The sequence below is a fragment of the Mediterraneibacter catenae genome (assembly GCF_008691045.1).
GTDB lineage: Bacteria > Bacillota > Clostridia > Lachnospirales > Lachnospiraceae > Mediterraneibacter > Mediterraneibacter ornithocaccae.
Genome location: NZ_VMSO01000011.1, coordinates 57,672 through 102,005 on the forward strand (window position 1 = coordinate 57,672; position 44,334 = coordinate 102,005).

Sequence of the window (44,334 nt, forward strand, 5' to 3'; positions counted from 1 at the left end):
TCTGCTGACTGCTTCTCACTGAATAATCTTATATTTCTTCATCAGGTCCACTCTGTGATTTCCGATCTCAATGCTCTCTCTTGCATCGTTTCCGCTTGTCTGTTTTGTCTCTTTCAGATATTTTCTGATCCTGGACGCCCACGCCGCCGGCAGAAGAAACGGATACTCTTTCAGATACGCATAATTTTTCTCCATATACCGTCTGTCCGGGAACAGAGAATGAAGCAGTGATGCTCCCGCTTTCTTCCCCTTCTTATCCTCTGTGACAGCCTGAAGCGTAATGTTGCTGCTGTGCTTCCGGCTCATACTGGAGTCTCCGAACACGCCGCCTGCCAGAAGATCTTCCAGCAGATCCGCACTGTCCGTCTCCATGGACGACCAGCTCTCCGGCCAGCAGGCTTTCTCCGGATCGAAATCCAGCTCTTTCCTGCCGATATCAAACAGCGATGCGGCAAATACGTCTGCATGGATACCGCGGCATTTCTCCAGAATGTATTCCCAGTCAACGTCCCCACCGTACGACTCAGCGTAAAGCACGATATCGCACACCTGTCGGATGCCGAATCCGCTATGCAGAAAATGCTTGAACGCATGAAGGATCAGATAAAACAGATGATCCGTATGAGACATAGTATATATCTTCACCCCGCCGATTTCTTCCTGTATCATCCTTTCATATACGCCGGCAAACAATTCATTCAGATCCCCGTACGCCTCAGATTCGGATGCAAAAAGTTCTTTGTGAAGTTCGATATGTAATGCGCCTCTGTCTTTATAATACGGAACCTCGCCCTCCGCTTCCGGATCTTTATCCGGATTTAACGGCTTCATGCCGTTTGCAAGGAATATATCATGACACTTTCCGAACTGTTCCTTCGGGATCAGTACATCCTCGTCGCCGGAACAGCGATAGTCCGGCTCTCTGTACATATTCCTGCATATGATCCCTTTTACCACTACAGGCGTCAGACCAGCTCTTAGAAGTTCCTTATATAAGATCAGGAACTCTTCCGTCTTCCTGCTCTGGATCATCACCTGGCGGATGACCTGTCCTTTGACTGCCTGCACTTCCTGCTGCGGAAATGTGACAAACGCCGGGCATCCGTATACTGTATCATATATCATCGGAAGAATCTGGTGATACTGACATAGACTGAAGAAGTCTTTCCAATCTTCTGCCGACATTCCGTCCTCCCATGTTACTTTCTCACCATTCAGAAAACAACGAAGTGCTTCCAGCATTCTCTCATTTACTGCACTCTTTTCCATATGTACCCTTCTTTTCTAAACAATCTATCTCTTTCGGTAATATTTTCATGCATGAGTCCGGGCTTTTCGCCCTTAATGGTATTTTATACTAGTATTGGGAATTTTTTCCAGTCATTCCGGCAAAAAATTTAAAAACCTCTCCGGGAAATGCTTTTTTACGATCTGCAGACCTTAGAAATATGTGATTATTCACTCTTCGAAGTATGTTTTATTCTAGCACCAAAAAAGGAGAATCACCTCATACCCAGGTATGAGATAATTCTCCTTTTTTTATTTCTTTCTATATTCTACAGCAGTCCCAGCTCTCTGACTTTCTGTACGGCCTGTATTCTTGTCGTCACTCCGAGCTTCTTATAAATATTATAGATATGCGTCTTTACAGTCGGCAGCTTAATGTTCATTGTTTCGCTGATCCGGGCATTGCTGTACCCTTTCTCCAGATACTGCAGCACCATCTGCTCCGTGACCGTAAGTTTCTCTACACGGTAGATATTCTGCTGTTCCTCCTGAAGGTCAAGATAATACTTCTTCTGGCGCCCCGCCTTTCTTACAATATAATCAACCCAGTCGGGAACCGGCATCCGAAGCACGCTTCCGTATTTATACTTTTTCTTACTCTGATGATAGGAGGTCTCCGTTTTTTCAATCCATTTCCTGTATTCCTCCAAAAGTTCCGCTCCACGCCTTCCATATCCGGTATAGATCCTGACATATCGATATGGATTTGCCGCGGCAAGTGATTCCGCTACTGTCTTCAGGGCCTGCCCTGTCTCGCCTTTCTCTTTTTCTACAATCGCTCTCTGAAACAGGCTCTCTGACAGCCAGCGCCAGCTGTGTCCATTTTCAAAATACGGAACAAGCAGCTGCAGAATATCTCCTGCACGGGCATAATTCCCCAGATACAGATTGATCTTTACCTCTGCCGCCATATAAAACCGCGTCTTTCCGGATTCATTTTCTATATCGCCGCCTGTTTCCCGAATCCACTTCATCAGCCCTTCTTTCTCGCCCCACTTGGCCTCGGCAAGATAATATAAAGCCCTCACATTCCAGCGACAGACCGGATTTTCTTCTTTTTCAAGAGTATCTGCCAGCTCCCGTATATATTTTCTCACATTTTCATTTCCATCCTTCTCATCCGCGATCAGATAAGCAAGATACATCATCCCCAGTCGCACCTGCCATGGCGCATCCCTGTGTATCTCCGGCAGCACTTCCAGTCTCCGTCCGCCTCTTTTTACCATGGCTCCGTCCGTCTGGAACTCATATTCAAGCTCAGCAAGATGATACGGTATCTGATTCACGGACGAAAGTCTTTCTTCCCATAATCTGCGGTATTCAGCGCGTTCACTCTTGCCGCAGGAAAAAAGTTCTGACAGATCTCTCAGTCCGCTCAGATACGACACGGATTCTCCCAGCATGAAATACAGCCGTATCCGCTGTCCCGGCTCCGTTTTCTCGCGCAGCAGTTCCATCCATTCCGATGTAGAAAGTTTTGGATCTGTATATGCTATATTCAGACAGATCTCCGAAACCCTCTCTCTGTCAGCTCCGGCCTCCACAGCCGCCCTGGCAAGTTCTGTAATCTGAGCTCTGAGCTCTTCCATTCCTCCTGCATCCTGATGCAGAAAACGTTCCATCCAATCCAGGTAGAAGAGTTCGGGGATATTTCGGTCTCCGCCCGCACTGCCGGCCCTTTCATAGTGAAGGAATGGGATTTTGTCATAATTTCGGATCAGACACTCCGTATATTTCCTGTAGTCGTGGAGATACCAGCAGCATGTCAGCGCATCCTGGATCTGCCCTTTCTCTTCATACCAGGCAATCGCCTTCATGCACAATTCCGGAGATGTATACTCATCCATCGCCATCCGGAGTGCCGGCTGCACATTCCAGCTGTTATTCTCAGGCGAGTAGACCATCGCGCCTCTGACAAACAGGCGTTCTTCCAGGTCTTTGCCCGGATTTTCCCACAGAATCGAAACCAGTTCTTCATTCAGGCTTGGAAACGCGGATCGCTCCCTCAGCATTCTGAGTTCATCTTCCGGCAGAATATCCAGGATCTGACTCTGTATATATTTTCTGATTTCATACCGGCTGCTCAGTTCCCATGCTGTCCACCGGTCTGTCAGCTGCTTCTCCAGGCGGACCATCATAGCGATACATCCCGCCCAGCCGCCGGTCAGATAATAGACTTCTCTGTACCTCAGCTCACTCCGGCATTCCTTCAGATATCGGTACGTCTCCGCCTCTGTAAACCAGAATGTCTCAGGGATGACTACCGCCATGACTCCGCTCCACACAAGTTCAAGAAAGCTTTCGGGAATAAGCCCGTCAACTGCCACAAGAATCCGGTCTTCCTTCGGCATCCTGCGGACAAAGTTCCAGAATCCGTCATTTGATTCCGGATAACAGCAGCCTTCAGGCTTCCGGACCAGATACCAGTTCGTTTTATGAGCTTCTCTCCTGTTTACCGCAGACCCGTCTTCAATCTCTTCTACAGAACAAAAGACGGCATTCACTTCAGGATGCTTATCCAAAAGCATCCTGACCGCCGTCTTTCTTCCCATTCCGGGCATCCCGCTCAGACATACCGCAAGGTAGTCCGGCAGCATTTCCTCTATGCATGCAGTTTTGTCAATCGTTACTTTTCTCAAACCCATTTTCCGCTATACCCCGTTTAAAATTCCTCCGATCAGATGTACACGGCTCTCTGACAACTCTTCCAGCCCTTCCATAATATGTGTTGTACTGGCAAAGTCTCTCTTTATAACAAATATCGCGCTGTCTGCATACTGTGCAAGCACACCTGCATCTGTCAGCAGTCCTGCCGGGGCACTGTCAAGAATCACATAGTCTACCTTCTCCTGAACAGCTTCGATTACTTTCTGCATTCTCTCGCTTCCAAGGAGTCTGGATCCGTCTTCGGCAGCCTTGCCGCCGGGTAAAAAGCAGAATTTAAATTCTTCATCCATCTCCATATCCTTGCCGGTTAAAAGAACATCTCCCAGTCTGGCTTCTCTGGTCAGCACCTCATAGAGACCGCTGCCCTCCTCCAGACCAAGGATCTTCCTGTCAGAAGGATGTCTCAGGTCGCAGTCGATAAGCGCCGCCCTCTTGCCACTCTTTGAGAACGCCAGCGCCAGATTAACCGCGAGGGTACTCTTTCCCTCACCCGCGAGTGCACTGGTCACAAGTATGGTCTTTGAGTGATGTCTCCATGCACTGTATTCGACCTTGCCCCGCACAAGCTGCATAGCCTCTTCAAATGCAGGATCTGTCTTCTCATTGAGGATGTTCAGAACATTTCTGCTCTCCCGGCTCCTCTTCTTCATGGCAACCTGCGGCACTTCACCGATGCATTTCATATGTGCCCGTGTCTGGAAATCTTCCTTCTTCTTTACTGTCATCCTGCTGATCGTCACAGCGCCCGCCCACAGCAGCCCGAGCAGAGCACCCGCGCCGGCTCCTTTTACAAGCGCGCCCTTTCCGTCTCTGGGATTATCCGGATATGCCGGAATCCCCGTCTCGTCAAGCAGCTGCATATTCGTCCGGCCGATGATCACCTCGGACACTTCCGGATAACACTGGATCACGGCCTGCAGCGTCTCGTATGCAAGTCCTGCATCAGAATCTGTCACGGACATGGTAAAAAGATTTGTGTTCGCCTCTGAGGACGCCGTTATCTGTCCGCTGACCGTTTCTCTCCCCATCGTTTCTGCGGCGCGCCTTGAAAGTACTCCGCTGGTAAGGATATACGGGAAAGTATTAGCCATCTGCTCCGCCGTCGAGTTATCATAGAATGCATAAGATCCGGTTGTCGAATCCGACCCGTCCTGACTCGCCGTGATCGTAAATGTAGCAGAAGCCGTATACTGGGGCGACCAGGTCATATAGCTTCTGATATAAGAGAATGCCCCTCCCGCAACAGCGAGGATAAGCACCCATATCCACATACGGCGCAGGGTTCTGAAATAATCTGTCAGGAGACCGACAATATCTATTAATCCTTCTTCTGTCTGCTTATTTTCCTCATTCTGTGTGCTCATACTTACTCCATAACCCTCTTAATCTTTATCAGTATCTTGAGATTCCTTCTTATGACGGTGCGGATAATAGCTGCCATATTTGCCATATTTACCATATTTTCCGTACTTTCCATACTTGCCGTAGCCATATCCGTAGCCATAACCATATCCATAGCCGTAACCGTAGCCATAACCATACCCGTAGCCTGACGTCAGAATGCCGCTCCTTCCCGGGACATCGTTAAACACGCAGCCGACCAGTTTGCTGTCATACCCTTCCAGAATATCAATCGAATCGTTGATATACTTGGCGAGAGTCTTATTCTGCCGCACTACCAGGAGGCTGATATCCGCTCTGCGCAGCCACATTTCCGTGTCCGCCCTTCCCTTTACATGAGGCGCGTCTACTATAATTATATCCATCTCCTCTTTCATTCTTTCAAGAAATTTTGTAACAGCCGAAGACGATATAATCTCCATAGAATGTGTTACTTTTTCATCATTTACCATAACATGAAATCCGAGCTGTTCGCAGAAGTGCACTGTATCGCTTAATTTGCCTTTTTCTGCAGCACACGCCCCCCAGCTCTTCACCCCGGAAGCATCCAGCCCCAGATATTCCCTGAGACCGTTGTTTCTCAGATTACCTTCTATCAGCAGTACCTTTCTGGGATACTGGGCAAAGGCAGCCGCCAGATTGACCGCAATCGTCGTCTTCCCTTCCTGCGGTCCCGCACTGCTGACGACAAGGATCTTCGCCTTAGTCTTCTTCTGATGGTAGAGCAGCTTTGTCCGGATTTTTTTAATCGTCTCGCCAAATCCGAAACTCACCGAAGGCTCCGTAATCCATATTTTCTTCTTTTCCCGCTTCAGCAGTGATTTAAGATTTTTATATTTCCGTTCGTGATATACTGTTGCATACAGCGTTGTGTCCAGCTTTACCTCAACTTCCTTCTCATTTTTGACCGTATCTTTAAAATACGAGAGAAGGGCGAACAGGACGATCATCGCCCCGGCCCCTATGAGAAAGCCTCTTTTCATCATCTCATTTCCCTGAAATGAAACGCTGGGAGCTGACGGATAACTCGGATCTTCAAACACTTCAAGCACCACTTCTCCGAGGACATTCTGCGAGACTGTCGGATACTGTTCCAGCATTGTATTCAGGAGCTGAAATGCAGTTGTAGGAGAGTCTGCCGTCACAGACACCGAAAGGAGATTCGTCTCAGGCACGATCGAGACATTGACAGTACCGTCAAATGAATCCATCTCCAGCTGTTCGGCCACAAGTTTCTTCAGCACATCGCTGTCCAGAACCGTCTGGAATACCTCGGCCAGCCTCTGTGTCTGGCTCAGATTTGCATAGGCGCCAGTGTTGCTTCCACGGGCTGATACTACAAAAGTGGTCTGCGACACATACTGCGGATGATACGTTATGTAAGTCCCCGCATATGCCAGAAAAGCCACAGATATCCCCACAAGCACGGCTACCCACAGATTCTTCAGCACATCGTGAAATATAGCAAAAAAATCGGCTGTGACAGCATTTCTGCTTTTTTCTTCCGCTGGCGCTGTCTGCTCTTTCACATTTTCTTCCCGCTGTTCCATTACTTATTACGTTCCTTCCCTCAATTATCTCACAACTACTACCAGCCGGCTCTTTCCTGTAAGTCTGTTATCTGTCACAACATAGTCTGCATAATAAACGCCTGCCTTGGACGTATTCACCGTTGACTGTATATCAAGATCGCCATCCACGCTCGCCTCTTCAAAGTAGGCTGACGCATGGAATTCAGAGTTTGCCCTGATATATACAAGGTAGTCCGAAAGTGTCACCTCTATCCGCTCTTCCGACGGGTCATACACTTCCAGCACAGTCTTAAGATAAGATGTGCGTCCCGCGCTGTCCATCACACGGAATTCAACGTCATATGTTCCTGTGATAGCATTCGACACTGCTCTGTCCAGCGTGTACTTAATCTTATCTGACAGATCGCCGTCCAGCACACTGCTCGCCGTTATTCCCTCACATATATTAAATGATGTTCCCATAGGAAAACGCAGAGGGGAGCTCATCGCAAACGTCGGCTGCCCGTAATCCGTATATGTCATTGTCCGGCTGTAGTATCCGACATTTCCGCTGTCGTCTACTGCCGCATACCGTACAGTCCTGTTTCCCTCATCGTCAAATTCCGATATCTCCTGCACAACAAGCGAATCTGTCACATCCCCGTCCCGGTCATCCTCCGCCGTCATACCTTCAAGAAGCTTCTCCTTCGGGTCTTCCACACTGACCTCGATGGCGTCACCCCCCGATATGACCGGCGGCGTATGATCGGTCATCACACCGGCATATATCCTGCAGCCGATGTATACAGCGGCAGAACAGATAAACAGGATGATACTGAAAATCTTGATCTTCCTCATTGATAGTACCTTTGCTTTCTAAATATAATTACCCTTATATAGTATATCGTCTGCGGGGAGAGAACGCAATAGGGGAATTTTCACTTTGATTTTCTGAAGTTAATCTGCCGTATCATAGGTGCGTACCATCATAATCTTACTCGATCCTTTCAAGTAATGAGACGGCGTGATTGTCTGAGATGCTCCTGCATTAAGATTCGTTATTTTAGCAGTATAGGTAATCCCTCCCACATAAGCAGCTTCATCTTCCATATAGAATTTGTAGAAAATCCTGACTGCAGGTATTTTCTGATCTGTAAGATTAGTCACTGTAATCTCCTGCTCTCCAGTCTCTTCTATCTGTATCTGCTCATCTGCCATACCGAATTCATTTACTTCTGCCACATTAGCTGAACAGTCAGTATAGTTACCTTCCTGAAATGGTGTTCTGCTTTTTTCCTGTACAACTACAGTTGCTCCTGCCGGAAGCGCAGATGCTTCAAACTGCAGTGGAGTTCCGTCTCTGTTTACAGATACACTGGCATATTCTACCTCCGTTTCTCCTGCATTCTGCAACAACATTACAGTTACTCCGGAGATATTCTCATCACTCCCATCCTCAAGATAGATGCCGTCATAAGAGGAAATCCCCCTGACTACAAGCCCGCTCCCCGGTATATTGTACGGCAGGGTAAGTCCCTGCACCCCTTCCTGGAGCACAGTTTCGGATGCTGCTCCGGAATCTAAACCTGCTATGCTTTCGGAAGTGTCCTGACCGCTGTTATTTCCGTCAACATTTTCGCTCTCTTTGTCCGTATCACTTTCCTTTTCTGTGTCCTGACTTTTCTCTGCATCTGAATCAGAAGCATTGTTTACTGTTTCATTCTCCAACGGATCAGATGGCATCTGTTCCGAAGCCCGGCTCCATACAATAGCCGCTGCTACTATTATAATCACGAAAATACAACAAAACAGTATTATCAGTTTCCTGGACAGTTTGATTTTTTCCTGCTTTTTGATCTTTTCTTTCTTTTTCTTCCTGATGATTTCATCTCTGTATCTGCGCCTCCTGTCTAATCTCATATTCCACCTGTCTGCAGGCCTCCGTATAGGCATGTGCCATCTGGCATCGATAAAGCGGAACGTCATGATAATTGCCGCTTTCCGTATAAACCATGGCTGCGCACGCCCGGCACTTATCCTTAAGAGAGCATGTGCTGCATCTCACGGGAAGCCGGATCGCTGCCGCTTCTGCTTTCGCCTGCTCCCATGCCGCGTCAAAGCCTGCCTCAAATACATTCAGAGCGTTTTCTCCCGGAAGCATTCCGCACGGAAGAAACCGGCCGTCCCAGGTCACCCAGAAACTGCATTTTCCCGCGCGGCAGCGGATACGCTCTCCTTCCTTTCCATAGGAATCCCCGTCTCCGTTCCCTTCTTCCACCGGCATGCAGTCTTCCTCGATATCTCCCGACAGTGACGCCATCTCTTCAGACTCCATATGCTTCAGATAAGCTTCTCTGCCGTTCTGATATACGTTGATCCAGGCTTCCTGTCTGGCGGATTCTTCCGCGGAAAACCGGTCGTTCCATCCCACCTTTGAAGCATCCCTTCGAAGGGGCGGAAACATATAAGAGGTTGCCTGTACTACCAGCTCTTCCTTCTCTGCGAACGCGAAGATCTGTTCCAGATCTTCTGCATTGTAGGGCGTCACACTGCAGTTCAGCTTCACCAGGATCCCTGCCTCTTTCAACAGATGGATCGCTTTCGTCACCTGGGTAAATCCCCGGGGATTCCGGCAGAGTCTTCCATATGTCTCGTCGGAAGCTCCATACAGCGTGATATTGATGCGGATCGGAGGAGTCTCCTTTAGCCACTCCACCGTCTTCTCATCGATCATTGTTCCGTTGGAGTTGATGCTCAGGACAAATCCCATCCTGTGGAGTCCCTGCATGATCTGGCGAAAATCCGGTCTCAGGAACGGTTCTCCTCCTGTCAGAAGCAGGTACGTCATGCCGCGCTCTTTCGCCGTCCGTCCAAGCTCCAGCCATTCCTCTGCCGTGCGGAGCGGCGCAATGGCCTCCTGCTGCTCCCGGTCCATACGCACATAACACATCCTGCAGTTCATATTGCACAAGGGAGTCACCTCAAATGTCCCATTTAAAGGGATCCCCAGCCTGGCTGCCTTTGTATGAAGATACTCAGTGATCATAGGCTCCACTGGTCTTCTCAACATAAGTTTTCTCCTCCAATCAACACATTTTTCACTGCTTCCACCGCCCCTCTGTCAGGCCTGCATTCCAGAAGATAAACAGGTACTTCTCCCGCAAGCTCTGTCAGAAGCGTCAGCGCCTTTTCAATAAAATCCGGTTCCCACTGATGCACTGTTGTCTCTGGATAAAGCTTCTGTATGATCTCCAGCATCCCCAGCCGCCGGATCCGGTTCTCTTCCGCCTGCCTTAAAACGACTACCGCCGACAAAGGCGCCTTCTCATTGCGGTAAATTCTTGAGGAACCCGCATAGGGAAGTCCATATGCCTGCCAGCATCCGCTTTCGTCTCTTCTGACCGCTGCCCGGTCTCCATTCAGGATATCCGCCCCTTCATACTTTTTCCAGAGCTCAGCCTGTGTAGACTTTCCTGTTCCGGACGGGGCTGTGAAAAGTATTCCTTTTTCCTGCCATCTGATAAATGCGGCGTGGAGCATCAGACAGCTCTTTCGAAGGAACAGCGTCTCCATGCCGATATGGTCTGAGATCATCCGGGAATAACCGAAGCGGAATTCATTGCCCGGAAGATAGGAACAGGTGAGCGCCAGCCTTCCTTCGTTATCCTGTTCCCAAAGAGTACAGGCATAGGGCGGCTTTCCCGGGCAGGGGCAGTGATGAATCTGATATCTTCTTTTTCTGCTGTCATTCTCTTTGCTTACGGAATAGTATCTGTCTGCCCTTACGGTTGCGGAATCCGGAATATCCGGCAGAGAAACCGCCCGCCTGAAAGTCACAACGGCGTCTGCTGACCTTCCGGCTGCGAAAGCAGTATCTTCCTGCGCTCCGCCGATCTCACAATTCTCATTTGCAGGAAACAGAAACTGTTCCGCTTCCTTCTGAATTATAACAGGGAAGGGGATCCTGCACAGAATCCTCATCCCTGCGATAAAATACTGATAATAATACATCTTTATTCTTCTGTCGTCTCCTGCAGTTCATAAAGCTGGATATCCATACCCTTTGATGTGGCGATCCAGCCGGTTTTAGAATTATAGTAACGAAGCGTATAATCCTTAAATACAACCTTTGTGGTAAAACGGAAACCTTCTGTACCGCTGTTATATTTTACCGACCATGTAAATGGATCATCCTGCAGCGCCACTTTATAACCGTATCCTACAAAAGTTTTAGTGCGCGCAAGATATTTTTTCATGCCGTTTATCTCTGTGGAAATGGTATATCCGCTGTCGGACTCCTCTACTGTCCAGGCCATACCGTCTTCAGCTGCCGTACCGGCCTCTGTATCTGTATAATCCCAGCTAATCGTGCCGTCCGTTTCATAAGTCAGTGCGTAGGACTGAGTCGAAGATGAAGTTACAAGGGCATATCTGCTGCCGGATTCAATTGCATCCTCCACCTGTCCGAACACAGTATCTGAACCCGATGAAGGTTCCTTTGCCCCGCAGTTCTCACATACGCCGTCCACATAGTTATGTCCTGTGGCCGGAATGGTTTCGGCATAGCTGTCTCCGCAGCGGCTGCAGGTGTATACTGTTTCTCCGGCTTCCGTACATGCAGCCGACGTCTGTGACGTTATCTCATAGGCATGTCCCAGAGCCGCTATCGGCTCCGTATAGCTTTCTCCGCACTCACATGTATACGTTTTGCTTCCCTCCTCTGTGCAGGTAGCCTCTTTCTCATCTGTCATTACAAAGTTATGGACATGATCTCCTTCCTCCTTCTCCACTGTATAAGTAAATGTGCCTATGATCGGCCAGTGATCTGCAAGAGTCGTTCCATTTTCATCTGTAAAATCTGTCGCGACCTCATAACTGTCCAGTGTCAGTTTTACCTGGCTGTCCGTGTTATTAATATAGAAAATCTTATCCACGATCTCAGCCTTGGGATATTCGTAACTTCCGCCCTTATCAACTGCCATAAGCGCATCGTCGCCTACATTCGGATATACTCCGTCCCATGCATCTTCAATCCATGCATCCTTAATCTCAAAACGCGGATCCTCATTGATTGGGTTCATAAATGCCTCTCTGATGTCTTCTCTTGTATAGCGGCAGTTTGTATCCCCCATTACAATGATCGGATTGTCATTATCACTTGCTGTAATGGCACTCGCCAGCTGTTCCAGCTGTGCGTAGCGGGCGTCAATATCCCCCTGATCGGAATCTGCGTCCATATGAAGAATATAAATATCCACATACACGCCGTCGGCAACCTCAGCCTCATAGTACCGGTATCCCTTGTCGATCATACCGTCCGCGCCGTTTCCTGTACCAAAAGCGCCGGTACTGTAATGAGTATTCCATGCCGTCCAGCTCTCTCCTGTAACAGAAAGTGTTTTCTTCCAGAGCAGGTTCAGACCGTCTGTATCATTAGTCAGCCAGGATACACCACCTCTGTGTGTTCCCGCATTATAATTCGCAGACAGTGATGACATCAGATCATCATCGTAGTTAAAATCCTCAGAAACACCAATAATATCCCAATCATACTGTGCCATCTTCTGACTGATAGCCCGGGTTCCATCAGCTCCCGGACCTCCTTCATTGATATTGATGAATCCCAGAAGATCTGTCGGCAGTCCGTCCACATTCATGGACACAGCCGTAAAAGTTCCTGTCTGAGGTTCTGCCGCAGACGCTTTTATATCCGTCAGCATGGCAAGCACACAACACAGGGCCAGAAGACCGCTCAGTAGTTTTTTCATTGTTTTCATAGATTTCATTTCTCCTGTTGAAATTTATTATCTGATCAAGAATGATGAAGGCTGCCGCACTGCAGTGTGCACGGCAGCCTTCTGCTGTCTTATTTTAATAATAACTGTTTGGTAAATCGATCTGCCCCGGATCAGGAAGCAAAGATTGTGGCTACTCCTGCCGGAGAGTTATAGCAGACTTCTCCAATATCAAGGTCAGGGCTGTAATTACCTCCACATCTCGGTGTTTCAGTCCAGTATACTTCCCCGATGCCATTATTCCAGCCGCAGTTTTCTTTATCTGCCTGCGTGGGCCATCCGAGAAAATCTTCATCTTTGTATCCGCAGGATACGGCAATATTCTGGGTAAGTACAAAGTTTTCAATTGCTATCCTCGGTTTTGTATATGTTTTTTTCATTTCTTTGCACCCCCTTTTACCAGCGTCCAAACAGGTTTTTAATTCCGTTGATCAGGTTATTGAACCATGCGGTAATCGGATTCTCCGGCTGCGCTGCGTCATCCTGGTCAGGTGTCTCAGACGGGTTTTCAATTACCACATCGCCGTCTTCTGTATCGGACGGATCTGATGGTTCTGTAACTGTCTGGTCTTCATCACTCGGTTCCTGTGTGTAATCCACTACATTAAGCGAATCAAATTCATTTGCGTAAGATAACATATCCGCCAGACTGAATGATACAAGCTCGCCGGTACCACTGGTCTTTACTTTCGTTATCGCAAGCAGATTGTCGCCTGTGTTCTGAACCACCACAAATCCCTGCTCATTGGCAGTTACCTGATAATACAGGTCAGATGCGGAGCTGATCGGAATCGGACTGATATCCACACTGTTTGTAACCGTAGCTTCCGTCTCGCCTTCCGGTGCTTTCAGGCCGATCGAAATCTTGTCCAGACTGCCTGTCGCAATTGCAACAGCCTGTCCCTTTGCGAGGTATACCTCATTCTTCGGACCATATGCCTCATATTCGCCGACAGAATATGTTCCTTCTGTATTATCCCCATGCTTATCGAGAAATACTGCACCGCTCAGAGACGCTGTTCCATCCTCATCTACATTCGCAGTATCAATAAGAATATCTCTTACTTCCATAAAGACTGCGCCTACTTCATCCCCATATGCTCCGGATACGGTGCTGTCTGCTTCCTGCTCATAGGAAAGCGGATTGTAGACACGGATTCCGTCAAGATAATATGTGCTGCGGCCATCTGACGTCGCCGCCACAGTCAGCTTCACAGTATAGGTTCCATGATCCAGTCCTGTAAAGGATACTGTCGGAATCTGATAATAGTCCCCGGATTCTGCCTTATTATCCACAACCAGATACTGAGAAAGTGCCGCTGCGGTCGTATCTTCGCCCTTATACAGCTGCGCCGCTACATAACCTGTGGTCATATTTGTACGGCTGTATACGTCAACGCCTGTACCTGTGAAGGTAAAGGTTGCTGTTGCTCCATTCTGTAAAACATGCGCGCTTCCGTCACTGTACTGAGCATCGTCTGCCAGGCTTCCGTTCTGCCATCCGCCATGGACCTCTGTGTTCGGAGTTTCTGTATTACCAGAAGATGTTCCATCCACTGTCCATGTTCCCGTGTACTCAATTCCAACTGTCCCTGATGATGTACTTGTTGTAAAGTCATCTTCATAGTAGACGTTATTGGCTGGAATAACATTTACCTTCGCCCACATATTATCTGTTCTTGAATCTCCGTAAGCCGCATCTTTGCCAAGTGCGTAGAAGGTATCATAACCATTCCAGTTCATCGTGGACGGTGTATATGTAAGCTTGGAAGATGCAACTGCTGAGTTTCCATATGTACCTGTCAGCGATGTGGCAGCTTCACCGACTTCACTGAAAATACTGTCGGACGTACTGTCCAGACGGTTTGCAGAAGTATCAAATACATCCAGTGCTGCTTCTTTCGCATAGTCCAGAACGTAAGATTTTTCCGCAATGCGGGTTGTCGGCATATTGAAGGCTTTTACCATACCATACGTGCCTTCCTCATCTGTGTCCCAGATACCGGACTGCTCAAGATTTGTATCAATATATGTGTTGGTTGCAGCTTCATCTTTCGCAAGGACGCCGGTAATTGTAACGACAAGTTTATTGCCTGTCGCAATTGTAGAACCACCCTCACTTACATCCGTTGTAACAAGATTCTCATCAGATACAAAGTTAAATCCACGGACAGTTACCCCTCGAATGGTGCCATCAGCATTAGTTGACAGCACAGCATTTACTCCGTCTGGAGCAGCAGTCGGATTTGCGAATGCATCGTATCCTGTATGCCGCGCAACCTGAACCGTCACATTATTATCAATGCTGAAGTCCTCCGGAACTGTAAAATACTCGCTCAGGCGGTCAACCAGGATAGAATCCTCTGAGAGTGTAACAGTTGTAGTCGTATTATTGATGTCTTCGTCAACCGTCTGGAAGAAATCATCCAGAGCTTCTGTACTGGTTGCCAGTGTATAGGAACCGTTGCTGGATGTGTTTTTCAGGAAAGTATCAACTCTTGAATCACTCGGACTTTCGTCAAGAACTGCTACTGTATAAACAGTTGCCCCATAAGTATTTTTCGTAATATTGACCTGATTAATTGTATTTTGAGCTTCTGTAGCACTATATCCAGTGTCTCCAGGCTCTCCGTCAGTCAGGAATACTACGATTCTGCTACGCTCTTCCTTAGTACCGTCTGACGTGGTATAGCTATTATCATTTGATGCATATATACCATTGGCCATCTCAAGTCCGAGACTTGGATATGTAGCTCCGTAACCCGCAAGCGCATCCGCGGATGCCTGCAGATTCTGATATCCCTGGCTGGTATTTACACTCTGGAATGCCTCATCATAATGATCTGCTGCAAGATTACCGTAGCTATTATATGTTGATTCACGCCCACCGTTTGCGTAGTTATACTGATTAGCTCCTATAAACAACTCTGTGTTCGAATAATAATATTCATTCCACTGTCCTTGATATTCATCCGATCCAAAGCCAACCACGGCAACCCTGTGATCCACATCATTGGCGATGGCACTGCTGCGGATGCTGTCGATAAATCTGTCTGCAGCATATTTGAGGGCATCCAGACGTTCTCCGTCTTTCGTATCTCTTGTATAAAGAGGACTTACTGTACACGGATCCGAATCACTTCCTTCAGATGTACCGATAATCACCTGCTGGCCGTTTTCATCTATGTAGCTGTATGTATACTGATAGGTTCTGACTTCCTCACGAGTAACAGCGGTGTAGACAGCTGCTACGTAGTAGGGGTCGTCATTACTTGTGTCGTCTCCAGGATTTCCATCGTTATGGAACTCTACTGTTGTTGAAGAAATATCATACTCATCAGAAAATTTTTCTCTTGCTCTGGCAGCGCTTATTCCACTATCACTAGTTTCATTTTCATCAATATCATTCACATACCAAAAACTCTGTATGCCAATAAATGATGAATGATCTCTGGTAAAGGTCTTTAATGAACTTGTCACAAACGGTGTGGCCGTATTATATACCATACCGTCAGACTTTCTTGACCAGGAATAGCTAAGCTGATCCTCTGTATAGTAATTTCCATCCTGTCCGCGCCACCTCGTCTCCACACCAATGGTTTGCCTCTCAGCGGTGACCGGATAATAGTTATCTCCTACCTTGTAGTAATAGTCTCCGTCTGCCACCTGCCCGTTTGTCAGACTGTCAGTTACTTCCGTGTAAGTATCGCTGGGGATACCCTCAATCTGAGACTCCTCCATAGACCCGGACTGATCCAGTACAAGAACGATATCCGCCGGAATGACTCGCTTGACTGTCTCTGTAGACACCTGGCCTTTGGCATAGGCTTCCAGATTAATCGTGTAGGTTCCATTGTCTTCCAGCTGTACGGTCTTGTTCATAACAAGGTTGTCCAGACTGGGATCTGACTCTACCGCTGACGCCGTTGACGGCAGCATTGTCAGAGACAGGGCAGCTGTCATCGCCACGCCCAGAAAACCAATCGCGGTTTTTTTCTTTTTCCCTATCATAAGTTCTCCTTCCTCCTTCTTTATTATTAGGGAATTCCAAAGTTCAGTTTACAAAATATCCTCCAGTCAGATAAATGGCAATTTACTCTTAGCATCCATCTCGGCCAGAAAACACATAAAAGCCCGGAAACACGCCGTTTCCGACGCATTTCCGGGCTTTTATTCCAAGAAATTATCTGATTAAAATTCCGATTTATCTGACCGTTCCCTCCATCTGCCTTCCTTCAGAAAAACAGCCGGGGCTTCCCATTTCCTGAAGCTTTCCCGGCTGTTCCCGTCTCTATTCTGCCAGTTTTACCATGCATTCCTTCCGATAGAACGCCACCCCGTATTTAAGGATATCCCGATACCCTTCCTGCCGCAGCGCTTCCTCATACTTCTGCTCCTCGATCTGATTCAGCGCTTCATCACACTTTTCTTCCAGCCCTTGATACGTCTTTGATACCTTAATCTCTATGATCACGGCTTTCCCTCTCACACTCGGGTATCTCACCAGGATATCCGGCCTGCCGTTCCCGGATTCCCGGTTGGACTGGACGATATAGTTCCCGATATTCTTTAACATCCCTGCAAGGAATCCGTGATAATAGCTCTCCTGATAATCATAAAAGCTGATGGTTTCCATCAAATTTTCAGATAATATTTCTGCCAGTTCATCTGCTTTTCCATTGAGCAGACTTTCATAGAGCGGCATCAGCTCCTTCTTCTCGGTTCTCTCCTCAAACCAGCGTAGGACCGCGTTTTTATATACATACCGCACTTCACTGTTGGGGATCGCCATTTCCATATAGATGGTCTCTCCCTCCTGACGCTCGCTGATCTTTTTCAGATAGCCGGTGAAAAACAGGAAATTCCAGAGATTATCCTGGGTGGAATTCATATCGTCGTAGGTGATATCCTCGTGAATCGGTTTCTCGATCGTGCCGCCTTCAATCAGCCGCTCGATCTCCTGCTTTACGGAAATATCTGCCTGTTCGATCAGATTTTTTACAATACTGTTGGAGCTGGTATTGGACCAATAAGGCTTCGCAAATGCTTTTTTATCATGATAGCAGGAATCTACATAGTTAATCACACTCCATGGATTATATACCTCGCTCTCTCCGAACCGATAGCCGTCATACCATTGTTTTACTATTTTCAGGTTATCTTCAAGCCCATAATCTCTCAGTATCTGTTCCACTTCCTCCGGTGTAAAACCGAAATGTTCTGCATAAGTTCTTGATGTTATGGACATGATTTTCAAGTTATTCAGCCCGGTAAAGATCGATTCCTTGCTAATCCGCAGGCAGCCGGTTATCACAGCAAATTCCAGATTATCATTGGTCTTCAAAGCTGATTCAAACAGAGCCCGGATGACGGAAACCATTTTGTCATAAAATCCGCTGAAATATGCATTCTCCAGAGGCACGTCGTACTCGTCGATCAGGATAACTGATTTTCTTCCATAACACTGGAACAGGCATTCCGATAAAAATTTCAGAGAGTCCAGGTACTCTTTCGGTTCCGCTTTTCTTCCGATAAAACGGAGATATTTTTTCCGGTCTTCTTCGTATGGAAGGCCGGGAAGCAGTTCATCGTGGCGCTTGAACTCCCTCGCCAGCTCCTCCTGCAGACAGTAGAAAGCGTCATCATATGCGGGCTGTTTCATAGATTTCAATGAAATGCTGATCACAGGATACTTTCCCATATGAGCAAGATATTCTTCTCCTGCATCCATGATCTTCATCCCCTGAAACAGTTCCGCATTGTCTGCCTTGCCCATTTCAAAGAAATACCTGAGCATACTCATGTTCAGAGTCTTCCCGAAACGGCGGGGACGGGTAAACAGATTTACCTTTCCTTTCATATCGATCAGTTCTCTGATAAAAAGGGTTTTATCAACAAAATAATATCCTGTCTGTATCAAATCCTCAAAATTCTCTACGCCAACCGGCAGCGGTATCCAGCCCATATAAAATGCCTCCCTTCCAGATGTAGTTTCATTTTACTACGACTGAAAGGGAGGCGCAAGGTCAGTATTCAGTTACTTTCCGGTCAGCTCATAGCCTTCCGGCAGGATGCCCTCGGCTGCCGCTTGGATGTCGCCTGCTGCAAAGGTATGTATCTCACCCGCCGTACCGTTTGCCGCCAGGGCTGTGGAAGCAAGCTCGCTTCCGGCAGCGTTGGTCAGGATGATGTTGGCGGTGGCGTCAGCTGTAGTAACCTCTGGGGCATCCGGTGTTCCTGTGCCTTCCATTGCAGACAGCGCCGCGCTGAAATCATCTTCATTCAGTTCTGCGAATGCCGCTTTCGGATCATCACAGATTTTCACCTGTGTAACAGAGAGGATTGTATCAGAAGCTGCCGCATTATTGATCGTGATTGTTTTTTCTGATGAAGTCTCTGCTGCATTTGCTACTGTATAGAACATATCCTTATCTGTTGTGATTGTTCACCACTTCCTTCACCCATACCATTACTGATACCAGCTTGCGGTTCGCTACACTTGGCGGTAAATACCCGTGACCGGACTTTCACCGGCAAGATTAATGCCATACTCGGCACACAACATAACAGAGCGCTGCGGCAAAAGGGTGCATGCCCTCTGCGCAGCGCTCTGTTCCGGTCTGATTCTGTTTTTCTGCTCTTCCGTAAAATCTGATGATGCCAGAGCTGACTTATACTTGAATCTCTCCGCCAAATGCAATCTTTAATTTGCCAGTCTGCTTACCTTGAAATATTTGTCCTTATATGTATGGGAATCGACAACTGCAACCTGGCAATTAAGCCAGACCAGTTTGCTTCTGATGCTTTCCTGAATTCGATACATAACCATATTTTTATTTCTGCTTCTGGGACCATTAGAGTCAAAGTCCCCCTCCAGAAACAGGATGACCAATAACTTTTTTCGGTCCCTGGGTATTTTCTCATCAACCATACTTTTCCAAAAGCAACTCAGTTCCGTACTGCTTTCCATTCTTTCAGATTTTGTCCATGCACCGTAGAGGCAGGCAATCGTCGATGCAACTTTCTGGACTACTTCTATATCCAGACTGTTGCGTCTGCTCATATCTAATCCCCGTGGTACGGATTCTATTTTACTGTTATTCACACTTGTCCGCCAGATATTCTCACTTTCATGCCCTGTACAGTTCTTAATTTCTATCAGCTGAATGATTTCTTTCGATTCTGCAAGAATATCTATCCCCTTAGCCCCAGGAAAGCTGCTAAATCTTCTGCGATAGAAATCTGTATCATCAAATTTAACTGCCTCAGTATCCTCATCAAATGTAAATCTTAAAGAGCTTTCCTCAATAACTGTATTAGCCTCTTCCATATAGCATCTCCTGCTCTCTGTCGTACAGTGAATCAAATTCCTCCATAACTGCATTATGTGTCAAATCAGACAAAGCTTCCTGCTGTTCAAAGCGGATATTGTTATTTTCATCTTTATACAGTGACAGGAACTTATATTTCAAAAGCTTTTTCCTCTCATTGCCCGGATTCGAATACAGCGCCGCCATATTAAAGCACTGCTGCACAAAATAATCATGCGTCGTAACAAATACCTGTACTCCCATTCTCGACAGTTCTATAATAGCGTCGACCAACGGTCGAATCATCTTAGGATTCATATTCGTTTCCGGTTCATCCCAAAATAAAACTGCGTTTTTCGACAAACTGCCCGAAAGAATCAGATACATAATCGTAGCTATTTTACGGTACCCCTCCGATACCAGCCCCATTTCAAATTCACCGGCGCCTTTTACTTTCAGATAAAATTTTTTATCTTTCTGTATAATGGTCCCATTTACAATCTGTTCAAAACTTTTCAATACCCGTCTTTGTTCACTGGTATTCGGACCCTTGCGCAGCGGTCTTTCTAAAAGCCTCGTCAGATCATAATACGTCTCCTCAAACGCAATATGATAATCTGAATACAGAGAACCAAAGTTTTCTGTCGCCGAAATAATCTCCTTGGGCGGTATATACACCGGACTGGTCTCCTGTATATCAGGAGGGAACGTATCCTCAATATCAATATGTTTTTCGCGCTTAGTTCCAAAACCGATCTTCACTGATCCGTTATCAGCCATATCCAGACTGATGTCCGTATGGCTGCTGCCCTGCCTGCGGTTTACAAGACGTCCCACCGCATCATTATCCGGCCGGAAAACTCCCTGCAGTTTTTCCACAAGGGCAGCTTCTATCTTATCTTTTGTCACATCGCCTCTGCTAGAACAGGCTTCCGTATAGCCCTTTAGTAATGAATACAGTAATTTAATAACCGCCGTCTTCCCTGTACTGTTCTCCCCGCTGATCACATTAATATCAGGTGAGAAATTTACATCCAGATGGTCAAAAATCATAAAATTTTCCATCGCCAGTCTGCTGATTTTCATTCCATTCTCCTCCGAATTCTCTGCGCACTTCTGATATCAATAATATTTCCCACATGTCTGTGTGTTAATCAAATTTACTTCCTGCTGCATTGATAATATTATAAATGACGAATATTCATTTGTACATAGATCCTGCAGGTTACAATTTCATAAATTTCCCTTCCAGTTCTGTCAACAGACGAACAGCCGGCACTATTGCAGTAGTGGCGGCTATTTCCTTCCAACCGGCATGCTGTATTGTTACAGCTGAACCTCTTTCTTTTTCCCGGCTATTTTCACATTTTTCCTTTTAAAAGCCATACCGTATAAAAATATATCACGGCAGCCATACATCGTCAGATCCGTATAATATGATCTGGGTTCAATCTGGACGACCGCCTTTTCAGCAAATTTTTCCAGTTCCTCGCCCAGTTCTTTCCTCTGCTTCTTCCCCGGATAAACTTTCAGTTCGATCAGTATTCCTCATCGTTTTCTGAATCATTCCCCAGGAGCGCATCCTCAAAACGGTTTGAGATTGAAAGAGGAAGTATGTCCCTGCATGAATCCAGGATCTCATCTGCATATAGCGTACGGATTTCCCTGTTCGGTATACGTACTTCGCACACACACGACGTGGACAGTGTGCGGATAATCCTCTCGATTTTTAAATATCCTGTCATCACAAGCAGGATATAGAGAGCCGACGGATCCGCAGGCGCTTTTTCCAGAGAGCCTCTGTCCAGAAGATCATACGTAATACTGTCACTGATGATCTTCTCGCAAGATTTTCCTTCCAGAAGTTCCCTCAATTCCTCCTTCAGCTCCGGATCCGCTTTCTGAAGCATGGAGCGCAGGATCGAATTGCGGCTGGTCTGGCTCCAGAATGCGTGAGCCTGACATCCGTCTGCAAAATAATTGATCACAGACCATGGATTGTAGATTTCCTGATTTCCGATCCGGTATCCGTCATACCAGTCCTGAATCTCCTCCATCCGTTCCGGAACACCGTAATATTCTGTAAGCTCTCTGACTTCCTCTCCCGTAAAACCGAAAAACTCTCCATAAGTATCGGAGGTAAGAGAATATACTTTCAGATTATTCAGATCACTGAAGATGCTCTCCTTTGCAATCCGCAGAACTCCGGTAACTACGGCGAACTGCAGCTGTGCATTGTCCTTCAGCCCTGCCGAAAGCCATGTTTTCTCAAATCCCAGCGCTTCTTCATAATACCCTTTTTCATGTGCGTCATGAATCGGGACATCATATTCGTCAATCAGTATAATCGGCTGGCGCCCTGTCGTTTTCCGGACAGCGATGGACAGCGTCTGCAGTGAATTCATGCAGGCAGTCCTCACCACATTTCCATATATTGAGCTTCTGGAAATACTCTTTTCCGCCGCTTCCCGTCTCAAAAAATGCCTGAAGCATGCTCATATTCAGAGTCTTCCCAAATCTTCTGGGACGCGTGATCAGGGTCACCATCGCAGGATGATCCAACAGTTCTCTGATCAGGAGGGTTTTGTCAACATAATAAAAACCGCCCGCCTGCAGGCTTAGAAAATCTGAGTTCCCTGTCATAAATTTCTTCTGTCTCTGCATAAAAACACCTCCCTTCCGGATGTAGTTTCATTTTACTACGTCCGGAAGGGAGGCTCAAGGCAAATGCCCCTCTCTGTTTTTATGCCGTCTGTTTTTTCCTGGCTGTTTTTACCCTATCGTTCTTATCCGGGTCTATTCTGCCAACGAATCGTAACTGACAAGCAGCGGCGCTGAATAAACATATACTGTTTTTCCTGCTTCGTTTGTATAAGTCAGGTATGCCCGGACTACATATTTTGTCCCCGGACTCTTTGGCGTCATACTATAGGTATAGGAGCCGTCAGAAGCCCAGCTCCTGACGCTGACCTTCGTCCGGCCGGCAGTATTCGCAGTCATCGACTTGGCCCCCAGCCGGGCTTTGGTCATATAAAGGAAGCCATGACCGGTAACGGTGTAATAGCCGCTGCTGTTCTGATAGCCCTCGAAGTTTCCTGTCAGTTTTATTTTCCCGTCTTTCCCCTGAGAGACGCCCAGTGATACTTCCGGCCTCAGGAGCTCTTCAGATTTTTTCAGAGAAACCGCATAGATCCTCGTCTCGCTGCCGTCTTCGGAAACTGTGAGGATACGTACTATTCCGTCTGTATATACCGGCAGCACCGTAATTCCCGCATTGACGTCTGTAGCCGCTGCCACCTTCTCTCCGGCTGCCGTATACTCATAGATATCCGGATCAAAGCCGCTGATCTCTGTGTTATCCACGGAAATGCCTGATAATGCGGCAGAACTGTTATATTCCACAGTGCCCGCATACGTCATCATCTCTGCCTCGATAATCCCCACACAGCTGGCGCCGCTGGTTCCGTTTTTCTGAGTCAGAACGATCCGTACAGCTACCGGATTGATCACCGAATCAAACGTATATCTGTACTCTGCCCCCAGAGCATCGGACTGAATCAGTTCACTGGTGTAACCGACCGTGATAAAATCTGTTCCGTTCAGTGAATACTGGAATTCCACTGACTCAGGTTCGGACGCGCAGCTGTCATAATAGTAGTACAAATTGCAGCTGTCCAGAAGCTGTGCTGTAGCCCATTGAAATGTCAGGACAGCAGAAGCACTGTTTGTCCGGTTGTTCCAGTTCGTCCACCGCTCATTCGTATTATCCGCAAAATCTGTTACGCCGTTGATAATTGAATTCAGATTGTCAGACTGGTAAGCCGGATCGATATTCTGGGTCAGACTGGAAACATTCGGAGCCACATTGGTACTGCTGCTGTTTACAGGCTCCGCCACACGCACCGTACAGGTAACCGGCAGCGTCTCTTCCCCGATAATGACCGCCGTGCCGTTCACAGTCACGATATCCCCCGCTGTGCTGAAGTCCTCTGCATCTGTGTCCTCCCATGTCACGGCAAATTCACCGGCAACAGTTCCGTCCGCCAGAACTCCCCTCACCGTATCCGGCAGAATGGGAGCCGTTCCCTCTGCGGTCACCGTGGAAATGTTTCTCAGCACTGCCACATCATCGATCACGTGCAGCCGCACCGTAACCGCAATCTTCTCCTGCCCGTCAAGATCAGGGAAGGAAAGGAGACCGTTTACCGTATAATCACCGGCAGTATTGTAGATTTCAGCGGGGATTTCTTCCCATTCAACTGTCCCTTCCGCAATGGCGCCGTCTGCAAGATTTCCGGCGGCTGCCGTCTGCAGCTCCGGCTTTGTTCCTGCCCGGACGCTGTAATCTCTCACCATTGTGTAGCTGACAAGTCCTTCCTGTTCCGCGCCGCTGTCTGCAGCAGTTGTCATAACCGTCACGCTCTTTCCGCTCAGACCGTCCGCTGACACGTCCACTGTAAAACTGCCTGCCTCATCCGTGGACCGCACAATCGCAGCAGCTTTTCCTGCATAGGCCGCGATATGGGCGGCTGTCCCGCTCTCCAGGACGCTCTTCTGCTGATATTTTTCCGTCGTCGCCTGGTCTCCGTTATCCACTCCCAGGATTTCTCCATTTCCTGACAGACTGAAGCTGACCGTGTTCACTGCCGTGGTATCCAGGTTTCCGTCTGTATCCTGAATCTCCACTTCAATATATACCAGACTCTGTCCGTCTGCACAGATCATTTCTTTACTCTGCGTCACCTGAAGCCGGTCAGGAGTCCCCGGTGTAGTTACTGTACTCTTTCCGGCTGTTTCCGTAATCTCATTTCCGTTTTCATCGAAAGCAGCTGCCGAAATCGTCCCATTTTCATACGCAACATTGAACGTGGCATAGAGACTTTCGGAACCTGAAGCAGCCACTGCGGTACAGATATCCTCATTTTCACTCTCCGCCGTATATGTGTAGTATGTATGGCCCGCCTCAGTCGTATGTACTGTCCGCACTGCAGTGCCGATCTGTTCACCGTTCCGGTACAGCTCTACCATCGGAGCATTGCTGTAAATGACCACAGGAGTCTTATTTCCTTCCGCATACATCATATTTTCACTGTCCCAGGCTGTAACCAGATGCAGCGTCGTGCTGTCCTGATTCCACTGACTGCGGTAGAGATAATAGGTATCCTTCTCGAATCCCGCTGTATCTACCGTACCGAAATAACTGCTGTTCGGCACTGCTCCCTGACGGGAAACCGATCCGCTGCCTGTACCGTTCCATGGAGTAGGCTCCCCGATATAATCCCAGCCGGTCCACACAAACTCTCCTGCCACGCTGTCGTTGACCATCGTATTGTAAATGGACTCGTGCGCCGGAATTCCCCAGCTTACGGAGGATGTATCATAGCTTGTCAGGTGCAGCTTTCCGTCTGCATCCGCATTATCTGCCTGCGAGGAATAGATTCCCCGGCTGTTGGTGGCCGATGAAGTTTCACTGGCAATAATCACGCCGCCGTACTGTTCTGCCAGACCGGCAAGGGAATCCGCCGTATTGGCATAATTAAACCCGACCACTCCGCCATTGGCCAGAATGGTATTGAGTACTGCCACCAGTCTGCTGTCTCCGCCCCGGTTGTTGTCTCCGCTTGTCACCGGGCGGCTCTCGTCCTCCTCTTCGATCCAGTTGATCAGATTCTGTGCAATGGAAGCATAGCTTCCCACCTGGGTCCAGTATGTTCCCTCCTGCACCTCATTGCACAGTGACCACAGGATTACGGAAGGATCATTGCGGTCGCGGCGCACCACAGATTTTGCCGCGAATTCCGCCCAGGTCATGTCGCTGCCGCCGCCAAGCGTCTCATTATCCCCGTTCAGGCTGACATTGAAATATCTGCTGAAATCACTGCTGTTTCCGTTCTTCGCCTCAACCCATCCGTCAAAAATCTCTTCAACAACCAGCAGTCCCAGTTCATTGCAGATATCAATAAAGTCCTCATCCGCCGGATTGTGGCTTGTGCGGACGGCATTGACGCCCATCTCTTTCATAGAGACAAGCTGCCGGTGCATAGCATCATAATAAGCCGCTGATCCGGCCGCACCTTGATCATGATGCATACACACTCCGTTGAGTTTGAGAGCTTCTCCGTTCAGGAAGAATCCCTTCCCGCTCTCAAAGCTGTACCACCGGAAGCCGAATTCAGTATCGTAAGTGTCTGTCAGCGCTCCATCCACATAGACCTCCGTGCGGACCGTATACAGGTTCGGCTCATCGGTACTCCACAGCTTCGGACTGCCCACGACCGGACTTGCTGTAACCTCCGCTGTCTCCCCTGCTTTCAGGGCCATGACATTTTCCACAGTATCCGAAACCGCCGCGGTTTCTTCCACCTTACCGCTCCCTGCGATATCTGTATGCTCATATACCGTGTTCTTCACCGTCACTTCTGCATCGCTGCCGCTCTCATTGCTTACTTCCACCACTGTCCGGACGGTACCCTTACCCTCTGCGATATCGGGCGTAGTCACATACGTTCCGTTATATGCCACATGGACCGGATCCGTAACGGTCAGAGTCACATCCCGGTAGATTCCGCTTCCGGAATACCACCGGCTCGACGGTATGTCGTTTACAGCTTTCACTGCAATCACATTTTCCGTCGTCCCGTCGCAGGTCACATAGTCCGTAATATCAAAGGCGAAGGAAGAATATCCATAGTGGTTCTCTCCCACATAATTCCCGTTCACATACACATAAGCGTCTGAATACACACCGTCAAAGCTTAAAACGACCCGTTTCCCTGCTTCCGCTTCTGAAAGTGTAAAGCTCTTACGATACCATCCCGTCCCGCCCGGAAGGAAACCGCTCTCCGCCTCCCCGGATGTTGTGAAATCCTGACTGATGCTGAAATCATGGGGAAGCGTCACTTCCTCCCATCCGGAATCATCAAATCCTGCACCGGACGCGCTGCTGTTGTCCCCCAGATAAAATTTCCAGCCGCTGTTAAAATTGCTCTCCCTTCCTGTAACCGTACCGGAAGAGACCGGAACTGTCTCTTCCGGCCCCGCCACAGTTCCCGGCGTATCCTTCACCGCCTCACCTGCCGCCAGTGCCGAAACCGAACTGCCGCTCATCACCATTGCAGCGGACAGCATGCCTGCAAGCAGGCGCTTCATCTGTTTTTTTGCCATCTTTACCTCTTTTCCTCCATCTGCTTAACTTTCCGGAACGGAAGCCAGAACGTCTTCCGGCAGCTTTTCCAGAAATTCTTTATAATACTTTGCCGCGTATTTTGCCTTCTCGCAGAGATAGACCGGCCGGCCGTCAAAGGAACCGGTCTCATTATGAACCATCGCCGCACAGGAAAAGCACACGGACCTGTTTACACAGTTTGCGCACACCGGACTGTAGCGCAGCTGCTCCGTCCAGTCTACCACTTTCTGCCACGCCTCCTTCAGCGTGTAATCCTTCAGACTGATCTTCGGGATATCCATCATCCCGCAGCCGCTTAAGTTCCCCTGCCAGTCTACCCAGTAGCTGCACCTCCCCGACAGACATCCCATCTCCCGGGGCGGCTTTGCAGCGGCTTCCGCAAGGATTTCCGGAGTCAGTTCGGTGAAATGCCGGGCGTTGCGGGCCAGAACGGCGAAACGCTCCGGAGGGAGCTGCCTCCAGTCGTTCAGCACCTGATAATATGCCGCTTCCTCCGGAGTAAAGCGCCCTTCGTAATTCCCGCTCTGCCCGGTGCGCCGGACAGGAGGGAACATATAGGTTGCCAGACGAAGCCCCAGACCATACTCGTTGGCAAAATCCGACATCTTTTCCAGATCCGCCGCATTATCCGGCGTCAGGCTGCAGTTAAACTGAAAGCGGATTCCATTTTCCGCCAACAGTTCTACGCCCCGTCTGACTTTATCGAATCCATGGGGATCACCGCAGAGTCTGCCGTAGCTCTCATTGCTTCCGCCGTACAATGTGATATTGATGCGCGTGGGCGGCGTTTTCTTCAGCCACTGTAAGATTTCTTCTGTGATGCAGCTTGCGTTTGAATTGATGCTGACCTGCATCCCCATTTCACACATCGCCTCATACAGTTCCCTGATATGCGGATAAAGAAATGTCTCGCCGCCGGTCAGGAGCGGGAATATTGTTCCCGCTTCTTTTGCCTGCCTGGCAGCATCCAGCCAGAATTCCAAAGGTCTTACTCCGCCTTCACGCTCTGCTTCCTCCGCATTTCTGCGAACATAGCACATTTTACAGTTGAAATTACACAGAGGACTCAGTTCAAAGGCACCGGTCAGAGGCACGCGGTCCTTTGTCGCCTGTTTATAAAGTCTGTCTTTAATTGACGCCATACGGTATCACCCCATCTTTCATTAGTTGCTCTTTCATACAGAGGACTGCCCTGCGATCCGCCGTACAGGTCAGCAGATAAACGGGATACGCTTCCATAAAATCCAGCCAAAGATTCTGCAGAATTCCTATTTCCTCCGCATTCCATATATCTGCAACTGTCTGTTCCATCAGATATTTCAGTGCCTTCCGAATCGTCAGACGTTCCACCTGGTTTTCCACCCCCTGGCGCAGTACAACAACAGCGCCCGGCAGAAGTTTCCGACTGCTGTAGACCGGATCGCTGCCGTCTACCGGATAACCGGTCGTATAAAATGTCCTCTCTTCTTTCTGTATCAGTGCCCTGTCATTACTGACAATCTCTGCATCTGTGTATTGATTCCACAACCTGGCCTGCGTCGTCTTTCCCGTCTGGCTCGGCGCAGTAAAAATCACAGCTTTTCCGCCCGTGAGAATCCGGCTTGAATGCAGGACCAGCGCCTGATATTTTGCCAGTACCTGCCGGACAGGGAACAACTGCAGGATCTTGCTCACCCTGCGGATCATTCCCGGGAACTCTTCTTCATTAAGGTAAAACACAATTTCAGAAAAGTCCGGCGTATAGACCGTCACCGCCGCACTCCCTTTTGTTCCTCTCTTCGCAGCGGCCAGAAAATATCCATTCTCATAATAATACTCAAGCAGCAGGTCCTCCCCAACCATCCGCTGTGGCAGCCTGAATTTTTGTTTCATTACTCTGACATAAACCGTTATATCTGCCTGTCCAGTATCTGTACAAAATGTCCGGATCTCATCTGTAACGGACAGGGGAACTTCTGAAATCAATTGTATACACAGCCTGCCCAGTAAAAGGTTGACTTCATATGTTGTACTTTCCATCTCCCGCTCCCTGCATAAAAATATCCGAAGCTGAAAACAGGGCCGGCAGGCATCACTGCCATACCGGCCCGTTTTTCTGAACACTTTTTATCAAGCTAAGTTTTTAAGATATCATCAGAGTTCCTACACCAGCGCTCAGATAACATGTACAGCTGTCCTCGTAGAAATTGAGCGGCAGTGATCTGGCATATGTCTGTGGTCCGAAATCTGGTTCATATTCCTCGCAGACCGGATGTGTATCATCTCCAGGCCCAAGACTGACCTTCGTCTGGCATCCCGCCGCAATCGCTGTATTGAGCTCGTATTCATCAAACTCAACCGTCGGCTTTTCATAACCTGCTTTCATTTCCTTTTCCCCTCCTTATTCGGCTACGGCTATTATAGGTTCACTTGCAACGCCGTCCGCATTGTATGCAATAACCTCATAGGTTGTTCCTTTTGTTACTTTTTTAAAGCTCAGAGCGAAGGAATAGGTGTTTCCTGCTACTCCCGGGTCAACCCTCTCACCGTCTATTGTGATATAAGCTACATCCTTAGATGTTGCAGCATTGACCGTTGCCTTCTTGGTCAGTTTTGCGTAGTTCACATGCACATCAAAACGCTCCGGCTCGAAAACTGCCGCATCGTCTGCCGGTTCCTCATCTGAGTCATCTGTAAAGGAATAGTTGGACGGCAGAAGATAAAGGGTCTGCGCCTCAATATCTCCCCCTTCAATATCCTCTGAATAACCGATATCAAACTCGTCTACCCCGGTCACCTTAATATTTGTCAGGCTGACAAGACCGGTTGCATTGCTGATTGTAAGAGTTCCAAGCGCAGTTTCCTCTGTTCCGTCTTCATCCAGATCGAGCATCTCTACTGTTACATAATCACTGACATCATAATAGCAGTCCGCGCTGTTATTCAGACTGACTGTTCTGCCGCCGACCTGAACGGAAGCCGTATTATTTCCCGGCGTCTTCATACCCAGATACAGATTGTATCTCTGTGAATCCCAGTTGAGCAGACAGAAGGATGCCGTATAGTCTCCTTCATTCAAATAGAGCTCCTCATTCGGTCCAATACTGGTATAATCTTCCGGATTCTGGATATTGTCATTTATATCCGTCAATGTAACAAAGCTGTCGCCTCCTAAACCGATCTCCTTGTCCGCGGCAATCTTGGACCTGATATTGATCAGCGCAATATTACTCTCTCCATCAGATGCATACGCGCTTTCTGCTCTGTCATCATTTACTACCGGCTGATATACTCTGATGCCGTCCAGATAGAATTCTGAGCCGGACTTGTCGCTGCCTGTGATCAAATTGCCAGTCCCATCTACTATTCCGTTTACCGGAGTGTTTGCCTTGTATACGGTCACTGTCACTTCGTATGTACCATAATCAAGTCCGCTGTTGTTATATACAGGGATATTGTACAGCGTTGTGTTTGTAGCAATATTTCCGATCATACGCATATCAATATACTGGCGGTCTACATTTTCACCGTCTTTTGTAATCTCTACTTTGATATACGGACTGTCTGTAGAGATGCGGCTGTAAATTGCCGTACCCGTACCGGTAAATTCATAAGAAAACTGCGTTGCATAATTTGCAGTTGATACATATTTTGATGTACCATAACTGTCACCGACGTTGTTCAGATAAACCGCATCTGTTCCATACGTACTGTCAGAGGCTGTTCCTACTTCGCCTTCCTCCTGATATGCTCCGTATTCATTTCCGTCTTTTATATCTTTCCATTCAAGGTTATTCCTATATGTAACCATATCGGAAAAATTCTCTTCATAATACATGGATGTTGCCGGAATGATATAAATGTTAGCAGTTTTTTCTATTGTTTTAGATGTTTCTGTGTCTCCCGTATTTCCTGAACCGGTAATCTGTACGGTATACTGAAGAGTAACCACCCTGTCCAGAGGTTTTGTCAAAGTATATGTAATAGAGCCGTCGTCATTCAAAACAGTTTCCCCGTATTTGCCTGATTCACTGATGTACTCTCCGATTTCTTCAACCTTTGTTATCTTTGCAGTCTCTCCGCGCCAGACATCATTTTCCATGACATTTTCCAGCTTAACAGGCAGGCCGTAATCGATCACATATGTATCGTCGGCAAGTGCTGCTCCGGGATTCGGAAGGTTTTTGTCCAGGAAGTTCTCGCATACAAAGGAAATGGAATCTGCGGCAGTCGAAGAACCGCTTGCCTGCACTGTCATCCCTGTAAAGCCGCTCGCTTCTTCTGTAACTTCTGCCCCTCTGATGTTTGAACTGTAGGAGTACTCCGGTTCTTTATAACCTGATTCAAGCAGGCCGTCTTCCACAACATGATAAGCTTTTCCTTCTTCACTGATATCTACAATGAACCTTGCTTCCTGATTATTCTGCAGTGTAAAATGTCCTCTGCTGTTCGTAGAAGCGGTTCTTATCAGCTCACCATTTTCGTATATATAATATGTCTTATTGGCAAGAGCAGTCTCACCCTCATAAATGGTAAATCCAAAGTTAACATTATCGATGGACGCCTGTTCCGCATCTGTCAGAGGCGACTTATTCCCCTCATTATCCTTTGCCTGAGAAATTTCTTTCGTGACAGAAACCGTGTCTCTCTGGGGCAGGTTGAATCTGATCAGACAGTTTGTAGCGCCCTGTCCACGATCCATATAATAAATTGTCAGCTTATGACTTCCCTGGGAAGCAAAACCCGTCAGCGTCGTACCAAGAGCAGTATACAGATTGGTCTGGCTCAAAGAATCTTCTGAAGGATTGCTGAGGCTGGAATCTGTTGCTTTATCGCCTACTTTACCATATTTCTCTGCCGTCAGAGTCACATCGCCTGTGGAGAAATCAATCGTACCGGTAATCGCGTCATGGGTTCCTCCGATATCCAGAGCCAGTACCCCATCAACATATACCCACACATCGTCATCGCCTGAGAAGGAGAATTCAATCGGATTTCCCTCTGCGTCTTTTCCATCGTCTGTCATCTGGAAATCAACGGACGTAACCATACCGAAACCATATGTAGGTTTATTATCACTTAATGTATATGATGTAGTCTGCTGATCCTCATCTGCCGAGGTGCCCATATATGCCCTCTGGGTCTGACTGCTGACATCTTCGAACGGCTGAAAGCCGCACATAGGGCTCTTCGGGGTATCGGCAGAGAAGGATACCGGCTTGTCCGCAATAGTCATTTCCTCATTGGATGAGGCTTGTCCATTTTCAAAGTACACCGCCCATTTATCGCTGTTCAGTTCATAGTAACCGGTAGCCTCATCATAGACAAAGGGAACTTGTACGTTACTATAAACATCTGTGTACTCGTTATTTTCAGAAGCAAATAAGTTTGCCGCATTTACATTATCACTAAAGGGAGCATTGCTGCTTTCATCCAGGTCTGAAGCTGCCAGACCGGAATAAATGTAATAGTTCTGGTTCGTACTGCTCCATTTACTGAAGGACGGAACATACTGATCTTCAGGTTTATTATCGGAGTTGGTAAAGTAAAATCCCTTGCCCTCGTAGCCGCCCTGCTGCAGTCTGTAGAGGGTAATCGTCGTATTACCATTTGTCGTCTGGCCGATCTCCTCATAGGAATTGCCATTGAAGTAATAGAGGGTGTAAGTTGTTTCGTAGTGCCATCCCCATTCCCAATAGCGGTCAGTTACCCGGGTATAATAAACCGGATAATAATCCTCTCCTACTTTATGCAAATAACTGGTTTCTCTGTACTTGCTCGTCTCCTGTGCAGCCACCTCATTATACCGCACAGTTGTTTGCTGATAGTATTCTCCCTCTGTCCGGTCAGCTTCTGCCGTTGCTCTATTTGCCGCAGCTTCATCCCAACGGTACATCGTGCTGCTGAAATACTCTACCGGCAGCGTGCCGCTTCCGGGATCCACATCAACATCTGTCGCCGCAAACGCTGTCGCCGGCATCAGTGATGCTGCCATTCCAAACGTAAGAATCCCCGCGAGGATACGTTTGGATATTTTGTTTTTCATAATGATCTCCTCCTTCATCTGCTTATTTTTCTATTATGAAATTGCTGTTCGCAATGGACAGCCGTATCAGCTCCGGATAATGAGCTTTCTTGTAAGAGCCAGTTCCAGAAATGCTGTCACGTCCTCCAGACTCTGTTCTTCTGTTAATTCATATTCTTCGGCAAAAGCTATACTCAATTCCTTAAGCGTACGTTCCTGCTCCAGAAGTTTCCACAAAAAGACTCCAGTCTTATTTAAGGAAGCCAGACCGTTGAACTGTCTTGCTGTCTCTCCGCTGGGAATTAAAACAAATTCCCCCGCAATCTCCCGATAAATAAATTCAGGATTTGTACGGAATTTTTCTGCCAAAAGCCATATGATCTCTCGTCCTTTTCCCTTCGTCATCCAGCTTTGATGGCGCATTTTATCCTCATACTCCTCTGAATTAGAGATAATTTTTCCTTTATTTATATCAGTGCAAGCCACAACAGGTTTTTGATATTCCTTTTTCATAAATTTATTTAATTCCTTTTCGTTTTGATTCTTTTAGTACAATTTCTGTCCATACTATGTGTACCGGATTGATTTATCGGCATCCTTCCAGTCAGATAAATGGCAATTTATCTGACTGAACTTTGCAATTTACTGCATACTTTTGGAATCTTAATAATTATACCACTACGCCGTTTCGATACCTCATACAAAAGTATTATATTTTATTCATTTTTTCACATTTTCTTCGTAAAATATTCATGGTTTTTACACTGTTTTAACATATCTCAACTGTTTTAACCGGTTTCCTGTGTCGATTTTATAGATTTGAAGTATTTTTGATAATATAGGGACTTACGCCCACTGCACACTAATTTTCTAAACTAAAGGAGGTTACTCATGAAAACAACACTAATCAACGAGATCTGTGATCTGATGAACGAACACCTTACCGCTGAACAGAATCAGTTGCTCCGGACAACTCTTCAGAAAGTATTTCGTCAATTTAATATCCCTGACGACTCCGGCGCTCTTTCCGAACAGGCACAGCAGACGAACATGAAGCTTCTGAATCTTTTCATTGCCGCCAAAAAGATTGAAGGATGCTCTGAAAACACATTAAAGTATTACTCTTCAACACTGCTGAAAATGATCAATTCAATTCAAAAAAACGTATGTGAGATTGAAACAGATGATATTCGTTTCTATTTATATAGATATCAGAATAAAAGAAATTCCAGCAAAGTAACCATGGATAATATCCGACGGATCATGTCTTCCTTTTTTATCTGGCTTGAGGATGAAGATTATATTTCTAAGAGTCCGGTCCGCCGTATTCACAAAGTTAAGGCAACGCAGTTTGTCAAAGAAACTCTGACTGATGAGAATCTGGAAAGTCTGAGAGACCAGTGCCGCCACCCCAGAGTTCTGGCGATTATCGATCTTCTGATTTCCACCGGTATCCGTGTGGGCGAACTGGTTAATTTGAATCGGTCCGATATCAATTTTAACAGCAGGGAATGTGTTGTTCTCGGGAAAGGTGATAAAGAACGGCGGGTATATTTTGACGCCAAGACAAAAATCCATCTTCAGCAGTATCTGGCTGAACGAAGTGATAGCAACTGCGCGCTTTTTGTAGGGCTTCATTCCCCCTGGAACCGCCTTTCTATCGCCGGGGTCGAACGTTTTCTTGCCAAACTTGGCGATGCGTCACATGTCCACCATGTCCATCCTCACAAGTTTCGCAGAACCATGGCTACTATGGCCATCGAAAAAGGAATGCCTATCGAACAGCTCCAGAAACTGCTTGGCCACACACAGATCGATACCACACTTCATTATGCAATAGTAAATGAAAAGAATGTTAAACTATCTCATCAGAAATATGTTTGCTGAAACCTTGACCAAATAGCATAATTCAAATACAATACTATTAGAATACTACTATCAAATACAAACCTTATACTAGGAGGTGTCATTATGAATATCCGTCCGTCCGCAGCAATCCGGCAGAATTACAACGAGATTGCAGAATTGTGCAGAAAAACCGCAGAGCCTGTCTTTCTTACCAAAAACGGTGAGGGTGATTTAGTCGTAATGGATATCGAAACTTTTAACCGCAGGGAAAAGATGCTGAAGCTTCGCGAAGAGCTTCTGGCAGTTGAGGAGGACAGGATTGCAGGAAGATGCGGCTGCACTCTGGAAGAACTGGATGACTATCTCAACGAAGTGATTGCAGAGGTATAGCCTATGGATGAAAACAGAAAATATAAAGTCGTTGTTTCTGACAGAGCAAAACGGATGTTAGGCGCGCACATCCGCTTTATGGCACAAGTCAATAAAGAGGCAGCGGCGGCGAAAAAGAACGAGATTATGACCTCATTGCGCTCCCTCAGCAGACTGCCGCAGCGTTTCCCGTTTTTTGAAGAACTGTATATCACACCGAATAAATATCACCGGATGTTCATTGAAAAATGGTATCTAGTTCTTTATCAAATCCAGGACGATACTGTATATGTCGAATATATTCTTGACTGCCGCAAGGATTACGGCTGGCTCATCCGATAACAAAATACCAGAACATAAATCGTCACTTCATCGCAGGTGGCGATTTTTCATATCCCGGAAAAGAGTGGCCATCGAACGGAAAAGTATGGTTATGAGTCAGAAAAATTTCCGAATTTATCTGACTCGCGATTCTAACCGCATTTTTCTCGCAAAAAGAAAACACGGCCATGTAATGAATCTTTTTCATCACACAGCCGCATTGCTGTTACCTCATACATTTATGCTATTCTTCTGTTTCCTCCGGTTTATCCAGTATGCCGCCCTCAATCAATGTATCTAAAAACTCCTGTATATCTTCCTTTGCTGTCTCTTCATCTACGTCATATATCTCCAGGATGCCTTTCAGCAAATCACCGAAGGTAACTTCAGACTGAAGCATCTTCCAGAGATCTGCACCTACTTCATTTACTGTTATCAGGCCATTAAATGTCAGTACTGTTTTTCCGGTTGGAATTATCACATAGTCTCCTGCAATCTCCCGTAAAACAAATTCCTTCTGTACTTTCATTCTTTTTTTCCCTTTAAAATCAAAACTTACAAAGACATTTTACACCACTCCGCGCTGTGATGCAATATCTAAACCTGAATTATTTTATCGTCAGCACTGCCACCTCCGGCGGATTATTGAACCTCGGCAGCTTCTGCTTATCGCTCCCCAGCCCGCTCGTCTCGAACAGAAGGAGATTATCTTTCTGATACATTCCGTGCACGTATTCCGGGAACCAGCCCTGGTCGCCGCCGTACAGGCCGCCCAGAAACGGAATGACAACCTGACCTCCGTGATTGTGCCCGCTGATCACCAGATCCACATCCCAGACTTTGCTGGCATCGCCGAAAATGAAGCTGTCCAGCCGGTGGGAAAGCATGATCTTCAGACTGTCCGTATTCTGGAAATCCTGCAGGAAACTGCGGATATCGTCCGGAGCAGCCGCTGCGTCATTATTTCCGTTCAGCCCGAAAGCATAATCGTACAGACCGCCACGGCGGACTTTAGTTCCGTTTATCTCGATATCCACATAGCTCTTATCCAGAACGACCGCGCCTGCATTTTCCAGCTCTTCTATAAGTTCAGAATGACCGTTTTCCATATAGTCGAGTTCATGATTGCCAAGGGCATAATAGACCGGCGCCGTATCTTTCAAGAGGCCGATCAGTTCCAGCGGGACAGATGCGTCTTCGGACTCCGCATTGAGCATATCCCCGTCCATAATAATGACGTCCGGCTCTGTCTGGCGTATCTCTTCCGCCAGTTTCTCATTATCCCCGCCGAATCTGTGATCATGAAGATCCGAGAAAACTGCCGCCCGAAAACCGGTCTCACTTTTTCCGGTATCTGCGGTATATTCCCTGACCACGATATAATTTGTCGAGACCCAGAGACTGACCAGGACATAAGCAGCCAGAACTGCGAGAATAAGTATTACAGCTAGTATCCATCTTTTCTTCCTATTCATTGAGTCTGCTCTCCTTCTATAAGATGAATATATCCGTCCCCCACTTTTTTATACTTCTTTTTCAAATTCAGTAAAAAGAAAAAATCCCGAAAACACTTGAACTTCAAGTACTTTCGGGAACTCATTCAGTGACTCCGAGGGGAATCGAACCCCTGATTCCAGCGTGAGAGGCTAGCGTCTTGACCGCTTGACCACGGAGCCTTTTTTCTATTCGCTGTGTGTTGTCCCTCACAGCGAATATTACTATATCATATGCATCCGTAAGATGCAAGTACTTTTTTAAAATTTTTGTATTTTTTTGCAACAGTTCAGCCATCTGACAACAGGAGGCGGATTTATGCTTGCATAAGAAGCCGCCGACTGGCAGTCAGATGAGCTGAGCGCCCGTCAATGAGTAAAACAGCGGTGACAGCCGCGGTAAGCACGAAGTGCGGTTTTACGAATGGCGCGTGCTGAACTGTTACTATTTTTTACCAGTTCAGCCATCTGACAACAGGAAGCGGATTTATGCTTGCATAAGAATCTGCCGACAGAAGATACTTTTATGCCTGCTCTTCCGCCATTTTTTCTGCCGAGAGTCCTGCCGCCACTTCCTGTTTCACCATGATCTGAAGGGCCTGGCGGTTATTTCTCACGGTAACTTCTTCGTGACTGCCGCCGTACTCTCCATCCAGCGTCCACGGTATTGCTTCCATAGATTCGAACCGCACGCATCCCGACTTGAAGGAATACATACGGTCAGGGTTGATCTGTTTCAGCATGATCGCTCCGAGCAGGTCATTAAGTTCCATCGGATTCTTCGGTGTCTTGATGAGCGTCACCTCGAACTCGCCGTCGTCGAATACGACATCTGTTCCTATGATTCCTTTAAATCCTCCCACCGATCTGGAATTTGTCACCATACCATAGATAAATTCATCTTCAATTTCCTCACCATCGTGGGTTACGCGGATCTTATAAGATGGGATATTGAAGATCCTTTTTGCCCCCTCCAGCACGTATGCAAGATGTCCGAGGATATTTTTCATACTCTGCTTTGTCTCATAGGAGACGTCGGTAAAGAGCCCGAATGCCGCAATGTAGATAAAGTAATCATCATTAAATGTACCCACATCGCACGGAAACGGCATGCCGTTCACCGCCGTGTCCGCCGCCGCGAGGATGTCTTTCGGAATACCGAGGCTGGAAGCGAAATCATTGGTCGTCCCGGCCGGGATATAACCGAGAGGAGCCTGATACGAACGCATCCGCATACCCGTCACTACCTCATCCAGCGTGCCGTCGCCCCCGCTGCAGACGATCAGATCATATCCCTCCGGACAGGACAACATCTTCTCAGCGCCGTCATGAGACTTCTGTGTCGGGTAGACTGTCACCTCATATCCTGCTTTTGTAAAAACATCAAGTATATCCGACAGCTTTGGTTTCAGCGTTCCTGTACCCGCATTTGGATTATAGATAAACAGCATTTTTTTCATAATCTGCATCCTCCCCACTTGTTTATATAATCCTGATCTTTCGTCAAAAAAGGCTGCACACATCGCACAGCCCTCTCATTTTCAACGTCATTTCTTTATCTGAATCTCACCGGTAAACCGGCTGGATACTTTCACCCTGAGTTATTTTACATTTGTTGCGAAAAATTCCCTGATTCCCTCTGCGGCTTTCTTCTCATCCTCACCCTCAGTAACTACGGTGATCTTTTCACCGTCTGCAAGGCTCAGGCTCATCATTCCCATGATACTCTTCGCGTTGATATTTTTCTCGCCGATCTGAATGTACACTTTGCTCGCATACTGGCTTGCTTCCTGTACAAGCAGAGCAATCGGTCTGCCGTCAAATCCTTCTTCTGTCTTAACTACAACAGGTGTTTTAATCATAATAATCCTCCTTGTTCCTGCCTTACCTTGTCTGCCATCTCGCTGAGTCTTCGCAGTCTGTGGTTGATCCCGGACTTACCTACGGGGGGATCAAGGATCTCTCCCAGTTCTTTCAGAGTTGCATCAGGATTTTCGAGGCGGGCTACTGCAGCTTCCACCAGATTATCCGGCATGTGGTCAAATCCCACCGTATCTCTGAGATATGTAATGTCCTCAACCTGTTTTACTGCCGCCGACACAGTCTTGTTAATGTTGGCAGTCTCGCAGTTCACCTTCCTGTTTACAGAATTACGCATTTCTTTCAGTATCCTGACATTTTCAAGCTCCATCAGGGATACGTGCGCTTCCATTACATTAAGAATATCTACTATCTGGGAGCCTTCTTTCAGATACACGACATACGATTTCTTGCGTCTCACGATCTTGGCGTCCAGTCCGAAGCTGCAGATCACTTCACGAATCCGCTCCGCCGCTTCCGGCAGGGAACAGACGATCTCGAAATGATAAGATTTCTTCGGATCGCTCATGGAGCCGGCCGCCTGATATGCGCCGCGCAGAAATGCCCTCCTGCAGCATGTCTGCTGTGTCACAAGAGGACTGAATGGATGAATATCACCTGAATCCCCCTGGGGTTCACTGATCATTTTCGTCGCCTGAAGTATGCGAAATGCGTCCTGATGCCGTTTTACAACGACTGCATATGACACACTTTGTTTCGCAATGTTTCTCCTCACAGAGATATCAGTTCTAATATTAAATGTTTTTTCTATCAATGTAAAGACTTTTCTTGCAACAAGGAAATTTTCCGAATGGATTTTTATGCTGCAGCGGTCAAAACGATTAAAAATAATCGTGCCGCACAAACCGATAAATGCGGCCAGTTCTGCTATCTGGCAATGTCTTGCCGTACTGATATTTCCCGCAAGCTCTTCCCTTACTCTTCCAGAAAAAGACATGTTCTCACTCTTTTCTTTTTGTGATCGCATCTTTGCCGATATCCCTGTGTTCGATGCGGACCCCGTAATTTTCCTGACTGCCCAGCTTCTGATAGAGGGCATTGGCCAGAGTCACAGACCTGTGCTTTCCGCCGGTACAGCCGATCGCGATGACGAGCTGGTTTTTCCCCTCCAGAATATAATTCGGTATGAGAAAATCAACCATATCCGTCAGTTTATCGAGAAATTCTCTCGCTTTATCATTTTCCATCACGTAGTCCTGGACTTCCGGATCATTTCCCGTCTTCTCTCTCAGTTCATCTATATAATACGGATTTGGCAGGAAACGAACGTCGAAGACAAGATCCGAATCCTGGGGGATACCGTACTTAAATCCGAACGACATCACTGTGATGTACAGATTACAGAAACTTTCGCCCTTTACGAATATCTTCTCCAGTTCCAGCTTCAGCTCTCTTGTCAGCATCTTGCTTGTATCGAGAATATATGTGGCACGCATCTTCAGGAACATGATCTTCTCACGCTCTTTGGCAATGCCGGTATCTACTCTTCCGGAACCGCTCAGAGGGTGCTGTCTCCTGGTCTCCTTATAACGCTTGATCAGCACATCGTCCTGGGCATCCAGAAAGAGTATCTCATAGCTGGTCTGCTTCTCGTCCATCTCGTCGAGCACTTCCTGCAGACCGGTGAAGTCCTGTCCTCCCCGGACGTCGAGCCCCAGAGCGATCTTCTTCACCTCTTCCTCCGGCTCGCTGAACATCTCCACAAAACGGGTGAGCAGCGGGATCGGCAGATTATCCACGCAGAAATATCCCATATCTTCTAACATTTTAAGAGCCGTCGTCTTCCCGGCTCCCGACATTCCTGTAACGATTACAAAACGCATCGGTTAAAATTCTCCTATCCTCTTTACTTCCGGCTCCAGCCGCACTCCTGAGGCGGCCTCGACCTTGCGGACCACGCTCTCCATCAGTTCCGATACTTCCCTGGCAGTCGCGCCGCCAAGATTGATCACAAATCCGCAGTGTTTTTCAGATACCTGGGCATTTCCCACCCGGAATCCTCTCAAGCCCGCGTCCTCGATCAGCTTTCCGGCAAAATATCCTTCCGGCCTCTTGAACGTGCTTCCGGCGCTTCCGTACTCGAGCGGCTGCTTTGAGACTCTTTTTTCCTTCAGTTCATCCATCTTTGCACGGATTTCTTCTTTCTTCCCTTTCTTCAGGGACAGTTCTGCTCCAAGTACTACATAATCCATCTTTGATACAATACTCGTCCGGTACCCCAGCTTCATCTCCTCGGCTGAAAGCGTCAGCACTTCTCCCTCCGGAGTCAGTACTTCCGCGCTCTTCAGGACATGTTTGATCTCGCCGCCGTATGCGCCGGCGTTCATGCGCACCGCGCCGCCGAGCGTGCCGGGTATCCCCGACGCGAACTCAAATCCCTCAAGCTCCGCCTCATATGCAGCGGCAGCCACCTTTGACAACAGGGCTCCAGCCTGGGCTCTGACTGTTTCTCCTTCGACCTGTATGTCTCTCATATTTTTAAAAACCTGTATGATGACGCCCCGGTAACCTTTATCTCCCACCAGAAGATTGCTTCCGTTTCCTATTACATAATACGGGATCTTCTGATCCGTACATAACTCCGTGATCCTCCTGATTTCTCCGGCAGACGAAGGCATGACAAAATAATCCGCCGGTCCGCCGATCCGGAATGTAGTGTGACTCGACATCGGTTCATCTCTCAGGACATTATTTTCTCCGATGATGGAACAAAGTTCATTATACAGGTTCATACATTCTACTCCATTTCATAATTCTTTGCATCACACTATTATAATCCAACCTGTGAACGATGTAAAGCAACAGTTTATGAGCAAAGAAGCAGCGCAGCCGCAGTAAGCACGTTAGTGCGGCTTTGCGAATGATGCGTGCTGAACTGGTACGGAAATAGAGGAGATGCAAATCTCGTTTCTTGCAAAACAGACGGATTCAGTGTATAATGTAGCGGTATCTCTAAATTTTTCAGCGTCAGATCAGACGCACTGTATCAGATAAAGGAGTGGAAAAATTACAGTGGACTCTGGTGACACCTTTCAATTTATCATATTGATCATTCTTCTTATGCTCTCAGCATTTTTCTCATCAAACGAGACGGCGCTCACGACCGTAAATAAGATACGGCTCCGCTCTCTCGCCGATGACGGAAACAAACGGGCTGCGATGGTTCTTGATATTACAGAGAATCATACTTCCAAGATGCTGAGCGCCATATTAATCGGCAATAATATCGTAAACATCTCTGCATCTTCACTATCAGCAACACTTGCATACGCGTTCGGCGGATATATGGTCAGCATTGCCACGGCAGTGCTCACGGTCGCAATCCTCGTTTTCGGAGAGATTACGCCCAAAAACTATGCGACGATCAATGCCGAAAAGATCTCTATGCGCTATATCGGGGTCATTAAATTCTTCATGACAATAATGACTCCTGTTATATTTATCATCAATCTGTTCTCCCGGGGCTTTATGATGCTCCTGAGAGTAGATCCTTCTGCGGCCAGAAAAAGTATGACTGAAGAAGAACTCAGGACCATCGTGGATGTCAGCCATGAACGCGGGGTCATCGAATCTGACGAGAAGGAAATGATCAACAATGTGTTCGATCTGGGAGACGCCAATGCGAAGGATATCATGGTCCCGAGAGTCCATGTTACCTTTGCTGATGTGAACAGCACCTATGAGGAACTGATCGGTATATTCCGTGAGGATAAATTTACCCGGCTGCCTGTCTACGAGGATTCACAGGACAATATCGTCGGTATTATTAATATGAAAGATCTCCTCCTGTATGACCGTGACGAGTCCTTTAATGTCCGCGATATTATGAGGAAGCCGCATTTTACCTACGAATACAAGAGCATATCGGAGCTTCTCGTAGAAATGCGTGAATCTACATTTAACATCGCGATTGTTCTGGACGAGTACGGCGAGATGGCCGGGCTGATCACACTTGAAGATATTCTCGAGGAAATCGTGGGCGAGATCCATGACGAATATGACGAGCAGGAAGACCAGTTCTACCAGCTCTCTGACCGTGAATATGTCATTGAAGGCGCCATGAATCTTGACGACGTAAATGAACGGCTTCAGACAGAATTTTCTTCAGAGGATTATGACTCGCTGGGCGGTTTTATTATAGAACATCTTGACAGATTGCCCGAACTAAACGACGAAGTCACAACCGAAGACGGAATCCGTCTGGTCGTGGAGACACTTGACAAAAACCGTATTGAGAGCGTACATGTATATCTGCCGGAAAAACCGGAAGTTGACAGTTCAGACAGGGAAAACGCAACTGATGATAATGATGCTGACAAAAGCAGCAATGGCCAAAATACAGCCGGTGAAGATAAAAATGAGGAATAAAGATCAAGAGACAGGAGTGACCGCTAAAACGGTCACCCTTTTTCTTTTCCTGCATATTATGTTATAGAGTAAAACGGAAAAGGAATAAAAATTATGCCCTATACAATCATGCTGGATGCAGGACACGGGGGCCGCGATCCGGGAGCGTTATACAACGGCAGACAGGAAAAAGACGATACGCTCGCGCTTACTCTTGCCGTCGGAGAGCTCCTTCAGGAACGGGGACTCGATGTCCTCTACACACGCACTACGGACGTCTATGAGTCCCCTTACCAAAAAGCAATGGAAGCCAATCAGGCAGGTGCTGATTTCTTTATATCTATCCACCGTAACTCCAGCCCTGAACCGAACACTTATTCCGGAGTCGAATCGCTCGTCTACGATAAATCAGGCATCAAGCTGGAGATGGCAGAGAACATAAATGAACAGCTCGAAGCCGTCGGCTTTACCAATCTGGGCGTCAAGGAACGGCCCGGTCTCGTCATCCTCAGACGTACGCGCATGCCAGCCGTACTTGTCGAGCTTGGTTTCATCAATTCCGACACAGACAATATGCTTTTCGACAATAATTTCAATGATATTGCTCTTGCCATCGCAGAAGGGATCCTCGATACCCTGCAGATGACCGGTGAAGTATCTGTGCCCGGTTCCTATACTGTCCAGGCCGGCGCTTTCCGCAACGGGGCCTACGCAGACCGGCTCCAGCAGGAACTTCTCGAACAGGATTTTCCGGCAGTGACAAGTCAGGATAACGGACTCTACAGAGTCACAGTGGGAACATATCCCACATTAGATGAAGCCGCGGCAATGGAAAGAAAACTCAAACGCGCAGGATATCAGACAGTGATCGTAAGTGGATAAATTCCGGATTTATCGTACTGGCTGATAGTACG

Annotated in this window: 33 protein-coding genes, 1 tRNA gene and 1 pseudogene; 5 read left to right on the forward strand and 30 right to left on the reverse strand. The window is 47.3% G+C overall.

Annotation, left to right across the window (positions count from 1 at the left end):
- Nucleotides 1-15: 15 nt before the first annotated feature.
- From FNY66_RS09745 to FNY66_RS09850, 22 genes and pseudogenes are all read right to left on the reverse strand, one after another.
- Nucleotides 16-1,269 carry a nucleotidyltransferase domain-containing protein gene (locus FNY66_RS09745; protein WP_150311007.1) on the reverse strand — a complete coding sequence of 418 codons (1,254 nt, stop codon included), beginning with the start codon at nt 1,267-1,269 and terminating at the stop codon, nt 16-18.
- A gap of 287 nt (nt 1,270-1,556) precedes the next feature.
- Nucleotides 1,557-3,926 (reverse strand): LuxR C-terminal-related transcriptional regulator, encoded by a 2,370-nt coding sequence (locus FNY66_RS09750; RefSeq protein ID WP_190324825.1) that lies wholly within the window; start codon nt 3,924-3,926, stop codon nt 1,557-1,559.
- 12 nt (nt 3,927-3,938) lie between these two features.
- A complete protein-coding gene (locus tag FNY66_RS09755; RefSeq protein WP_150311009.1) occupies nt 3,939-5,318 on the reverse strand; it encodes a polysaccharide biosynthesis tyrosine autokinase in 1,380 nt (459 codons plus the stop codon).
- An 18-nt stretch (nt 5,319-5,336) separates the two neighbouring features.
- A complete protein-coding gene (locus FNY66_RS09760) occupies nt 5,337-6,905 on the reverse strand; it encodes a polysaccharide biosynthesis tyrosine autokinase (protein WP_150311010.1) in 1,569 nt (522 codons plus the stop codon).
- Between the two features lie 24 nt (nt 6,906-6,929).
- Entirely contained in the window at nt 6,930-7,724 is a 795-nt protein-coding gene (locus FNY66_RS09765; RefSeq protein ID WP_150311011.1) for a hypothetical protein, read from the reverse strand.
- 99 nt (nt 7,725-7,823) lie between these two features.
- Nucleotides 7,824-8,786 carry a hypothetical protein gene (locus tag FNY66_RS09770; protein WP_150311012.1) on the reverse strand — a complete coding sequence of 321 codons (963 nt, stop codon included), beginning with the start codon at nt 8,784-8,786 and terminating at the stop codon, nt 7,824-7,826.
- Nucleotides 8,752-9,936 carry a radical SAM protein gene (locus FNY66_RS09775; protein WP_150311013.1) on the reverse strand — a complete coding sequence of 395 codons (1,185 nt, stop codon included), beginning with the start codon at nt 9,934-9,936 and terminating at the stop codon, nt 8,752-8,754. The genes FNY66_RS09770 and FNY66_RS09775 overlap by 35 nt, the downstream gene beginning before the upstream one ends.
- Entirely contained in the window at nt 9,930-10,877 is a 948-nt protein-coding gene (locus tag FNY66_RS09780) for a hypothetical protein (RefSeq protein ID WP_150311014.1), read from the reverse strand. The genes FNY66_RS09775 and FNY66_RS09780 overlap by 7 nt, the downstream gene beginning before the upstream one ends.
- A gap of 2 nt (nt 10,878-10,879) precedes the next feature.
- Nucleotides 10,880-12,643 carry an endonuclease/exonuclease/phosphatase family protein gene (locus FNY66_RS09785; RefSeq protein WP_150311015.1) on the reverse strand — a complete coding sequence of 588 codons (1,764 nt, stop codon included), beginning with the start codon at nt 12,641-12,643 and terminating at the stop codon, nt 10,880-10,882.
- A gap of 131 nt (nt 12,644-12,774) precedes the next feature.
- Nucleotides 12,775-13,041, reverse strand: coding sequence for a hypothetical protein (locus tag FNY66_RS09790; protein ID WP_150311016.1), 267 nt, complete (start codon nt 13,039-13,041; stop codon nt 12,775-12,777).
- A gap of 16 nt (nt 13,042-13,057) precedes the next feature.
- Nucleotides 13,058-16,672: a vWA domain-containing protein gene (locus tag FNY66_RS09795; RefSeq protein ID WP_150311017.1), complete on the reverse strand. Its 3,615-nt coding sequence runs from the start codon at nt 16,670-16,672 to the stop codon at nt 13,058-13,060.
- A 280-nt stretch (nt 16,673-16,952) separates the two neighbouring features.
- Nucleotides 16,953-18,626 (reverse strand): AAA family ATPase, encoded by a 1,674-nt coding sequence (locus FNY66_RS09800; RefSeq protein WP_150311018.1) that lies wholly within the window; start codon nt 18,624-18,626, stop codon nt 16,953-16,955.
- A gap of 72 nt (nt 18,627-18,698) precedes the next feature.
- The gene (locus FNY66_RS09805) at nt 18,699-19,085 is read right to left on the reverse strand and encodes a hypothetical protein (protein WP_150311019.1); all 387 of its coding nucleotides are present in this window, start codon (nt 19,083-19,085) and stop codon (nt 18,699-18,701) included.
- Between the two features lie 279 nt (nt 19,086-19,364).
- On the reverse strand, nt 19,365-19,991 hold the full coding sequence (locus FNY66_RS09810; protein ID WP_150311020.1) for a DUF6661 family protein: 627 nt from the start codon (nt 19,989-19,991) through the stop codon (nt 19,365-19,367).
- Complete coding sequence (locus FNY66_RS09815) at nt 19,978-21,057, reverse strand: AAA family ATPase (RefSeq protein WP_150311021.1); 1,080 nt, start codon at nt 21,055-21,057, stop codon at nt 19,978-19,980. Before FNY66_RS09815 ends, FNY66_RS09810 begins: the two co-directional genes overlap by 14 nt.
- A gap of 452 nt (nt 21,058-21,509) precedes the next feature.
- Nucleotides 21,510-22,635, reverse strand: a pseudogene (locus FNY66_RS09820) (AAA family ATPase).
- Between the two features lie 132 nt (nt 22,636-22,767).
- On the reverse strand, nt 22,768-27,135 hold the full coding sequence (locus FNY66_RS09825) for a glycoside hydrolase family 2 TIM barrel-domain containing protein (protein ID WP_150311022.1): 4,368 nt from the start codon (nt 27,133-27,135) through the stop codon (nt 22,768-22,770).
- A 24-nt stretch (nt 27,136-27,159) separates the two neighbouring features.
- Nucleotides 27,160-28,299 carry a radical SAM protein gene (locus tag FNY66_RS09830; RefSeq protein ID WP_150311023.1) on the reverse strand — a complete coding sequence of 380 codons (1,140 nt, stop codon included), beginning with the start codon at nt 28,297-28,299 and terminating at the stop codon, nt 27,160-27,162.
- On the reverse strand, nt 28,286-29,176 hold the full coding sequence (locus FNY66_RS09835) for a hypothetical protein (RefSeq protein WP_150311024.1): 891 nt from the start codon (nt 29,174-29,176) through the stop codon (nt 28,286-28,288). The genes FNY66_RS09830 and FNY66_RS09835 overlap by 14 nt, the downstream gene beginning before the upstream one ends.
- Nucleotides 29,177-29,279: 103 nt before the next feature.
- Nucleotides 29,280-29,522, reverse strand: a complete 243-nt coding sequence (locus FNY66_RS09840; protein WP_150311025.1) for a hypothetical protein — start codon at nt 29,520-29,522, stop codon at nt 29,280-29,282.
- A 15-nt stretch (nt 29,523-29,537) separates the two neighbouring features.
- Nucleotides 29,538-33,182 carry a PA14 domain-containing protein gene (locus FNY66_RS09845; RefSeq protein WP_150311026.1) on the reverse strand — a complete coding sequence of 1,215 codons (3,645 nt, stop codon included), beginning with the start codon at nt 33,180-33,182 and terminating at the stop codon, nt 29,538-29,540.
- A 66-nt stretch (nt 33,183-33,248) separates the two neighbouring features.
- The gene (locus tag FNY66_RS09850) at nt 33,249-33,674 is read right to left on the reverse strand and encodes a PqqD family protein (RefSeq protein WP_229409488.1); all 426 of its coding nucleotides are present in this window, start codon (nt 33,672-33,674) and stop codon (nt 33,249-33,251) included.
- A 378-nt stretch (nt 33,675-34,052) separates the two neighbouring features.
- On the opposite strand from FNY66_RS09850, the gene xerA reads away from it, so the two are divergent.
- The 3 genes from xerA (at nt 34,053) to FNY66_RS09865 (ending at nt 35,720) form a co-directional block, all read left to right on the forward strand.
- Nucleotides 34,053-35,048 (forward strand): site-specific tyrosine recombinase/integron integrase, encoded by a 996-nt coding sequence (xerA, locus tag FNY66_RS09855; RefSeq protein ID WP_150311027.1) that lies wholly within the window; start codon nt 34,053-34,055, stop codon nt 35,046-35,048.
- A gap of 84 nt (nt 35,049-35,132) precedes the next feature.
- Nucleotides 35,133-35,399 carry a type II toxin-antitoxin system prevent-host-death family antitoxin gene (locus FNY66_RS09860; protein ID WP_150311028.1) on the forward strand — a complete coding sequence of 89 codons (267 nt, stop codon included), beginning with the start codon at nt 35,133-35,135 and terminating at the stop codon, nt 35,397-35,399.
- A gap of 3 nt (nt 35,400-35,402) precedes the next feature.
- Nucleotides 35,403-35,720 (forward strand): type II toxin-antitoxin system RelE/ParE family toxin, encoded by a 318-nt coding sequence (locus FNY66_RS09865; RefSeq protein WP_150311029.1) that lies wholly within the window; start codon nt 35,403-35,405, stop codon nt 35,718-35,720.
- A 223-nt stretch (nt 35,721-35,943) separates the two neighbouring features.
- On the opposite strand, the gene FNY66_RS09870 is transcribed toward FNY66_RS09865, so the two are convergent.
- The 8 genes from FNY66_RS09870 to murB all read right to left on the reverse strand — a co-directional run bounded on the left by FNY66_RS09870 (nt 35,944) and on the right by murB (nt 41,805).
- A complete protein-coding gene (locus FNY66_RS09870; RefSeq protein WP_150311030.1) occupies nt 35,944-36,228 on the reverse strand; it encodes a PqqD family protein in 285 nt (94 codons plus the stop codon).
- A gap of 79 nt (nt 36,229-36,307) precedes the next feature.
- Nucleotides 36,308-37,174, reverse strand: coding sequence for a metallophosphoesterase (locus FNY66_RS09875; protein WP_150311031.1), 867 nt, complete (start codon nt 37,172-37,174; stop codon nt 36,308-36,310).
- A 129-nt stretch (nt 37,175-37,303) separates the two neighbouring features.
- Nucleotides 37,304-37,375 (reverse strand) — tRNA-Glu (locus FNY66_RS09880).
- Between the two features lie 341 nt (nt 37,376-37,716).
- Nucleotides 37,717-38,652: a diacylglycerol/lipid kinase family protein gene (locus tag FNY66_RS09885; RefSeq protein WP_150311032.1), complete on the reverse strand. Its 936-nt coding sequence runs from the start codon at nt 38,650-38,652 to the stop codon at nt 37,717-37,719.
- Nucleotides 38,653-38,793: 141 nt separating this feature from the next.
- Entirely contained in the window at nt 38,794-39,054 is a 261-nt protein-coding gene (locus tag FNY66_RS09890) for an HPr family phosphocarrier protein (RefSeq protein ID WP_087151844.1), read from the reverse strand.
- Entirely contained in the window at nt 39,051-40,010 is a 960-nt protein-coding gene (gene whiA / locus FNY66_RS09895) for a DNA-binding protein WhiA (protein WP_087151845.1), read from the reverse strand. The genes FNY66_RS09890 and whiA overlap by 4 nt, the downstream gene beginning before the upstream one ends.
- Nucleotides 40,011-40,014: 4 nt before the next feature.
- Nucleotides 40,015-40,896 (reverse strand): RNase adapter RapZ, encoded by an 882-nt coding sequence (gene rapZ / locus FNY66_RS09900; RefSeq protein ID WP_087151846.1) that lies wholly within the window; start codon nt 40,894-40,896, stop codon nt 40,015-40,017.
- A gap of 3 nt (nt 40,897-40,899) precedes the next feature.
- Nucleotides 40,900-41,805, reverse strand: coding sequence for a UDP-N-acetylmuramate dehydrogenase (murB, locus tag FNY66_RS09905; RefSeq protein ID WP_087151847.1), 906 nt, complete (start codon nt 41,803-41,805; stop codon nt 40,900-40,902).
- A 280-nt stretch (nt 41,806-42,085) separates the two neighbouring features.
- Here murB and FNY66_RS09910 point away from each other — a divergent pair, with 280 nt between their 5' ends.
- Nucleotides 42,086-43,441, forward strand: coding sequence for an HlyC/CorC family transporter (locus FNY66_RS09910; RefSeq protein ID WP_087151848.1), 1,356 nt, complete (start codon nt 42,086-42,088; stop codon nt 43,439-43,441).
- A 93-nt stretch (nt 43,442-43,534) separates the two neighbouring features.
- Nucleotides 43,535-44,302, forward strand: a complete 768-nt coding sequence (locus FNY66_RS09915) for an N-acetylmuramoyl-L-alanine amidase (RefSeq protein ID WP_150311033.1) — start codon at nt 43,535-43,537, stop codon at nt 44,300-44,302.
- The last annotated feature ends 32 nt before the right edge of the window (nt 44,303-44,334 follow it).

Bases quoted from the DNA above. Each gene is read 5' to 3' on its own strand.
- FNY66_RS09795 (WP_150311017.1), bottom strand. From the start codon at position 16,672: ATGATAGGGAAAAAGAAAAAAACCGCGATTGGTTTTCTGGGCGTGGCG.
- murB (WP_087151847.1), bottom strand. From the start codon at position 41,805: ATGAACCTGTATAATGAACTTTGTTCCATCATCGGAGAAAATAATGTC.
- FNY66_RS09830 (WP_150311023.1), bottom strand. From the start codon at position 28,299: ATGGCGTCAATTAAAGACAGACTTTATAAACAGGCGACAAAGGACCGC.
- FNY66_RS09835 (WP_150311024.1), bottom strand. From the start codon at position 29,176: ATGGAAAGTACAACATATGAAGTCAACCTTTTACTGGGCAGGCTGTGT.
- FNY66_RS09825 (WP_150311022.1), bottom strand. From the start codon at position 27,135: ATGGCAAAAAAACAGATGAAGCGCCTGCTTGCAGGCATGCTGTCCGCT.
- FNY66_RS09770 (WP_150311012.1), bottom strand. From the start codon at position 8,786: ATGAGATTAGACAGGAGGCGCAGATACAGAGATGAAATCATCAGGAAG.
- FNY66_RS09785 (WP_150311015.1), bottom strand. From the start codon at position 12,643: ATGAAAACAATGAAAAAACTACTGAGCGGTCTTCTGGCCCTGTGTTGT.
- FNY66_RS09805 (WP_150311019.1), bottom strand. From the start codon at position 19,085: ATGTTCTATACAGTAGCAAATGCAGCAGAGACTTCATCAGAAAAAACA.
- FNY66_RS09765 (WP_150311011.1), bottom strand. From the start codon at position 7,724: ATGAGGAAGATCAAGATTTTCAGTATCATCCTGTTTATCTGTTCTGCC.
- FNY66_RS09745 (WP_150311007.1), bottom strand. From the start codon at position 1,269: ATGGAAAAGAGTGCAGTAAATGAGAGAATGCTGGAAGCACTTCGTTGT.
- FNY66_RS09790 (WP_150311016.1), bottom strand. From the start codon at position 13,041: ATGAAAAAAACATATACAAAACCGAGGATAGCAATTGAAAACTTTGTA.
- FNY66_RS09780 (WP_150311014.1), bottom strand. From the start codon at position 10,877: ATGTATTATTATCAGTATTTTATCGCAGGGATGAGGATTCTGTGCAGG.
- FNY66_RS09755 (WP_150311009.1), bottom strand. From the start codon at position 5,318: ATGAGCACACAGAATGAGGAAAATAAGCAGACAGAAGAAGGATTAATA.
- FNY66_RS09850 (WP_229409488.1), bottom strand. From the start codon at position 33,674: ATGAAAAAGGAATATCAAAAACCTGTTGTGGCTTGCACTGATATAAAT.
- FNY66_RS09775 (WP_150311013.1), bottom strand. From the start codon at position 9,936: ATGTTGAGAAGACCAGTGGAGCCTATGATCACTGAGTATCTTCATACA.
- FNY66_RS09860 (WP_150311028.1), top strand. From the start codon at position 35,133: ATGAATATCCGTCCGTCCGCAGCAATCCGGCAGAATTACAACGAGATT.
- xerA (WP_150311027.1), top strand. From the start codon at position 34,053: ATGAAAACAACACTAATCAACGAGATCTGTGATCTGATGAACGAACAC.
- FNY66_RS09885 (WP_150311032.1), bottom strand. From the start codon at position 38,652: ATGAAAAAAATGCTGTTTATCTATAATCCAAATGCGGGTACAGGAACG.
- FNY66_RS09760 (WP_150311010.1), bottom strand. From the start codon at position 6,905: ATGGAACAGCGGGAAGAAAATGTGAAAGAGCAGACAGCGCCAGCGGAA.
- FNY66_RS09870 (WP_150311030.1), bottom strand. From the start codon at position 36,228: ATGAAAGTACAGAAGGAATTTGTTTTACGGGAGATTGCAGGAGACTAT.
- FNY66_RS09840 (WP_150311025.1), bottom strand. From the start codon at position 29,522: ATGAAAGCAGGTTATGAAAAGCCGACGGTTGAGTTTGATGAATACGAG.
- whiA (WP_087151845.1), bottom strand. From the start codon at position 40,010: ATGTCTTTTTCTGGAAGAGTAAGGGAAGAGCTTGCGGGAAATATCAGT.
- FNY66_RS09800 (WP_150311018.1), bottom strand. From the start codon at position 18,626: ATGGGCTGGATACCGCTGCCGGTTGGCGTAGAGAATTTTGAGGATTTG.
- FNY66_RS09845 (WP_150311026.1), bottom strand. From the start codon at position 33,182: ATGAAAAACAAAATATCCAAACGTATCCTCGCGGGGATTCTTACGTTT.
- FNY66_RS09810 (WP_150311020.1), bottom strand. From the start codon at position 19,991: ATGGAAGAGGCTAATACAGTTATTGAGGAAAGCTCTTTAAGATTTACA.
- FNY66_RS09875 (WP_150311031.1), bottom strand. From the start codon at position 37,174: ATGAATAGGAAGAAAAGATGGATACTAGCTGTAATACTTATTCTCGCA.
- rapZ (WP_087151846.1), bottom strand. From the start codon at position 40,896: ATGCGTTTTGTAATCGTTACAGGAATGTCGGGAGCCGGGAAGACGACG.
- FNY66_RS09915 (WP_150311033.1), top strand. From the start codon at position 43,535: ATGCCCTATACAATCATGCTGGATGCAGGACACGGGGGCCGCGATCCG.
- FNY66_RS09865 (WP_150311029.1), top strand. From the start codon at position 35,403: ATGGATGAAAACAGAAAATATAAAGTCGTTGTTTCTGACAGAGCAAAA.
- FNY66_RS09890 (WP_087151844.1), bottom strand. From the start codon at position 39,054: ATGATTAAAACACCTGTTGTAGTTAAGACAGAAGAAGGATTTGACGGC.
- FNY66_RS09815 (WP_150311021.1), bottom strand. From the start codon at position 21,057: ATGAAAATCAGCAGACTGGCGATGGAAAATTTTATGATTTTTGACCAT.